Annotated in this window: 54 protein-coding genes (2 of these 54 only partly in view); 28 read left to right on the top strand and 26 right to left on the bottom strand. The window is 60.0% G+C overall.

Annotation, left to right across the window (positions count from 1 at the left end):
* The 3 genes from KCG87_RS05880 to mgrA form a co-directional block, all read left to right on the top strand.
* Positions 1-1,502: the 3' portion of a TonB-dependent receptor gene (locus KCG87_RS05880; RefSeq protein ID WP_210556859.1), read on the top strand. Its footprint begins 724 nt before the window's first position; the window shows 1,502 of its 2,226 coding nt (coding positions 725-2,226); its start codon lies off the left edge, out of view; the stop codon is at positions 1,500-1,502.
* Between the two features lies 1 nt (position 1,503).
* Positions 1,504-2,823 carry an LLM class flavin-dependent oxidoreductase gene (locus tag KCG87_RS05875; RefSeq protein WP_210556857.1) on the top strand — a complete coding sequence of 440 codons (1,320 nt, stop codon included), beginning with the start codon at positions 1,504-1,506 and terminating at the stop codon, positions 2,821-2,823.
* 174 nt (positions 2,824-2,997) lie between these two features.
* Entirely contained in the window at positions 2,998-4,035 is a 1,038-nt protein-coding gene (gene mgrA, locus KCG87_RS05870) for an L-glyceraldehyde 3-phosphate reductase (RefSeq protein WP_210556855.1), read from the top strand.
* Between the two features lie 209 nt (positions 4,036-4,244).
* Here mgrA and tauD read toward each other — a convergent pair whose 3' ends face one another.
* The 7 genes from tauD to KCG87_RS05835 all read right to left on the bottom strand — a co-directional run bounded on the left by tauD (position 4,245) and on the right by KCG87_RS05835 (position 12,801).
* A complete protein-coding gene (gene tauD, locus KCG87_RS05865) occupies positions 4,245-5,087 on the bottom strand; it encodes a taurine dioxygenase (protein WP_210556853.1) in 843 nt (280 codons plus the stop codon).
* 155 nt (positions 5,088-5,242) lie between these two features.
* The gene (tauC, locus tag KCG87_RS05860) at positions 5,243-6,076 is read right to left on the bottom strand and encodes a taurine ABC transporter permease TauC (RefSeq protein ID WP_210556849.1); all 834 of its coding nucleotides are present in this window, start codon (positions 6,074-6,076) and stop codon (positions 5,243-5,245) included.
* The gene (tauB, locus tag KCG87_RS05855; protein ID WP_098966679.1) at positions 6,073-6,867 is read right to left on the bottom strand and encodes a taurine ABC transporter ATP-binding subunit; all 795 of its coding nucleotides are present in this window, start codon (positions 6,865-6,867) and stop codon (positions 6,073-6,075) included. The genes tauC and tauB overlap by 4 nt, the downstream gene beginning before the upstream one ends.
* 16 nt (positions 6,868-6,883) lie before the next feature.
* Positions 6,884-7,861, bottom strand: a complete 978-nt coding sequence (gene tauA / locus KCG87_RS05850) for a taurine ABC transporter substrate-binding protein (RefSeq protein WP_210556847.1) — start codon at positions 7,859-7,861, stop codon at positions 6,884-6,886.
* A 330-nt stretch (positions 7,862-8,191) separates the two neighbouring features.
* On the bottom strand, positions 8,192-9,775 hold the full coding sequence (gshA, locus tag KCG87_RS05845) for a glutamate--cysteine ligase (protein ID WP_210556845.1): 1,584 nt from the start codon (positions 9,773-9,775) through the stop codon (positions 8,192-8,194).
* Between the two features lie 318 nt (positions 9,776-10,093).
* Positions 10,094-10,477 (bottom strand): PaaI family thioesterase, encoded by a 384-nt coding sequence (locus KCG87_RS05840; RefSeq protein ID WP_134785189.1) that lies wholly within the window; start codon positions 10,475-10,477, stop codon positions 10,094-10,096.
* Entirely contained in the window at positions 10,477-12,801 is a 2,325-nt protein-coding gene (locus tag KCG87_RS05835) for a Tex family protein (RefSeq protein WP_098966684.1), read from the bottom strand. The genes KCG87_RS05840 and KCG87_RS05835 overlap by 1 nt, the downstream gene beginning before the upstream one ends.
* Positions 12,802-13,159: 358 nt before the next feature.
* On the opposite strand from KCG87_RS05835, the gene ompR reads away from it, so the two are divergent.
* Positions 13,160-13,900, top strand: coding sequence for a two-component system response regulator OmpR (gene ompR / locus KCG87_RS05830; protein ID WP_003220637.1), 741 nt, complete (start codon positions 13,160-13,162; stop codon positions 13,898-13,900).
* 114 nt (positions 13,901-14,014) lie between these two features.
* The gene (locus KCG87_RS05825; RefSeq protein ID WP_027611205.1) at positions 14,015-15,328 is read left to right on the top strand and encodes an ATP-binding protein; all 1,314 of its coding nucleotides are present in this window, start codon (positions 14,015-14,017) and stop codon (positions 15,326-15,328) included.
* 131 nt (positions 15,329-15,459) lie between these two features.
* On the opposite strand, the gene rimK is transcribed toward KCG87_RS05825, so the two are convergent.
* Positions 15,460-16,365: a 30S ribosomal protein S6--L-glutamate ligase gene (gene rimK / locus KCG87_RS05820; protein WP_007949201.1), complete on the bottom strand. Its 906-nt coding sequence runs from the start codon at positions 16,363-16,365 to the stop codon at positions 15,460-15,462.
* On the bottom strand, positions 16,362-16,823 hold the full coding sequence (locus KCG87_RS05815; RefSeq protein WP_007964698.1) for an ATP-dependent zinc protease: 462 nt from the start codon (positions 16,821-16,823) through the stop codon (positions 16,362-16,364). Before KCG87_RS05815 ends, rimK begins: the two co-directional genes overlap by 4 nt.
* 234 nt (positions 16,824-17,057) lie before the next feature.
* Between KCG87_RS05815 and KCG87_RS05810 the strand changes: the two genes are divergently transcribed.
* Positions 17,058-17,465: an RNA-binding S4 domain-containing protein gene (locus KCG87_RS05810; protein ID WP_098966686.1), complete on the top strand. Its 408-nt coding sequence runs from the start codon at positions 17,058-17,060 to the stop codon at positions 17,463-17,465.
* A 166-nt stretch (positions 17,466-17,631) separates the two neighbouring features.
* Here KCG87_RS05810 and KCG87_RS05805 read toward each other — a convergent pair whose 3' ends face one another.
* The gene (locus KCG87_RS05805) at positions 17,632-18,435 is read right to left on the bottom strand and encodes a phosphatase PAP2 family protein (protein WP_210556843.1); all 804 of its coding nucleotides are present in this window, start codon (positions 18,433-18,435) and stop codon (positions 17,632-17,634) included.
* A 105-nt stretch (positions 18,436-18,540) separates the two neighbouring features.
* On the opposite strand from KCG87_RS05805, the gene hslO reads away from it, so the two are divergent.
* Positions 18,541-19,443, top strand: coding sequence for an Hsp33 family molecular chaperone HslO (gene hslO / locus KCG87_RS05800; protein ID WP_098966688.1), 903 nt, complete (start codon positions 18,541-18,543; stop codon positions 19,441-19,443).
* 181 nt (positions 19,444-19,624) lie between these two features.
* Positions 19,625-21,166 carry a phosphoenolpyruvate carboxykinase gene (locus tag KCG87_RS05795; RefSeq protein WP_027611209.1) on the top strand — a complete coding sequence of 514 codons (1,542 nt, stop codon included), beginning with the start codon at positions 19,625-19,627 and terminating at the stop codon, positions 21,164-21,166.
* A 65-nt stretch (positions 21,167-21,231) separates the two neighbouring features.
* Here the strand turns inward: KCG87_RS05795 and nadS are convergent, their stop codons facing one another.
* From nadS to KCG87_RS05770, 5 genes are all read right to left on the bottom strand, one after another.
* Positions 21,232-21,519: a NadS family protein gene (gene nadS, locus KCG87_RS05790; RefSeq protein WP_098966690.1), complete on the bottom strand. Its 288-nt coding sequence runs from the start codon at positions 21,517-21,519 to the stop codon at positions 21,232-21,234.
* Positions 21,520-21,521: 2 nt separating this feature from the next.
* Positions 21,522-21,836: a type II toxin-antitoxin system RelE/ParE family toxin gene (locus tag KCG87_RS05785; RefSeq protein ID WP_011331970.1), complete on the bottom strand. Its 315-nt coding sequence runs from the start codon at positions 21,834-21,836 to the stop codon at positions 21,522-21,524.
* Between the two features lie 111 nt (positions 21,837-21,947).
* Complete coding sequence (locus tag KCG87_RS05780) at positions 21,948-22,247, bottom strand: hypothetical protein (RefSeq protein WP_134785191.1); 300 nt, start codon at positions 22,245-22,247, stop codon at positions 21,948-21,950.
* A 347-nt stretch (positions 22,248-22,594) separates the two neighbouring features.
* Positions 22,595-23,737, bottom strand: coding sequence for a hypothetical protein (locus KCG87_RS05775; protein ID WP_135294747.1), 1,143 nt, complete (start codon positions 23,735-23,737; stop codon positions 22,595-22,597).
* A gap of 92 nt (positions 23,738-23,829) precedes the next feature.
* The gene (locus KCG87_RS05770; RefSeq protein WP_098966695.1) at positions 23,830-24,105 is read right to left on the bottom strand and encodes a hypothetical protein; all 276 of its coding nucleotides are present in this window, start codon (positions 24,103-24,105) and stop codon (positions 23,830-23,832) included.
* 302 nt (positions 24,106-24,407) lie between these two features.
* Between KCG87_RS05770 and KCG87_RS05765 the strand changes: the two genes are divergently transcribed.
* From KCG87_RS05765 to KCG87_RS05750, 4 genes are all read left to right on the top strand, one after another.
* Entirely contained in the window at positions 24,408-24,911 is a 504-nt protein-coding gene (locus tag KCG87_RS05765; RefSeq protein WP_098966697.1) for a polysaccharide deacetylase, read from the top strand.
* Positions 24,912-25,092: 181 nt separating this feature from the next.
* Positions 25,093-27,027 (top strand): ATP-dependent DNA helicase RecQ, encoded by a 1,935-nt coding sequence (locus KCG87_RS05760; RefSeq protein ID WP_210556838.1) that lies wholly within the window; start codon positions 25,093-25,095, stop codon positions 27,025-27,027.
* A gap of 142 nt (positions 27,028-27,169) precedes the next feature.
* Positions 27,170-28,393 (top strand): 3-hydroxyacyl-CoA dehydrogenase, encoded by a 1,224-nt coding sequence (locus KCG87_RS05755; protein WP_210556836.1) that lies wholly within the window; start codon positions 27,170-27,172, stop codon positions 28,391-28,393.
* A 31-nt stretch (positions 28,394-28,424) separates the two neighbouring features.
* On the top strand, positions 28,425-28,856 hold the full coding sequence (locus tag KCG87_RS05750) for a thioesterase family protein (protein WP_097086913.1): 432 nt from the start codon (positions 28,425-28,427) through the stop codon (positions 28,854-28,856).
* A gap of 64 nt (positions 28,857-28,920) precedes the next feature.
* Here KCG87_RS05750 and KCG87_RS05745 read toward each other — a convergent pair whose 3' ends face one another.
* From KCG87_RS05745 to fdhD, 3 genes are all read right to left on the bottom strand, one after another.
* On the bottom strand, positions 28,921-29,400 hold the full coding sequence (locus tag KCG87_RS05745) for a glycine zipper domain-containing protein (RefSeq protein WP_027611218.1): 480 nt from the start codon (positions 29,398-29,400) through the stop codon (positions 28,921-28,923).
* 329 nt (positions 29,401-29,729) lie between these two features.
* Positions 29,730-32,078 (bottom strand): FdhF/YdeP family oxidoreductase, encoded by a 2,349-nt coding sequence (locus KCG87_RS05740; RefSeq protein WP_210556834.1) that lies wholly within the window; start codon positions 32,076-32,078, stop codon positions 29,730-29,732.
* On the bottom strand, positions 32,075-32,914 hold the full coding sequence (gene fdhD / locus KCG87_RS05735; RefSeq protein ID WP_047600939.1) for a formate dehydrogenase accessory sulfurtransferase FdhD: 840 nt from the start codon (positions 32,912-32,914) through the stop codon (positions 32,075-32,077). Before fdhD ends, KCG87_RS05740 begins: the two co-directional genes overlap by 4 nt.
* A 188-nt stretch (positions 32,915-33,102) precedes the next feature.
* Here fdhD and lysM point away from each other — a divergent pair, with 188 nt between their 5' ends.
* Positions 33,103-33,543, top strand: coding sequence for a peptidoglycan-binding protein LysM (lysM, locus tag KCG87_RS05730; protein WP_098966705.1), 441 nt, complete (start codon positions 33,103-33,105; stop codon positions 33,541-33,543).
* 112 nt (positions 33,544-33,655) lie between these two features.
* Here the strand turns inward: lysM and yrfG are convergent, their stop codons facing one another.
* Complete coding sequence (gene yrfG / locus KCG87_RS05725; RefSeq protein ID WP_135294752.1) at positions 33,656-34,318, bottom strand: GMP/IMP nucleotidase; 663 nt, start codon at positions 34,316-34,318, stop codon at positions 33,656-33,658.
* A gap of 88 nt (positions 34,319-34,406) precedes the next feature.
* On the opposite strand from yrfG, the gene nudE reads away from it, so the two are divergent.
* Together nudE and cysQ are read left to right on the top strand one after the other, a co-directional pair.
* Positions 34,407-34,973: an ADP compounds hydrolase NudE gene (nudE, locus tag KCG87_RS05720; RefSeq protein ID WP_047600934.1), complete on the top strand. Its 567-nt coding sequence runs from the start codon at positions 34,407-34,409 to the stop codon at positions 34,971-34,973.
* A 5-nt stretch (positions 34,974-34,978) separates the two neighbouring features.
* Entirely contained in the window at positions 34,979-35,812 is an 834-nt protein-coding gene (cysQ, locus tag KCG87_RS05715; protein WP_210556958.1) for a 3'(2'),5'-bisphosphate nucleotidase CysQ, read from the top strand.
* 207 nt (positions 35,813-36,019) lie between these two features.
* Here the strand turns inward: cysQ and KCG87_RS05710 are convergent, their stop codons facing one another.
* Genes KCG87_RS05710 through rfbC form a run of 4 tightly spaced genes read right to left on the bottom strand, consistent with a single transcriptional unit; the run spans position 36,020 to position 40,250 of the window.
* Positions 36,020-36,475, bottom strand: coding sequence for a YiiD C-terminal domain-containing protein (locus tag KCG87_RS05710; protein WP_210556830.1), 456 nt, complete (start codon positions 36,473-36,475; stop codon positions 36,020-36,022).
* Positions 36,472-37,857: a sigma-54 dependent transcriptional regulator gene (locus KCG87_RS05705; protein ID WP_103368290.1), complete on the bottom strand. Its 1,386-nt coding sequence runs from the start codon at positions 37,855-37,857 to the stop codon at positions 36,472-36,474. The genes KCG87_RS05710 and KCG87_RS05705 overlap by 4 nt, the downstream gene beginning before the upstream one ends.
* Positions 37,854-39,662, bottom strand: coding sequence for an ATP-binding protein (locus KCG87_RS05700; protein ID WP_027611227.1), 1,809 nt, complete (start codon positions 39,660-39,662; stop codon positions 37,854-37,856). The genes KCG87_RS05705 and KCG87_RS05700 overlap by 4 nt, the downstream gene beginning before the upstream one ends.
* 42 nt (positions 39,663-39,704) lie before the next feature.
* On the bottom strand, positions 39,705-40,250 hold the full coding sequence (rfbC, locus tag KCG87_RS05695; protein WP_027611228.1) for a dTDP-4-dehydrorhamnose 3,5-epimerase: 546 nt from the start codon (positions 40,248-40,250) through the stop codon (positions 39,705-39,707).
* Between the two features lie 146 nt (positions 40,251-40,396).
* On the opposite strand from rfbC, the gene KCG87_RS05690 reads away from it, so the two are divergent.
* The 3 genes from KCG87_RS05690 to KCG87_RS05680 all read left to right on the top strand — a co-directional run bounded on the left by KCG87_RS05690 (position 40,397) and on the right by KCG87_RS05680 (position 45,122).
* Positions 40,397-43,309, top strand: a complete 2,913-nt coding sequence (locus KCG87_RS05690; RefSeq protein ID WP_210556829.1) for an aminotransferase — start codon at positions 40,397-40,399, stop codon at positions 43,307-43,309.
* Between the two features lie 248 nt (positions 43,310-43,557).
* A complete protein-coding gene (aguA, locus tag KCG87_RS05685; protein ID WP_139053592.1) occupies positions 43,558-44,664 on the top strand; it encodes an agmatine deiminase in 1,107 nt (368 codons plus the stop codon).
* A 245-nt stretch (positions 44,665-44,909) separates the two neighbouring features.
* Entirely contained in the window at positions 44,910-45,122 is a 213-nt protein-coding gene (locus KCG87_RS05680) for a hypothetical protein (protein WP_210556828.1), read from the top strand.
* A gap of 189 nt (positions 45,123-45,311) precedes the next feature.
* Here the strand turns inward: KCG87_RS05680 and KCG87_RS05675 are convergent, their stop codons facing one another.
* Positions 45,312-47,405 carry a TonB-dependent siderophore receptor gene (locus KCG87_RS05675; protein ID WP_210556827.1) on the bottom strand — a complete coding sequence of 698 codons (2,094 nt, stop codon included), beginning with the start codon at positions 47,403-47,405 and terminating at the stop codon, positions 45,312-45,314.
* Positions 47,406-47,661: 256 nt separating this feature from the next.
* Between KCG87_RS05675 and KCG87_RS05670 the strand changes: the two genes are divergently transcribed.
* The 6 genes from KCG87_RS05670 to KCG87_RS05645 all read left to right on the top strand — a co-directional run bounded on the left by KCG87_RS05670 (position 47,662) and on the right by KCG87_RS05645 (position 52,357).
* Positions 47,662-48,330, top strand: a complete 669-nt coding sequence (locus KCG87_RS05670) for a DsbA family protein (RefSeq protein WP_210556825.1) — start codon at positions 47,662-47,664, stop codon at positions 48,328-48,330.
* 296 nt (positions 48,331-48,626) lie between these two features.
* Positions 48,627-49,913: an OprD family porin gene (locus KCG87_RS05665; protein ID WP_210556823.1), complete on the top strand. Its 1,287-nt coding sequence runs from the start codon at positions 48,627-48,629 to the stop codon at positions 49,911-49,913.
* A gap of 231 nt (positions 49,914-50,144) precedes the next feature.
* Complete coding sequence (locus KCG87_RS05660; protein WP_003220699.1) at positions 50,145-50,891, top strand: 2OG-Fe dioxygenase family protein; 747 nt, start codon at positions 50,145-50,147, stop codon at positions 50,889-50,891.
* A 79-nt stretch (positions 50,892-50,970) separates the two neighbouring features.
* Positions 50,971-51,348, top strand: coding sequence for a GNAT family N-acetyltransferase (locus KCG87_RS05655; RefSeq protein WP_003220700.1), 378 nt, complete (start codon positions 50,971-50,973; stop codon positions 51,346-51,348).
* Positions 51,345-52,061 (top strand): AzlC family ABC transporter permease, encoded by a 717-nt coding sequence (locus tag KCG87_RS05650; protein ID WP_003220701.1) that lies wholly within the window; start codon positions 51,345-51,347, stop codon positions 52,059-52,061. Before KCG87_RS05655 ends, KCG87_RS05650 begins: the two co-directional genes overlap by 4 nt.
* The gene (locus KCG87_RS05645; protein ID WP_003220702.1) at positions 52,040-52,357 is read left to right on the top strand and encodes an AzlD domain-containing protein; all 318 of its coding nucleotides are present in this window, start codon (positions 52,040-52,042) and stop codon (positions 52,355-52,357) included. Before KCG87_RS05650 ends, KCG87_RS05645 begins: the two co-directional genes overlap by 22 nt.
* On the opposite strand, the gene KCG87_RS05640 is transcribed toward KCG87_RS05645, so the two are convergent.
* Positions 52,274-53,200: a LysR family transcriptional regulator gene (locus KCG87_RS05640; RefSeq protein ID WP_007961685.1), complete on the bottom strand. Its 927-nt coding sequence runs from the start codon at positions 53,198-53,200 to the stop codon at positions 52,274-52,276. The genes KCG87_RS05645 and KCG87_RS05640 overlap by 84 nt on opposite strands.
* A gap of 740 nt (positions 53,201-53,940) precedes the next feature.
* Here KCG87_RS05640 and KCG87_RS05635 point away from each other — a divergent pair.
* Complete coding sequence (locus tag KCG87_RS05635) at positions 53,941-54,351, top strand: MbcA/ParS/Xre antitoxin family protein (RefSeq protein WP_210556822.1); 411 nt, start codon at positions 53,941-53,943, stop codon at positions 54,349-54,351.
* The gene (locus KCG87_RS05630; RefSeq protein ID WP_135294757.1) at positions 54,348-55,028 is read left to right on the top strand and encodes an RES family NAD+ phosphorylase; all 681 of its coding nucleotides are present in this window, start codon (positions 54,348-54,350) and stop codon (positions 55,026-55,028) included. Before KCG87_RS05635 ends, KCG87_RS05630 begins: the two co-directional genes overlap by 4 nt.
* 50 nt (positions 55,029-55,078) lie before the next feature.
* Here KCG87_RS05630 and KCG87_RS05625 read toward each other — a convergent pair whose 3' ends face one another.
* Positions 55,079-55,354 carry a DUF3077 domain-containing protein gene (locus tag KCG87_RS05625; RefSeq protein ID WP_115985254.1) on the bottom strand — a complete coding sequence of 92 codons (276 nt, stop codon included), beginning with the start codon at positions 55,352-55,354 and terminating at the stop codon, positions 55,079-55,081.
* 468 nt (positions 55,355-55,822) lie between these two features.
* Here KCG87_RS05625 and KCG87_RS05620 point away from each other — a divergent pair, with 468 nt between their 5' ends.
* On the top strand, positions 55,823-56,005 hold the full coding sequence (locus tag KCG87_RS05620; RefSeq protein ID WP_041071532.1) for a type II toxin-antitoxin system HicA family toxin: 183 nt from the start codon (positions 55,823-55,825) through the stop codon (positions 56,003-56,005).
* A gap of 30 nt (positions 56,006-56,035) precedes the next feature.
* Positions 56,036-56,390, top strand: partial view of a type II toxin-antitoxin system HicB family antitoxin gene (locus KCG87_RS05615; protein ID WP_139053587.1) — the 5' portion only. Its footprint extends 71 nt past the window's final position; the window shows 355 of its 426 coding nt (coding positions 1-355); the start codon lies at positions 56,036-56,038; its stop codon lies beyond the right edge, outside the window.

Here is a 56,390-nt window from a genome sequence, read left to right as displayed (position 1 = left end):
GCAAGCTTGAATTCACCCCGAATGACGACGTCACCTTCACCCTGATCGCCGACTACATGCAGTCCCACGACGACGGTCCCAACGGCGTCGTCAGCAAGTCGTTGACCCCGGCCTTCGCCAACGCGCTGAGCCCGGTCTATGCGAGCAACCACAACCGCGACATCAACACCGATACCCGCAGCCATGTCGAGGACACCAACAAGGGCCTGTCCGGCCAGCTCGACTGGCAACTGGGCGATTACACACTGACCTCGATCACCGCGTGGCGCGGCTGGGACAACACCCAATATCAGGATGGCGATCGGCTGAGCACGATCACTGCAGCGTTCCCCGGCACCGCCGACAAGGGCGAGCTGGCCTTCGACCAGTACTCGCAAGAGCTGCGCCTGGCCTCGCCGAAAGGTGAGTTCCTTGAATATGTTGGCGGCCTGTTCTACATGCACGGCAAGGATGACGAGACCTATCAGCGCACCTTGACCACCACCACACGCACCGACCGTGGCGTCGCCGATTACAGCACCACCAGCGACAGCTACGCCGCGTTCGGCGAAGCCACGCTGAACTTCACCTCGGACTTGCGTGGCATCGCCGGCCTGCGCTACACCCACGATGATCTGGAATACGATCACCGCCGCATCTCGACCTCGGCGACCACGGTCAGCGGCATTCAACCGGCCACCAGCAGTTCCGGTTCGGTGGACGAGGACGGCTGGTCCGGCCGGCTCGGCGTGCAGTACGACCTCAGCGATGCGGTCACCACGTATCTGACCTATTCGCGCGGCTACAAAGGCCCGGCCTACAACGTGTTCTTCAACATGCAGCCGCGTGACACCGAAGCGCTGAAGCCGGAGACCTCGAATACTTGGGAGGCGGGGATCAAGGCCACCAGCTGGAACAACCGGCTGACCACCAACCTCGCGGTGTTCCACAGCGATTACGACAACTATCAGGCGAACTTTTTCGACACCGTTGCCGGGCAAGTGGTGACGCGCCTGATCAACGCCGGCAGCGTCAGCACCGAAGGCGTCGAACTCGATTACGCCTTGCAGGTGACCCAGCAACTGAAGTTCTCCGGGGCGCTGGCCTACACCCGCGCGCGCATCGACCAATTCAGCTGCCCGGCGGGCGCTGCAGCCTCGTGCAACGTCAATGGCAAGCCATTGCCGTTCAGCCCGGACTGGAAAAGCTACGTGCGTGCCGACTACACCATCCCGCTGGACAACGGCCTCGATATCGAACTCGGCACCGACTATAGCTGGCAGAGCGAGGTGCAGTACGACATCAGCCAGAACGCCGATACCAAGCAGGGCGCCTACGGCATCTGGAATGCCAGTGTGGCGCTGGCCGATTACAGCAACGGCTGGCGCGTGGCGCTGCTGGGAAAGAACCTCGCCGACAAGTCCTACTCACCGTTGCTGGCCAGCGGCGGCAACTACATCTATCGCGCTGTGCCACGGGATGACGAGCGCTACTTCGGCGTGCAACTGCGCAAGGATTTCTGAGATGAGCAGACAGTTGAAACTCGGCGCGTTTCTCATGGCCACCGGGCACCACGTCGCCGCGTGGCGGCACCCGCAGGTACCGGCCAATGCCGGGCTGGATTTCGCCCACTACAAGCGTCTGGCGCAGATTGCCGAGGCAGCGAAATTCGACACGCTGTTCGTCGCCGACAGTGTGGCCGCGCCGACGCAGGACATCGCCAGCCGCATGGCGCGCTCGGATCACTTCGAACCGCTGACCTTGCTCTCTGCCCTGAGCGCGGTGACCGAGCGCATCGGCCTGATCGCCACGGCGACCACCAGCTACAACGAGCCGTACCACGTGGCGCGCAAATTCGCTTCACTCGATCATCTGTCGGGTGGCCGCGCCGGGTGGAACCTGGTGACCTCGGACAACGCCGCCGAAGCGCTGAATTTCGGTCGCGACGAGCACATCGGCCACGCCGAACGCTACAGCCGCGCCCGCGAGTTTCATCAGGTGGTCACCGGGCTGTGGGACAGCTGGGAGGACGATGCCTTTGTCCGCGACAAGGCCAGCGGCGCGTACTACGACCCGTCGAAGCTGCACGTGCTGGATCACGTCAGCGAGCACTTTCGGGTCAAGGGCCCGCTGAACGTCGCACGCTCGCCGCAGGGACAACCGGTGATCGTGCAGGCCGGCTCGTCCGAAACCGGGCGTGAGCTGGCGGCACAGACCGCTGAGGTGGTGTTCACCGCGCAGACTTCGCTATCGGGCGCGCAGGCGTTCTACGCCGACCTCAAGGGCCGCTTGGCCAAGTACGGGCGCAGTGCCGACTCGCTGAAAATCATGCCCGGGGTGTTTGTCGTCGTCGGGCAGACAGAAACCGAAGCGCAGGAAAAATGTGAAACGTTTCAGCAATTGATCGAACCGGAGGTTGGCGTGGCGTTGCTTGGGCGTATGCTGGGCAACTTCGACTTGTCGAAGTACCCGCTGGACGGCCCGCTGCCAGAGTTGCCATTGACCGACAGCGGTCAGCAGAGCCGGCAGAAATTGCTGACTGAACTGGCGGGGCGGGAGAATCTGACCCTCGCCGAATTGGGCCGCAGGATTGCCGGTGGGCGCGGGCATTACAGCCTGGTCGGCACACCGGAGCAGATCGCTGATCGCTTGCAGGAGTGGTTCGAACAGGGCGCGGCGGATGGCTTCAACGTGCTGGTACCGCACTTGCCGGGCGGGCTCGAAGACTTCGCCCACGGCGTGGTCCCGGAACTGCAGCGGCGCGGGCTGTTCAGAACCGAGTATGAGGGCCGGACCTTGCGCGAAAACCTGGGCCTCGCCCGACCGCAAAACAGATTTGTGTAAACACCCTGTGGTGAGGGGATTTATCCCCGATGGGTGCCGAAAGCCACCCCTAAATCTGCATTCAAATTCGCGATTTTTTTTGGGACGGCTACGCCGTCCATCGGGGATAAATCCCCTCACCACAAAGTTGAAATTCACCCTCAATTTGCTGTTAATCAAACAAGAGAGGATTCGATGACTTACACCGCTGCCGAAAACCGCTACGACTCCATTCCTTACCGCCGCGTCGGCCGCAGCGGTCTGGTGTTGCCGGCGCTGTCGCTGGGCCTGTGGCACAACTTCGGCGACAGCACGCCGATCGACACCCAGCGCGCCCTGCTGCGCACCGCGTTCGACCTGGGGATCAACCACTTCGACCTGGCCAACAATTACGGCCCGCCGTACGGCAGCGCCGAGATCAATTTCGGTCGCCTGCTGCGCGAAGACTTCAAGCAGTACCGCGATGAGCTGATCATTTCGAGCAAGGCCGGTTGGGATATGTGGCCCGGCCCGTACGGTCAGGGCGGCGGCTCGCGCAAATACGTGCTGGCCAGCCTCGACCAGAGCCTGCAGCGTCTCGGTCTGGACTATGTGGATATCTTCTACTCGCACCGCTTCGACCCGGACACTCCGCTGGAAGAAACCGCCAGCGCCCTCGCCACCGCCGTGCAACAGGGCAAGGCGCTGTACATCGGCATCTCGTCGTACTCCGGGGTGAAAACCCGCGAGATCGCTGCGCTGCTCAAGGAATGGAAAGTGCCGCTGCTGATTCATCAGCCGGCGTACAACCTGCTCAATCGCTGGGTGGAGAAAGACCTGCTCGACACCACCGACGAGCTCGGCACTGGCGTGATCGCCTTCACTCCGCTGGCGCAAGGTCTGCTGACCGACAAGTACCTCAACGGCGTGCCGGCGGATGCGCGGGTCAATCGCCCAGGTGGCGGTTCGCTGCAGGCTTCGCACCTGTCCGAGGCCAACATCGCGCATGTGCGCGCGTTGAACGAGATCGCCAAACGTCGCGGCCAGAGCCTGGCGCAACTGGCACTGGCCTGGACCCTGCGTGATCCGCGAGTGACCTCGGTGCTGATCGGCGCGAGCCGGCCGGAGCAGATCGTCGAGAACGTCGGGGCGTTGAAGAATCTGAGTTTCAGTGCTGAGGAACTGGCGGAGATCGACCGGTTTGCCCAGGAGGGCGGGATCAATCTTTGGGAGAAGCCTTCGACGGCGGAGTGAGTCACCCTCACCCCAGCCCTCTCCCGGAGGGAGAGGGAGCCGACCGAGGTGTCTTGCGTCGTAAATCGACATGAGAAACCGGGTCGATTATGGATTCAGCACAGATTGATCAGGTTGGCGTACTTCTGATGCATCCCCCAATCAGTCCCCTCTCCCTCCGGGAGAGGGTTAGGGTGAGGGGCTTTTGATTCTGCTCTGGGCTTCAACGCTCAGCGAAAAAACGGCACATCCCCCAACACCGTAGCCCGCTGCATCACCCGTCGTGCCGGACGGTAATCATCCACCGCGTAATGTTGGGTCACGCGGTTGTCCCAGAATGCGATGTCGTCCTGCTGCCAGCGCCAGCGAATGGTGAATTCCGGCCGCGTTGCATGAGCGAACAGGAATTTCAGAATCGCTTCGCTCTCGGTGTCCGACAGTTCGTTGATCTTCGAGGTGAAGCCTTCGTTGACGAACAACGAGCGGCGTCCGCTTACTGGGTGAGTGCGGATCACCGGGTGTGACAACGGTGGGTTCTTGCGTCGTGCCTCTTCCCACTGTGCCAGTGCTTGCGGCGTGTTGCCGTAGCGCTCCAGCGGAAACGAGCGAGTGAAATCGTGAGTTGCAGTCAACCCTTCGAGCAAGGTTTTCATCGGCGCCGACAGTGCTTCGTAGGCGGCAATCCCGCTGGCCCACAACGTATCGCCGCCGAACTCTGGCAGCAGTTTGGCGCTGAGCACTGCGCCCATCGCCGGCGTTGGCAGGAAGGTCACGTCGGTGTGCCAGATCGCGTTGTCACGGACATCGGTGACCGCGGTGTCGAGGATCAGCACTTCGGGCTGCTCCGGCACGTTCGGGTAAATCGGATGGATGTGCAGGTCGCCGAAGTACGCGGCGAAACGTGCCTGTTGCGAAGGCTCGATCGGCTGGTTGCGGAAGAACAGCACCTGGTACTTGAGCAGCGCCTGCTCGATGGCGTCGCGCTGTTCCAGGTTCAACGGCTGGCTGACGTCGACGCCGCTGATCTGCGCGCCGAGGGCCGAGCTTAATGGGGTGATGGTCAGGCTGCTCATGGTGGGTCTCTGGAATTCGGGTTTTGAGCTTTTGGTGGGAGCGGGCTTGCTCCGGGCGGCGTTCCGACGAATGCGGTGTGTCAGAAGACATTTCTGTGACTGATACACCGCATTCGCGAGCAAGCCCGCTCCCACAGGTTTTGGATGGCAAGTATTCAATGCGCCTGGCCGTGCCACGGCACCAGTTTGCGCTGCAGGGCACGCAGGCCCATTTCCATGGCGAAGGCGATCAGGGCGATCACCAGAATCCCCAGCACCACCACATCGGTGACCAGAAATTGCGCAGCCGACTGCACCATGAACCCCAAACCGCTGGTGGCGGCGATCAGTTCGGCGGCGACCAGGGTCGACCAGCCAACACCCAGACCAATGCGCACACCAGTGAGAATGTCCGGCAGGGCGCTGGGCAAAATCACATGGCGGATCAGTTGTGCGCGAGTGGCACCGAGCGACTGCGCAGCGCGCAATTTCGCCGGGTCAACGGTGCGCACGCCGGTCGCGGTAGCGATGGCGATCGGCGCGAAAATCGCCAAGTAGATCAGCAGCACTTTCGACAACTCGCCGATGCCACACCAGATCACGATCAGCGGCAGATAAGCCAATGGCGGAATCGGCCGGTAGAACTCGATCAACGGATCAAGCACACCACGGGCAATACGGTTGGCGCCGATGGCGATGCCCACCGGCACCGCGGTCAAAATCGCGAAACCGAGGCCCAGACCGATGCGGCTCAGGCTCGCGCCCAGGTGCTGCCACAGAGTTGAATCCATGTAACCGGTGGTCGCCAGCAACCAGCCTTTTTGCAGCACGGCGGACGGTGGCGGCAGGAACAGCGGTTCGATCAAACCGGTGGCAGTCACGGCCCACCAGATCACCAGCAAGGCGAACAGGGTCAGCAGGCTGATCCACCGCGTACTGAGGTTGCGGCGCTGCGGTATCGCCACCGATGGGGTTTTCACTACCGGGGCGGAAACGTCGTAACTGCTCATGCGCGCTCCTGCCGTTGTACGGCGCTGCGTTGCGAGAACACTTTGCTCAGCACGTGCTCGCGGGTTTCGATAAAACGCGGGTCGGATTTGATCGCCCGCGCCGACTCACCGGCAGCGTAGCGTTGACCGAAATCCAGCTGCAGACGCTCGACGATCTGCCCCGGATTCGGCGCCAGCAGAATCAGGTCGGTGGCGAGGAATACCGCTTCTTCGATGTCGTGGGTAATCAGGAACACCGGTTTTGCAGTGCGCTGCCAGACTTGCAGCAACAGCTCCTGCATCTGCTCGCGGGTGAATGCGTCGAGGGCGCCGAAAGGTTCGTCCATCAGCAGCACGCGCGGGTCGGCGGCGAGGGCGCGGGCCAGGCCGACGCGCTGTTTCTGGCCTCCGGAGAGTTGCCAGATGCGGCGGCTTTCGAACCCCGAGAGATCAACCAGTGCGAGCATTTCCCGGGCGATCTTTTCACGTTTGTCTTTGGCGACACCCGCCAGCTCCAGACCGAAAGCCACGTTAGCCAACACATCCTGCCAGGGCAGCAGGGCGTCATCCTGAAACACCACGCCACGTTCGGCGCTCGGGCCTTTGACCGGCACGCCGTCGAGGGTGATGCGCCCGGCGCTGGGTTCGACGAAGCCGGCAATCAGGTTCAACAGCGAAGTCTTGCCACTGCCGGACGGGCCGAGGGCGACCAGCAATTGCTGAGGCCCGAGGGTCAGGGAAATGTCCGCCAGCACCGGTTCCGGGCTGCCCGGGTACTGTGCGCTGATGCGCTCCAGCTGTAGCAAGGCCATCGCAGTCCACTCCCGATCAATTGGTGATGTATTTGGCGCTGACGTACGGCGCGTAGTCCGGCAGTACGGCTTCGACCTTGCCTTGCTCCTTGAGGAACACGGCGGTGTCGGTAATGGCTTTGGTGGTCGGCGCGCCGAGTGTGATCACCTGATCAGCCGCCAGCGGGTAGACGTTGCCTTGCAGCAGCAATGGAATGTCGCTGGCCTTGGCGCCGGAGAGCTTCACCAGCTTGTCGACGTGGGACTGATCGGCGAGCCAGGCTTTGGGAGCCTTGCGGTAATCGGCGTAGGCGTCGAGGGTGACCTTGGCGAACGCGGTGACGATTTCCGGGTGTTTCTCGGCGAAGTCTTTGCGCACGATCCACGCATCGAAGGTCGGCGCGCCGAACTTGGCCAGTTCGCCGGAAGTGATCAGCACTTTACCGTTTTCCTTGGCCACACCGAGCGCCGGATCCCACACGTAAGTGGCGTCGATATCACCGCGTTTCCACGCGGCGATGATCGCTGGCGGGGCGAGGTTGAGCACGGTGACTTTCGACGGATCGATGTTCCAGTGCTTCAGCGCGGCGAGCAGGCTGTAGTGACCGGTGGACACGAACGGCACGGCGATTTTCTTGCCGACCAGATCCTGCGGGGTCTTGATCCCGGAACCGTCGCGAGCGACCAGTGCTTCAGCGGCGCCGATCTGGGTGGCGATGAGGAAGGTTTCCACCGGAACCTTGCGGGTGATGGCGGCGGTCAACGGGCTGGAACCGAGGTAGCCAATCTGCACGTCACCGGAAGCGATGGCAGCGATGATGTCGGCGCCGTTATCGAACTTGCGCCAGCTGATGTCGGCCTTGGTGGCTTTTTCGTAGGCGCCATCGGCCTGGGCGACTTTCGCCGGGTCGACGGTGGTCTGGTAGGCGACGGTAAGGTCGGCGGCCTGCGCCAGAAAGCTCGCAGCAGCCAACGAGGCCACGGCCAGCAGGCGAAGCGGGAAATTCAGTTTCATGGGGGAGTGCTCCAAATCAGGCGACCGACGATCGGCGTGAAAGGAGACTAAATGATCTAAGAATCTAAAAATAAATAACTTTTTAGACTTAGCTTATGAGCGGAAAAATCTAAGGCGTGAGGGATTGTGGATACTTCGGATCTTGTGTCAGACGTTAGGTCTTTACCCCCTCACCCCAACCCTCTCCCCCAAGGGGGCGAGGGGGAAAGGGAGCCGATCTTTATGCTTTTCAAGGCCTGAGTTCGGCTGGATATTTCAGGTCGGCGTCAATCTCAAGAGCACCTGAATCAGTCCCCTCTCCCTCCGGGAGAGGGTTAGGGTGAGGGGCTTTTAATTACTGATCGCCAGAATGCTCGCCTGATACGACCCGACAAACACATCGAAATCGCCAACCTCGTTCTGCTCCAGCTCAGCCTGTTGCGCCAGCGACGAACGCGCCAGCTCTTCAAACTTCGCCTGTTCATCAGCAGCCAATGGCTCGCTGCGGAAGAACTCGGCATGCGCCTGACTCTGGCGCAGGGAGAATTGCGCGAAGCTTTCCTTGTGCTCGGCCATGGTCGCCAGCACTTGGGCCGATGGGGTCAGGGACGAATCCTTGACCTTGGCCAGTTGCGCGTCGAGCGCCTTGCTGTGTGCGTCGCCGCCATGGCTCTGATCGAGCAGGGCCGCCAGCGGTGCGATTTTTTCCAGCAGCTCGGCTGCCCAAACCTTCAATTCGACCGCTTCACCGTCACGCTGCAATTGCAGGCCCGGACGGCGACCTTCCTTGACCACGCTGAGGAAGTTCGAAGTGGCATTTCCGCACGAAGTGTTGGTCAGCAGCGGACTGTCGTTCAGCGCGCAATACAGCAGGAACGCGTCGAGGAAGCGCGATTCGGTGACGTCGATGCCCATCGGCAGGAACGGGTTGATATCCAGGCAACGCACTTCGACGTACTGAATGCCCCGGGCCATCAGGGCCTGGATCGGCCGCTCGCCGGTGTAGGTCACGCGTTTCGGGCGGATGTTGGAGTAGTACTCGTTTTCGATCTGCAGGATGTTGGTGTTGAGCTGTACCCACTCGCCATCCTGGTGCGTGCCGACTTCCACGTACGGCGGGTATGGCGTGGCCACGGCCTTGCGCAGGCTGTCGGTGTAGCTCGCCAGATCGTTGTAGCACGGCGTCAGGCCGGCCTGGGCGTTGCTCTGGTAACCGAGGTCGCTCATGCGCAGGCTGGTGGCGTACGGCAGATACAAAGTATCCGGATCGAGCTGTTCCAGTTGATGCGAGCGCCCACGGAGGAAACCGGCATCCAGCGCCGGCGAAGCCCCGAACAGGTACATCAGCAGCCAGCTGTAGCGGCGGAAGTTACGGATCAGCGCGATGTACGACGACGACTGGAAATCGCGGTCGGTGCCGACGTAACCCTCGGCTTCGCGCAGCAGCGGCCAGAGCTTTTCCGGCAGGGAAAAGTTGTAGTGAATCCCGGCGATGCACTGCATGGTCTTGCCGTACCGCAGGGCCAGGCCCTTGCGGTAGACGTACTTGAGCTGACCGATGTTGGAGGTGCCGTAATAGGCGATCGGGATGTCTTCCTCGGCCGGCAACGGGCACGGCATCGATGGACTCCACAGGTACTCGTTGCCGAGCTTGCTGTAGGCAAAGCGATGAATCTTGTCCAGGCTCGCCAGCGTATCGGCCGGATCGGGCAGGGCGGGGGTGATGAATTCCAGCAGCGACTCGGAATAGTCGGTGGTGATCTGTTCATTGGTCAGCGCGGAACCCAAGGCTTCCGGGTGCGGCGTTTGCGCCAGACGACCTTCACTGGTCACGCGCAGGCATTCACGTTCGATACCGTGGAGGCACTGTTCGAGCAGAGAGAGGTTGGCGCGCTCGCCGAGCAGAGCCAGGCGGCGGTTGAGAAGTTCGCTCAATTTGGATTCCTTCACGCGTCAGTCGCCCCAATATGGGGGTGGGCAGGACGGTCTACAAGGGTGAAGTTGAAACTGGCGTTTTCGCCTGGTTTTTTGGGCTCACGAAGCCCCTTTCGAACCGCCGACTTCAATCCCTGAATCTGGCAGATGCACGCGAAGATTATGCGGTCCCTGTGGGAGCGGGCTTGCTCGCGAATGCGGTGTATCAGTCACTGCCATGCACACTGACACGCCCCCTTCGCGAGCAAGCCCGCTCTCACAGAAAAGCTCGACGCTGCGATCACAGCGCCGAAATTAACTCAAAATGATGAACAACATCTACAGGACAGCGAACGTGCCTTGCGCTTTTGCGACCAGTTTGTCGCCCTGCATCACGTCGGCCTCGACCACCAGCGTGCGGCGGCCCGGGTGGATGACCCGCGCCGTGCACAGCACCTCACCGTCGGATACGGCGCGGATGTAGTTGATCTTGCACTCGATGGTCGCGCTCTGCTGATCGAAGCCGTGGGTGCTGGAACAGGCCAGCCCCATGGCGATATCGACCAGACTGAACAGCGCGCCACCGTGCAACTTGCCGCCGCGATTGCGCAGTTGTGGTTCCAGCACCAGGACGACTTGCGCCACCCCGGTTTCCAGGCTGTGCAGGCGGCAGCCCAACAGCTTGAAAAACGCGCTCTCGACGAGCCCGGCCGGAACTTCCATCAGCGTTTCTTCAACTGCTTGGCGTTGGCGAACAGCGAAGCCATGGCGTTGTTCACCGGTGCGGCTGTGGCCGTTTCCTTGCGTGGCGCGTTGTTGGACGACTGGCGCGGTGCCGAGCCCGGACGCGAACCACGGGCACCGTCGATTTTCTCGCCCGGGGTGTCGCTCATGCGCATCGACAGGCCGACGCGTTTGCGCGGGATGTCGACTTCCATGACCTTCACTTTCACCACGTCACCGGCCTTCACCGCTTCGCGTGGGTCTTTGATGAACTTCTCCGACAACGCCGAGATGTGCACCAGGCCGTCCTGATGCACGCCGATGTCGACGAACGCGCCGAACGCGGTCACGTTGGTGACGACGCCTTCGAGGATCATCCCCAGTTGCAGGTCTTTCAGGTCTTCGACGCCTTCCTGGAACTCGGCGGTCTTGAACTCCGGACGCGGGTCGCGACCCGGTTTTTCCAGTTCTTGCAGAATGTCGGTGACGGTGGGCAGACCGAAGGTCTCGTCGGTGAACTTCTTCGGGTCCAGACGCTTGAGGAACGCGGCGTCGCCGATCAGCGAGCGAATGTCGCGGTCGGTTTCAGCGGCGATGCGCTGTACCAGCGGATAGGCTTCAGGGTGAACAGCGGAAGAATCCAGCGGGTTGTCGCCATTCATCACGCGCAGGAAGCCTGCGGCCTGTTCGAAAGTTTTCTCGCCCAGACGCGCGACTTTCTTCAGCGCCGCACGGGTCTTGAACGCACCGTGCTCGTCACGGTGAGCGACGATGTTCTGCGCCAAAGTCGCGTTGAGGCCGGAGATCCGCGCCAGCAAGGCCACCGAGGCGGTGTTTACATCGACGCCGACGGCGTTTACGCAGTCCTCGACCACCGCATCCAGACCACGCGCCAGTTTCAGCTGCGACACGTCGTGCTGGTACTGGCCGACACCGATGGATTTCGGATCGATCTTCACCAGTTCGGCCAGTGGATCCTGCAAGCGGCGAGCAATCGACACCGCGCCTCGGATCGACACGTCCAGGTCCGGGAATTCCTTGGCCGCCAGTTCCGACGCCGAGTACACCGAGGCGCCGGCCTCGGAGACCATGACCTTGGTCATCTTCATCGCTGGATACTTTTTGATCAGCTCGATTGCCAGTTTGTCGGTTTCGCGGCTGGCGGTGCCGTTGCCGATGGCGATCAGGTCAACCGAGTGCTTGGCGCACAGAGCGGCCAGAATGGCGATGGTCTGGTCCCACTTGTTGTGCGGCACGTGCGGGTAAACCGTGGCGTGATCGAGCAGCTTGCCGGTGGAGTCGACTACCGCGACTTTGCAGCCGGTACGCAGGCCCGGGTCGAGGCCCAGGGTGGCGCGCGGGCCGGCCGGCGCGGCCAGCAGCAGGTCGTGCAGGTTGTGGGCGAAGACGTTGATCGCCTCGGTTTCGGCACCGTCGCGCAGCTCGCCGAGCAGGTCGGTTTCGAGGTGGGTGTAGAGCTTGACCTTCCAGGTCCAGCGCACCACTTCACCGAGCCATTTGTCGGCGGGGCGGTTCTGGTTCTGGATGCCGAATTGCTGGCCGATCATGCCTTCGCACGGGTGCATGGTGCCCGGCAGTTCGTCGCCGACTTTCAGCGCGGAGCTGAGGATGCCTTCGTTGCGGCCACGGAAAATCGCGAGTGCGCGGTGCGACGGCATGCTTTTCAGCGGCTCGTCGTGTTCAAAGTAATCGCGGAACTTCGCGCCTTCTTCTTCCTTGCCGGCGATCACGCGGGCGCTGATGGTCGCTTCCTGCTTGAGGAAGTTGCGCAGCTTTTCCAGCAGGCTGGCGTCTTCGGCGAAACGCTCCATCAGGATGTACTTGGCGCCTTCCAGCGCAGCTTTCACATCGGCTACGCCTTTCTCGGCGTCGACGAAGCGTGCGGCTTCGGTTTCTGGCGTCAGGCTCGGGTCGTTGAACAGGCCATCGGCCAACTCGCCGAGGCCGGCTTCCAGGGCAATCTGGCCCTTGGTGCGGCGCTTCTGCTTGTACGGCAGGTACAAGTCTTCGAGGCGGGTCTTGGTGTCGGCGAGCTTGATGTCGCGTTCGAGGGCAGGGGTGAGTTTGCCCTGCTCCTGGATGCTGGCGAGGATACTGATGCGCCGTTCGTCGAGTTCTCGCAGGTAGCGCAGACGCTCTTCCAGATGACGCAACTGGGTGTCATCGAGGCTGCCGGTGACTTCTTTCCGGTAACGGGCGATGAAGGGAACGGTAGAGCCTTCATCGAGTAGCGCGACGGCCGCTTCGACCTGTTGCGGGCGTACGCCGAGTTCCTCGGCGATGCGGCTGTTGATGCTGTCCATAAAACCACCTGACATATTGTGAAAGCAGGCTCGCAGGCACGGAAATAAAGGCCCGGAGTCTGGTTGAGCGGCTAGAAAATTGCCGCTGCCTGGGTCAAAAGGCACCCCATTGACCCGTGAAATCGAATAATTACTGCGCAGGCCCGGAAAATATCGCGGCCACCTGCGGTAACGATTCAGACGTTGCCTGGCACAAAACGCCGCGCATTATAACCAGCGTTCTGTCATTCGGGGGTGTAGCAGTCTGTAGGTAGAAACCCCGGTTTTCTGGCAGTGAAGGAAAAATCTGCTAACAATGCACACGGTGCGTATAACGGCAGCTACGCCATAATGCGCGCCGAGCTAAAAGGAGCATCCAATGAGCAGCACTGCAAACAATGCTGAAGGCGAAAAAATTCTAATTGTTGACGACGATCCGGGGCTGAGCAGCCTGCTGGAACGTTTCTTCGTCAGCAAGGGCTACCGTGCCCGTGCCGTACCGAACACCGAGCAAATGGACCGTCTGCTGTCGCGTGAAGTGTTCAATCTGGTCGTCCTCGACCTGATGCTGCCGGGCGAAGACGGCCTGACCGCATGCCGTCGCCTGCGGGCGGCGAATAATCAGATTCCGATCATCATGCTCACCGCCAAGGGCGATGAGATGAGCCGCATCAAGGGCCTGGAACTGGGCGCCGATGACTATCTGGCCAAGCCGTTCAACCCGGACGAGCTGATGGCGCGGGTCAAAGCGGTTCTGCGTCGTCAGGCCGCACCGGTGCCGGGCGCGCCGGGCAGCGAAGACGAAAACGTCACCTTCGGTGATTACGTGCTGTCGCTGGCGACCCGCGAGCTGAAACGTGGCGAAGAAGTGCACATGCTCACCACCGGTGAGTTTGCGGTACTCAAGGCGCTGGTAATGAACGCGCGTCAGCCGCTGACCCGCGACAAACTGATGAACCTGGCCCGTGGTCGCGAGTGGGATGCCCTGGAGCGTTCCATCGACGTGCAGATTTCCCGTCTGCGCCGGATGATCGAACCGGATCCGTCGAAACCGCGCTACATCCAGACGGTCTGGGGCGTGGGCTACGTGTTCGTACCGGATGGCGCCGCCACCAAGTGATCGGCGATTTGTAGGAGCGGGTCTGCGCAGATCGGGTTGATCGACCCTCTACGCAGACTCGCAATCCGCAATATGCGAGCATGGCTCGCTCCTGCAAGTGTGTAACGGTTATCGATGAAAACCCCCGTCTGGTTCCCCCAAAGTTTTTTCTCCCGCACCCTGTGGCTGGTGCTCATCGTCGTGCTGTTTTCCAAGGCGCTGACCCTGGTTTATCTGTTGATGAACGAGGACGTGCTGGTGGATCGCCAATACAGCCACGGCGTCGCCCTGACGCTGCGCGCCTATTGGGCGGCCGATGAAGAAAATCGCGCAAAGATTGCCGATGCCGCAACCCTGATCCGGGTAGTCGGCGCCGGTGTACCGGAGGGCGAACAACACTGGCCTTACAGTGAAATCTATCAGCGGCAGATGCAGGCGGAGCTGGGCGCCGACACCGAAGTGCGTTTGCGCATGCACTCGCCGCCGGCGCTGTGGGTGCGTGCGCCAAGCCTCGGCGACGGTTGGCTGAAAGTGCCGCTGTACCCGCATCCGCTGCGCGGGCAGAAAATCTGGAACGTACTCGGCTGGTTCCTCGCCATCGGCTTGCTGTCCACCGCCTCGGCGTGGATTTTCGTCAGCCAGCTCAACCAGCCATTGAAACGTCTGGTATATGCCGCGCGGCAACTCGGTCAGGGTCGCAGCGTGCGCCTGCCGATCAGCGATACGCCCAGCGAGATGACCGAGGTGTATCGCGCCTTCAACCAGATGGCCGAAGACGTCGAGCAGGCCGGCCGTGAACGTGAGCTGATGCTGGCGGGGGTCTCCCATGATTTGCGCACGCCGCTGACCCGCTTGCGTCTGTCGCTGGAGCTGATGGGTGATCGCAACGATCTGACCGATGACATGGTGCGCGACATCGAAGACATGGACGCGATTCTCGATCAGTTCCTCGCGTTCATTCGCGACGGTCGTGACGAGTCGGTGGAGGAAGTGGACCTGAGCGATCTGGTGCGTGAGGTGGCCGCGCCGTACAACCAGAGCGAAGAGAAGGTGCGCTTGCGCCTGGAGCCGATCCAGCCGTTTCCGCTGCGTCGAGTGTCGATGAAACGCCTGCTGAACAACCTGATCGGCAACGCCCTGAACCATGCCGGTAGCGGCGTCGAGGTCGCGGCTTATGTGTCCGGTGACACCAGCGCGCCGTACGTGGTGTTGAGCGTGATGGACCGGGGGGCGGGGATCGATCCGTCGGAGCTTGAGGCGATCTTCAACCCGTTCACCCGTGGCGACCGTGCCCGGGGCGGGAAGGGTACCGGGCTGGGGTTGGCGATCGTGAAGCGGATTGCTTCGATGCATGGCGGCAATGTCGAGCTGCGCAACCGCTCCGGAGGCGGACTGGAAGCGCGGGTGCGGTTGCCATTGGGGTTGATGTTGCCGCGCGATGCGGTCTGACGATCGGGATATTCAGCGGGGCTGATGGCCCCTTCGCGAGCAAGCCCGCTCCCACAGGGGGAACGCATTCCAAAATGTGGGAGCGGGCTTGCTCGCGAAGGCGGCCTGTCAGCCGCCATATTTCCAACGGATCAACCTTTGCCTTTGGTCCGGGTCATGTTCGGCCCGCCATTCTTCTCAAGGTGTTCGATGATGATCCCCGCCACGTTCTTGCCGGTGGTGGTCTCGATCCCTTCCAGGCCCGGCGACGAGTTCACTTCCATCACCAGCGGCCCGTGGTTCGAACGCAGGATATCCACACCCGCCACGGCCAGCCCCATGACCTTGGCCGCGCGCAACGCGGTCATGCGTTCTTCCGGGGTGATCTTGATCAGGCTGGCGCTGCCGCCTCGGTGCAGGTTGGAGCGGAATTCCCCAGGCTTGGCCTGACGCTTCATCGCTGCGATCACCTTGTCGCCGACCACGAAGCAGCGGATGTCGGCACCGCCGGCTTCCTTGATGTATTCCTGGACCATGATGTTCTGCTTCAGGCCCATGAACGCCTCGATCACCGATTCGGCAGCCGTGGCGGTTTCGCACAGCACCACGCCGATGCCTTGGGTGCCTTCCAGCACCTTGATTACCAGCGGCGCGCCGTTGACCATGTCGATCAGGTCGGGAATGTCATCCGGCGAGTGAGCGAAACCGGTGACCGGCAGGCCGATGCCACGACGCGACAGCAGTTGCAGCGAACGCAATTTGTCCCGCGAGCGGGCGATGGCCACCGATTCGTTGAGCGGAAACACCCCCATCATTTCGAACTGGCGCAACACGGCGCAACCGTAGAACGTCACCGACGCACCGATCCGCGGGATTACCGCATCGAACCCTTCCAGCGGCTTGCCGCGATAGTGGATCTGCGGCTTGTGGCTGGCGATGTTCATGTAGGCGCGCAGGGTGTCGATCACCACCATTTCATGCCCGCGCTCGGTGCCGGCCTCGACCAGACGACGGGTGGAATACAGACGCGGATTCCGCGACAGCACAGCGATCTTCATGCAACACCTGTGGAGGAGGTAGATACCGGGAACACCGGCTTGTCTTGTACATATTTGATGCCCGGATTGACCACCAGTTGGCCATCGATCAGGGCTTTGGAACCGAGCAACAGGCGATAGCGCATGGACTTGCGGCAGGCGAGGGTGAACTCGACTGCCCAGACCCGATCACCGAGGGCCAGGGTGGTGCTGATCACATAGCGCACCTGCGCCTGGCCATTGGAGCTTTTAATGGTTTTGCGCGTCACCAGCGGCGCTTCGCAGCGCCGGTGACGCAACTGCACCACCGTGCCCAGGTGCGCGGTGAAACGCACCCACTTCTCGCCGTCGCGTTCGAACGGCTCGATGTCGGTGGCATGCAGGCTGGAGGTGCTGGCACCGGTGTCGATTTTCGCCCGCAGGCCGGCGACTCCCAGATCAGGGAGCGCCACCCACTCGCGCAGACCGACAACGGTCAAATGGTCAAATGTCTTCAAAGGTGCTCAACCGGCAGAAACCGCTCGGGCCGCGTGCGGCCGAATTCGCGGTATTCACGCAGAATAAGGGTTAAAAGGCGACAGATATCTACGGCCCGGATCGCCGACCCCTCAAGCAGGTGTCGGCAGGTGTGCATTGTAATCCGGGACGGGGTCATTCATGGCACGACAGAAACGGTAGTACAGTTCATCAATATTTCAGAATGAGGAAATTCCATGGCACAAAAAAGCGAAGAGGACGACAAGGTCCGTCTCGACAAGTGGTTGTGGGCGGCGCGCTTTTATAAAACCCGGGCCCTGGCCAAAGCGGCCATCGAGAGTGGCAAGGTGCATTGCCGAGGCGACCGCTGCAAGCCTGGCAAAGAGCCACGCATTGGCGATGAGTTCGAGATTCGTACCGGTTTTGAAGAGCGCACGGTGAGGGTCGAGGCCTTGTCGATCGTGCGTCGCGGCGCGCCCGAAGCGCAGACGCTGTATACCGAGACCGAGGCGAGTATTGCCAAACGTGAAGCGGCTGCGGCGATGCGCAAGGCCGGGGCGTTAGGTGTGAGTACCGACGGCAAACCGAGCAAGAAGCAGCGGCGGGATCTGTTTAAATTTCGTGGGAACAGCAATAGCGACTGACCGGCACGGCGCACCATTGTGGCGAGGAAGCTTGCTCCCGCTGGAGGCCGAAGGACTCCCAATCCAGTCGATCATGTATTTCAAAGTACAACCGAGTCGACTGGTTCAGTGACTGCTACGCAGTCAAGCGGGAGCAAGCTCCCTCACCACAGGTGTGTGCAAACTGTCAGTTCGCGGCAGACACCACACTCATCCGCGAAACCAGCGGCAGCTTGCCCAGCAAAGCGAAAATCGGCGCAGTCACCTTCAGCCAGAAGTCGGCGGCGTGATAGGCAAACGGCGTGTAGTAACCCCAGCCCAACGCCCACACCGCCAGCAGCATGCCGCCGATGTAATCGTCTTGGCCCCAATGCGCGCCGGCCACCAGACGTGGCAGCATGAACAGTAACGCCAGGCCCCAGACTGTCAGGAACTGGCCGACTGAGCGGCTAAACACGCCCATGTACAGCGCCCAGATCAGCAACACCGAAGCGTGGTCACCAGGGAAGCTCTGGCTCGAGCGATCCTTCAGCTCCCAGGCTTTTTCCAGATGCGGGAAATAGTCGCTCAGGTGCACCGCGCCTTCCAGCACCATCGATGGGCTGCTGTGCTGCCAGTCCATGTAGTCGGCGAATTTGGAAAACAGCGCGCGAATCACCACCATCAGCAGCAGAATCGAGAAAAAACCGAAGAAGGCGCGACGTACATCAATCGCCTTGAACACCCAGTCGCCCTTGATCAGCAGCGTCAGCAGAATCAGACCGACGACGATGTCGAACGGACGCAGACTTGCAATTGCCCAGATGTGGAGCCATATGGGGTTGCTGGCCAGTGGTGCATTGAGTGAGCGGAACAGCCACTCGTCGAAAATCACACACAGCATCTGGCCCGTAGGCCATAACCAGAAAGCCAGTAGTGCTAATGGCACTACGTTGCACAGAACCAGCCGGCCGAGGTTCCACCTTGATTGGAACAAACCCGGATTGTTCATAAAATGCCTCCCGTGGCTGAACGTTTTGCACCAAACAGGTGCGAAGAAAGCGCGGGATTTTCATCTTTTGTAACCTTTTTGTCATCAATTCAGATACCCAGACCTATGACCGACCTACCGGATACCGACTACACCCAACGCTTCATCTTCGATGACAGCGACACTCGCGGCGAACTGGTGGCGCTGGAACGCAGCTACGCCGAAGTCCTCGCCAAGCACCCGTACCCGGAGCCGGTCGCGCAGTTGCTGGGCGAACTGATGGCGGCCGCTTCGTTGCTGGTGGGCACCCTGAAGTTCGACGGCTTGCTGATTTTGCAGGCACGCTCCGAAGGGCCGATTCCGCTGCTGATGATCGAATGCTCCAGCGAGCGCGAGATCCGTGGTCTGGCGCGATACAACGCCGAGCAGATCGCTGCGGATGCCACGCTTGCCGACCTGATGCCGGGCGGTGACCTGACCCTGACCGTCGACCCGACGATCGGCCAGCGTTACCAGGGTATCGTCGACCTCGATGGTGAAACCCTGTCCGAGTGCTTCACCAATTATTTCGTCATGTCGCAACAGGTCGGCACCCGCTTCAAGCTGTTCGCCGACGGCCGCCGTGCTCGCGGAATGCTACTGCAGCAACTGCCGGCCGACCGCCTGAAAGACGAAGAAGAGCGCGCCGAAAGCTGGCAGCACATCACCGCCCTGGCCAGCACCCTGACCGCCGATGAATTGCTCAGCCTGGACAACGAAACCGTGCTGCATCGCCTCTACCACGAAGAGCAGGTGCGCCTGTTCGATGTGCAGAACCTGCGCTTCCGTTGCAGCTGCTCGCGGGAACGCTCGGGCAATGCGCTGGTCAGTCTGGGTCTGGAAGATGCGCAGGCACTGGTGGCTGAACGCGGCGGCGAAGTCGAGATCGATTGCCAGTTCTGCAACCAGCGTTACCTGTTCGATGCGGCCGATATTGCTCAATTGTTCGCTGGCGCAGGCGTCGACACGCCGTCAGATACCCGGCACTAAAACGGTTCAGCGCAGGTAAATTCACTGCGTAACGACGGAATTTCGCCGTTACGACGGGAGGACCCTACTCTTTTTGGGCTTTTCTGGCATAATCCGGCCCACTTTTTTCGCGGTAGTAGTGCACGACTTTCTACTACAAAACGTTTGGAGCACACTCGGCCACTGGCCGACGGGGAACCTCATGACGCAAGCCAATAACGCCGTGTACACCGATCTGAGTGTTGATGATCTGGTTAAAGAAGCCCTGCAACGCGGTGAGGGCGAGCTTGCCGATACCGGCGCTCTGGTAGTCCGCACCGGTCATCGCACCGGCCGTTCGCCAGTCGATCGTTTCATCGTTGAAGAGCCTTCCACCCAGGCCGCTATCGCCTGGGGCCCGATCAACCGCAAGTTCCCGGCCGACAAGTTCGACGCGCTGTGGGCTCGTGTCGAGGCGTTCAACAACGCGCAAGAGCACTTTGTTTCCCACGTGCATGTAGGTGCGGCTGAAGATCACTACCTGGCCGTGAAAATGACCACCCAGACTGCCTGGCAGAACCTGTTCGGTCGTTGCCTGTTCATCAACCCGGCCCAGTACAACCCGGCCGGTCGTGACGAGTGGCAAGTGCTCAACGTGGCCAACTTCGAGTGCGTGCCTGAGCGTGACGGCACCAACTCCGACGGTTGCGTGATCATCAACTTCGCGCAGAAGAAAGTGCTGATCGCCGGCATGCGTTACGCCGGTGAGATGAAGAAAGCCATGTTCTCCGTGCAGAACTTCCTGTTGCCGGCCGCTGACGTGCTGCCAATGCACTGCGCTGCCAACATCGGCGAAGAAGGCGACGTGACCCTGTTCTTCGGTCTGTCGGGCACCGGTAAAACCACCCTGTCCGCCGACGAGAGCCGTTACCTGATCGGTGACGACGAACACGGCTGGGGCGAAGGCGTGGTGTTCAACATCGAAGGCGGTTGCTATGCCAAGTGCATCGACCTGTCCGAGAAGAACGAGCCGGTCATCTGGAAAGCCATCAAGCACGGCGCAGTCCTGGAAAACGTGGTCATCGACGACGCCAAACACGCTGACTACGCCGATGTCAGCCTGACCCAGAACAGCCGCGCGGCCTACCCGCTGGAGCACGTTGCCAAGCGTTCCGAGAAGAACCTGGGCGGCGAGCCAAACGCGGTGATCTTCCTGACCTGCGACCTGACAGGCGTGTTGCCGCCAGTGTCGATCCTCAACGAAGAACAAGCGGCCTACCACTTCCTGTCCGGCTACACCGCGCTGGTGGGCTCGACTGAAATGGGTTCGGGCAGCGGCATCAAGTCGACCTTCTCCACCTGCTTCGGCGCACCGTTCTTCCCGCGTCCGGCTGGCGAATACGCAGAACTGCTGATCAAGCGCATCCGCGGCTTCGGCTCCAAGGTCTACCTGGTCAACACCGGCTGGACCGGCGGTGGCTACGGCGTCGGCAAACGCTTCAACATCCCGACCACCCGTGCGGTGATCGCAGCGATCCAGAGCGGCGCGCTGATCGGTGCTGCCACCGAGCACTTGGACACCATCAACCTCGACGTGCCACTGGCCGTACCGGGCGTTGAAACCAACCTGCTCAACCCACGCAACACCTGGGCTGACAAGGCTGCGTACGACGAAGCTGCCAAGGCGCTGGCCGGTCTGTTCATCGAGAACTTCAAGAAGTTCGAAGTGAGCGACGCGATCAAGGCTGCGGGTCCTAAGTTGTAAGGCTTAGTTCTGGTGAATAAAAAAGCCGCCTCTTAGGGGCGGCTTTTTTGTGGGTGTTCATTTTCTCAATGAGCCAATGCATTCAAAACATGAACCGGGTCGTTATGAATGGCCTTGAGCAAAGCTTTTGCCGGCCCGGTTGGCTCGCGACGGCCCTGTTCCCAATTTCGTAGAGTGCCGAGTTGGACGTCGATCAGTGCCGCAAATTTGGTCTGGGTCAAACCGGTAGCTTTACGAATTTCTTTGACCTGCAATGCATCAACGTGGAATTCGCGAGAAGGTGTGCGCTCGCCTCGTACGATCTCGTCCATCTCTTGCACACTTTCCATCAGCTCATCAAAAAACTTGCTCATGGTCATCTCCATTTTTCGATCAAGACCTTGAGTGCTTTACGCTCATCGCTGGACAGATCGTGTTGTTCATTTTTAGGGTAGATCATCAATAACCCGATTTGTGACGCCGAAACGAAGTGGTAGTAAATAACACGTGCTCCGCCTCGCTTGCCGTGTCCTTTCGCTGCGATTCGGGTTTTGCGAATCCCGCCTGTGCCTTCAATTACATCGCCAATCGAAGGGCTTACAACCAGTTGCTTCTGAAAAGCGGCGTACGTGTCATCATCCAGCAGCTCTTTTACTCGACGGGTAAAGATCCGAGTCTCAATAAAAATCATCGTAAATGTACGCCATTGGCTTACTTTTCAGCAATGCTGAAGTGATTTGAGTAGATGACTGGTAAGTGATCGTTCTCATGTCGAACATGGGAACGATCTGATCACTCAACCTTAGACTGGAGCTTTCCAGCCGAGCATCTGCTGCTGCGCGACCTGCAGCAGGTCACAGCCATCCTGCGTCAGCAGATAGAGGGCGTGGGTGATATGGGGGATGTCTTCGACGTCGGCTTGTTTGAAGCTGAGGCAGTAGAGGGTTTTCAGCAGGTCGCTGGAGGCGCGCAGGCGTTGGACGGCGCATTCGAGGATGTCTTGCGGGTTGGCCGTTGTGTCGATGATCAGGGGCTTGGTGTCGGTGAGGTTGGATTCGAGTGAGCGGTAGCGATCAGCGGGTAATTGATTCCATGTTTTCATTTTGTTGATCCTCAAATGCTTCAAGTGAAGCCACCACATCGTGACCAAGCGACAGGAGGCGACTGTGTTCGGGTTGGTCAACCGGTGAGGATCGTGCACAGACCCGGCACACCCGAAGGTGTCCCAAACACAGCCACCATAAAACTGCAGGCAATTGAGTGCCGGCAGCATACAGCGGACGCGTCTTCACGATCCATTCAGGTGACCAAGCCCGAGCCGCTGATTTGCCAGCGACAGTCACGACTATAGATTTGTGACCTCAAGCCGCGATAGGCGACAAAGAGTCGTGGCATGTAGGAACGGGATGAAGATCTCATCGGGCGTTCCTACCGATCTTTCTTCGTTTTTCAACGTAAATGCTGATACGCCGAAATATCCAGCAAGCTGGTTGCCAGGCCGGTTGCCGGCTTGTAGATCTCGCCCTTCACGCTGGTGAACGGTACACCTTTGCTGCCCAGCGAAACGTAGCGCTCGCCTTGGTCCAGCTCGGTGAAGTAGGTGTAGGAATGTTTGTGCATCAGTGTGTATTTGGCTTCGTCGCGTGCGATGCCGTTGGTGAGGTTTTCCAGATCGACCTGGGTCAGATTCAACGTTTTTTGCAGTTGCACGCCCCAGCGTTTGAGGCAGGTTTCGGCGAGGTGGCGCACGATGCGTCCGGGCTCGGACAGCGCTTTCAGATCACTGGCACCGGTCGGGACGCCGCCGCTGCTGGTGGCATTGCCGGCCATGGTGGCGTGGCGGCCAGCCATAGGATAGATGTAGGTTTTAGTGCCGGTAGCGGTCTGTGGGATGACGCAGCTGAAACCTTTGGAGCGTTCGTCACGAGCATAGAACGCTACATACTCTTTGACATTGCCCGCGAGTTTGACGCGCTCTTCCTGAAAGTTACCAATGCCTGGCACGGGATCAAGAGCGAAGATATTGACCGGGATGTTTTTCAGCAGACTGTCCTTGAACATTGCATTGGCCAACATATGGCAACTGATGCCGCCCCGGCTCCAACCGACGAGATTGACTTGAGTCGGAATAACACCATCCTTGCGGTGGGTTTTGATGATTCCTTCCTGTAATTGCTGCTGGGTAATGCTGCGATTACCGTAATTATATTTGCGCCAGAACCAGGAACCCTCGACTTTTACATCTTCGATCGGAATGCCGGCAGCTTTCAGGCGATTGTATTCGGCTTCAGTCAGTTGCTCGCGTTGCCAGTCGCATTTGCCCTTGATGATATTGAGCGCGTGCAACACGTTTTCTTCCCAGCCCTTGCCGAACAAGGTGCCGCTCATGCCGTATTCCTTGGTCTTGGTAAATAGATCGTCGGCCTGCATGTTGCCGCTGCCGGGGCCATCGACCACGATCCACTCGGCAAACTCGTAACCCGTATGATTGGCAGCCAAGGTGGAAATCAGTTCGCCGTTCCAGAAGTTTTCGTGGGTGACGTCGAATTTATTGGAACCAGTTCCGCAAAAAAAAATAGTTAAAACAGTCATTGTGTTGCTCTCGGTTAAAGTAAGAGTCAACAACTTAGGTCTTTTTTGGCTGTTTATTAAAGCATTCTGTTGTTTCTGGATTTTAGTTGTTTTCAGTGTCGGTCTGGTTGTTGGGGTTTATGTTTTGCTACTTCGAGCAAGTCACAGCCATCCTGCACTAATAAATAAAGAGCATTGACGATGTTAGGTATATCTTTCACGTCGGCCTGTTTGAAACATAAACAGTAAAGGGTTTCCAGCAGATCGCTGGCGGCACGCAGTCGCTGGTCAGCGGCATCAAGCAGATCGCGATGGCTGGAGTGAGTATCGATGACCAATACGGGGTTTTCGTTGTAGCAAGTCTTCAAAGGGCGATAGCGGGTAATCATGGTGAGGCTTGTCCTTTACAAAGGCACTCGGGCGGGGCTGATTCAGTGGTCAGTCGCGCCGGCCACTATAGAAGTGCGTGGCGAGCACTCACAAGAGCGCCGCAATGGACGCCGTTCGTAGGGGATTTTCCGAGGGCCGGGCATATGCCCTACAAGGTTTTGCGGTTTTTTCGGGGTGAAACCCCTAGCGCAGAAATTTCCCACAGGATTCACAGGCGTTTCTTGGCAGATCTATGTATGGTGCGCGCCAGAATCTGTAGGACGTTTCCAAACGTCCGATACGCGCTTAAAGGGAATTGAGTATGCAGTGGCTACGTATCGCCTCGATTTTATTGCTGTGGGCCAGTGGTTGCCGTTTGGCCATGGCGTCTGATGCCGGCAACGGCTGGATGTTTGCCGACCTCGAACGCACCGGTTGGCCCGATGCGCTCTCCAGCCAGACTGGCATCGATACCGCCTCGCGCGCCGAGGTGTTGATGTTCGGCAGGGCCTTGCTCGCCAGTGAAGCGCTGGACGAGGCAGGGCTGGAGCAGCGACTGGGTGTGCCGCATGTGCAGCTCAAGTCGATCAGGCAGGTGCGTGACGGTCTGTGGGATCGTTTGCTGAGCACCTATCGCAACGCCAGCGTTGACTGTGACGGGCAGCCGTTCTGCCCGCGCGTGCGCAGTGTTGCGGAACTGCGGCAATTGGCGGCGGCCTTCACCGGTGACATCAGCCCGGCTCATGCGTTGTGGGCGAGCAAGAGCCAGGGCGTGCATGAGCAGGTGTTGAACGAGCAACTGCGAGTGGCGGTTTTGCGGCCCTGAACGGGTAAGTTTGTATCGCTGTTTTGTGCCCCTTCGCGAGCAGGCTCGCTCCTGCAGTGGACCGAGTTGTCTGCGCTATTGGCTGTATCATCCCGTATTGAATTGACCCCGGCCTTTTCTCGACTCGCTGCGATCGCCCGCTAGGCTGTTGGCATCACAGCGGTCAACGGAGTGACAGCGCATGCACAACACCCTGGAACAGGTTTTCGGTTATCCACAGTTTCGACCCGGGCAGGAAGCTGCGATCAGCGCGGTACTGGCGGGACGTTCAGCGGCAGCGATTTTTCCCACCGGATCCGGCAAGTCGCTGTGCTATCAAGTGCCGGCACTGTTGCTGCCACATCTGACCCTGGTGGTCTCGCCACTGTTGGCGTTGATGCAGGATCAACTGGCATTCCTCAAGCGTCACGGCATCAGTGCCGGCAGCATCGATTCGGCACAAAGCCGCGATGACGCCAATGATGTGATGGCCCGCGCCCGTTCGGGTGAATTGAAGATCCTGATGATCTCGGTGGAGCGCCTGAAGAACGAGCGTTTTCGCAATTTTTTGCAGCAGGTGCCGATCTCGCTGCTGGTGATTGACGAGGCGCACTGCATCTCGGAGTGGGGCCACAACTTCCGCCCCGACTACCTGAAACTGCCGGACTATCAACGCCAGTTCAACATCCCGCAAACCCTGCTGCTGACGGCCACGGCGACGCCGAAAGTCATCGCCGACATGCAAGCCAAATTCGCCATCGCCGCCGAAGATGTGGTGACCACCGGTTTCTATCGCCCCAACCTCAATCTGCTGGTGGAACCGGTGCGTGGCCAGGACAAGCGCCGGCGGCTGGTGGAGTGGATGAGCGAGCGCGCGAGCCAGCCGAGCATCGTCTACGTCACGCTGCAGAAAACCGCCGAGCACATCGCCGAGCATCTGGGGCGCAACGGCATACAGGCCGAGGCCTATCACGCCGGGTTGCCCAACGATCAGCGCGAGGCGATCCAGAAGCGCTTCATGGCCGGACAGTCCAATTGCATTGTCGCGACCATTGCCTTTGGTATGGGCATCGATAAAAGCGACATCCGCAACGTGGTGCATTTCGACCTGCCGAAATCCATCGAGAACTACAGTCAGGAAATCGGTCGCGCCGGGCGGGACGGGGAGCCATCGGATTGCCTGGTGCTGGCCAACCGCGACAGCCTCAACGTGCTGGAAAATTTCGTCTACGGCGATACCCCGGAGCGCGAGGGGATACGTTGTGTGCTGGAGGAAATGCAGGCTGCCGCAGCTGAAGGGCAGTGGGAGTTTCTGCTCGGGCCGTTGGCGGATCAGAGCAACATTCGCACGCTGCCGCTGAAGACGTTGTTGGTGCAAATGGAGCTGCGCGGCCTGATTGCTCCGCGCTATGCCTATTACGCCGAGTACCGTTTCAAATACCTGCTGGAGCCGGAAGCGTTGCTTGAGCGTTTCGAGGGAGAGCGCAGGGAGTTTGTCGCGGCCATCATTCACACCTCCAGCCGCGCACGTACCTGGGCCACGGTGAATTTCGAGGCGATGTACACGCAGTATTCGGCTGAGCGCAATCGGGTGGTGACGGCGCTGGATTATTTTCAGGAGAAGGGCTGGGTCGAGCTTGAGAGCAAGCAGATGACCGAGGTCTACAACGTGCTGCACAGCGATTTCGACAGCGCTGTGCTGAGCGCCGAGTTGCACGAGTACTTCACCCGGCATGAACAGACTGAAGTCGCGCGGATTCACGCCATGCTCGAACTGTTCGCCACTGAGCGCTGCCTGGGTTATCGCTTGGCCGAGTACTTCGGCGACCACAATGCGCCCGAGCACTGCGGGCACTGTTCGGTGTGCCACGGTGATGTCGCGCGGCTTCCGGCACCTCCCGAGTTGCCAGCGCTTGTGGATAAAAATTTTGCGGCGTTGTGCGGTGATTTTATCCACAGGCACGAACAGCACACCGGCCATGTGCCGACGGCGGAGCGCCTGACGCGTTTTCTGTGCGGGATCAGCGTGCCGCTGTTTACCAAGTTGAAGGCGCGGACGATCTCGGGGTATGCGGCGCTGGAGCAGTATCCGTACGCGGAAGTCCGCAGTTGGGCTGACAATCATCTGCTCGAGTAAATACAAACCCTGTGGGAGCGTGTGATGCCATGGCGGCCTGTATCCATGCGCTGAATGTCGCTCATCACGGTAATAAACTTCAAAAACGCCCGGTGCCTGACTATGGTGAAGGCTGTCTTCGGATCGCCAACAAGAGAACAACATGAGCCAGACATCCATCGATATTCAGCAAGCTGCCGTGATCGGCGCGGGCACCATGGGCCGCGGTATTGTCATGTGCCTGGCCAATGCCGGCATCGCCGTGCAGTGGGTCGATAACAATCCACAGATGCTCGAACAGGCGCTGGGCACCGTGGCGCAGACTTATGCACACAACGTGCGCCAGGGCCGGATCGATCAGGTCGAAGCGGATGCACGTCTTGCCCGGATCAGCGCGGCGGCGGATTATGCGGCGATCCGTAATGTCGATCTGGTGATTGAAGCGGTGTACGAAAATATTGAGCTCAAGCAGAAGATCTTTCGTGAACTGGACAGCGTGCTCAAGCCTGCGGCGTTGTTGGCGAGCAACACATCGGCACTGGATATTGATGCGATTGCCGCTGCGACAAAACGTCCATCGCAAGTGCTCGGTCTGCATTTCTTCAGCCCCGCGCACATCATGAAACTGCTGGAAATCGTTCGCGGGGCGCAGACTTCACCGGCGGTATTGGAAGCCGCACTGACTCTGGGCAAGCGCATGGGCAAGGTCAGTGTGGTGTCGGGCAATTGCCACGGTTTTATCGGCAACCGGATGTTGCATCCGTATGTGCTGGAGGCGCGCAAGATGCTGCTCGAGGGCGCTTATCCACAGCAGGTCGATACGGTTTTGCAGGGCTTCGGTTTCGCCATGGGACCGTTCCGCATGTATGACGTCGTGGGCATCGATCTGGAATGGCGCGCGCGCGAATTGGCCGGCAAGGGGCAGGATGCGCCAGAGGTTCAGGTCGACAACCGTTTATGCGAACTGGGGCGTTTCGGGCAGAAGTCCGGCAACGGTTACTACCACTACGAGCCGGGCAGTCGTCAGGCAGAGCATGATCCCGAGGTCGATGCGCTGATATTGAGCGTCAGCGAAGGCCTCGGCTTTCAGCGCCGGGAGATTGGGTCCGAGGAAATCCTCGAACGCTGCCTTCTGGCGCTGGTCAACGAGGGCGCGAAAATTCTGCAGGAAGGCATTGCCGAATCGGCGCATGACATCGATCAGGTGTACCTAAATGGCTACGGCTTCCCGGCGGACAGAGGCGGCCCGATGGCCTGGGCGGACGATCAGGGGCTGGCGGACATTCACAAGCGCTTGCTGGCGCTGGAGACGCGACAGGGCGATCAATGGCGGCCGGCGCCACTGATTGGCGAGCTGGCGGCGCGAGGCAAAGGTTTTTACCTTTAGACTGGACAGATAACTCAAGGAGTCGATACCGATGTCCAGCACCATGGCGCAACGCGCCGATTACCCGCATTTCCAGCCGATCACCACCCGCTGGCACGACAACGATGCTTATGGCCACATCAACAACGTCACCTACTACAGCTTTTTCGATACTGCCGTGAACACTTACCTGATTCAGGTCGGTGGCCTGGATATCCACGACGGCGAGGTAGTGGGTTTTGTCGTGAGTTCATCTTGCGATTATTTCGCCTCGATCGCTTTCCCGGATCTGATCGAGATCGGTCTGCGGGTCGGCAAGCTGGGTAACAGTTCGGTGCAATATGAACTGGCGGTGTTCAAGGTCGGTGAAAGCGAGGCGTGTGCGGCGGGGCGTTTTGTCCATGTATTCGTGGACCGGACGAGCAATCAGCCGGTGCCGATTCCAGGCAGATTGCGTGACGCGCTGGAGCGTCTGGTGGTTTGAACCAGAGCAAAAAAAATCGCAGCCCTTGGGCTGCGATTTTTGCTTTCGCGCTTAACGCAACGGATTAGTCGCGATAGTAGCGGTGATGCTTGCGGTGGCCATAAGCGTGGCCACGGCCAGGGTGACGGTCGCGATAGTAGCGACGGTCGTCACGGCCGCGATCGTAATGACGACCCTCGTCATTGCTCTGGTTACCCATGTAGTTGCCCAGCGCGCCACCGGCTCCGCCACCTGCTGCGGCACCGATCAGGCTGCCGGTGGTGCCGCCCATGCTGCGGCCGACCACGTTACCGCCAGCTGCGCCCAACGCACCGCCAATGGCCGCTTCGCCACGGCTGTGTTTGTTGGCGCCGACCGCGCTACCACCCGCGCCGCCCAGGGCTGCGCCAATGGTTGAACCTGTGCTGCCGCCTAAAGACTGACCGACGACCGAGCCAAGAACCCCGCCCAATGCGCCGCCCACACCTGCTTCGGTGGTGCCTCCGGCAGAAGCGAAGCCACTGACCAGGCCAAGGGACAACAAGAGAATCGAGGAGAACTTCATAGAGGAGCCTCAAAGGGATGACGGCGCCGATCCTGAGGCTGTGTAACAAGGCTGACAATCGAAATCCGACGAATAACACGACTTGTATACAATTATGCAAGTTGCTGTTTTGTATGCGGAACTTAAGCGATTTTCGCCGGTCTTTAGCTACTTCGGACAGGCCGCTTTTGAGAAAAAGCGGCCTTTTTTGTGGGCGTTGGAAGGGTGCAGGGTACAAAGATTTTTGTTGAATGTGCCACCGCTTTCGCGAGCAAGCCCGCTCCCACATTTGAAATGCATTCCAATGTGGGAGCGGGCTTGCTCGCGAAGGGGTCAGTCCAGGCAACGCTTTACGCAGATTTGGCCATGATCAACCCAGTCTCGCTTGCTGCCTCCAGCCGGATCGCAATGAACTTCGATGTCGGCGTATGGCTGCCATCCCCGGTGCTTTCCAGCGGCACCAGCGGATTCACTTCCGGGTAATAAGCCGCGGCCTGCCCCGCCGGAATATCAAACGCCAGCAAGGTAAAGCCCTTCACCCGACGCTCACGGCCATCGTCCCAGATCGACACGATGTCGGCCTTCTGTCCCGGGCGGAAGCCCAGACGAATGATGTCGGCCTCGTTGGCGAACAACACATCGCGCTGGCCCTTGACCCCACGGTAACGGTCGTCGAGGCCATAGATCGTGGTGTTGTACTGATCGTGGGAGCGCATCGATTGCAGGATCAGATCCGGCAGTTGCCCGGTGGCGCGGGTACGCTCGTGCACCAGATCCTTGGGCAGCATGTTTGCGCGGAAATTGGCCCGGCCCGACGGGGTGTTCCACTTGCGTGCACCGGCACTGTTGCCGAGGTAGAAACCGCCCGGGTTCTTGACCTTTTCGTTGAAGTCCTTGAAGCCCGGAATGGTATCGGCGATCAGGTCGCGGATGCGCCGGTAATCGGCCACCAGCCAGTTCCAGTCCACCGGTTTGCTGCCCAGCGTGGCGGCGGCGATGCCGGCGATGATCGCCGGTTCCGAGCGCATCTGGTTCGACAGCGGCTGCAGCTGGCCATTTGAGGCATGGACCATACTGAACGAGTCCTCCACGGTGACCGCTTGCGGGCCTTCGGCCTGGATATCGATGTCGGTTCGACCCAGGCACGGCAGGATCAGTGCGTCTTTACCGTGGGCCAGGTGGCTGCGGTTGAGCTTGGTGCTGATCTGCACGGTCAGGTCGCAATTGCTCAGCGCCGCGAAGGTGCGCGGGCTGTCCGGCGTGGCCTGGGCAAAGTTGCCGCCCAGACCGATGAAGACCTTGGCGCGGCCCTCGGCCATGGCGTGGATCGCCTCGACCACGTTGTGCCCGTTGTCACGCGGTACCTTGAACTGGAAGCGCCGCTCGAGAGAGTCGAGGAACGCCACCGGCGGACGCTCGTTGATGCCCATGGTGCGGTCGCCCTGCACGTTACTGTGACCGCGCACCGGACACAGGCCGGCGCCCGGCTTGCCGACGTTGCCGCGCAGCAACATCAGGTTGGCGATTTCCTGGATGGTCGGCACCGAATGGCGATGCTGAGTGATACCCATCGCCCAGCACATGATGACGTTCTTGCCTTTGGCGTACATGCGCGCCGCTTGCTCGATCTCCACCAGAGTCAGGCCGGACTGCGCGACGATCTGCTCCCACGGCGTGTCATCGACCACGCCGAGATACTCCAGCACGTTGGCGCTGTGCGCATTGAGGAAGTCATGATCGAACACTGCCGGCGTGCCGGCCTTCTGCGCATCGCGCTCCCACTGCAAGAGGAACTTGGCCATGCCGCGCAGCACCGCCATGTCGCCGCCCAGTGCCGGACGGAAGTACGCGGTGTTGGTCGGCTTGTCGCCGTTGGTGAGCATTTCGATCGGGTGCTGCGGGTGCTGGAAACGTTCCAGGCCACGTTCTTTCAGCGGGTTGATGCACACTACTTGCGCGCCGCGCTTCACCGCTTCACGCAGGGGTTCGAGCATCCGCGGATGGTTGGTGCCGGGGTTCTGGCCCCAGACGAAAATCGCGTCGGCGTGTTCGAAGTCGTCGAAAGTCACGGTGCCTTTGCCGACGCCAACGCTCTGCGCCAACGCCACACCGCTGGCCTCGTGGCACATGTTTGAGCAGTCGGGGAAGTTGTTGGTGCCGTAGGCGCGCACGAACAGCTGATACAGGTACGCCGCTTCGTTGCTGGCACGGCCCGAGGTGTAGAACTCGGCTTGATCCGGACTCGACAGCGCTTGCAGGTGTTTGCCGATCATTGCAAAGGCATCGTCCCAGGCGATGGGTTTGTAGCGGTCGGTCTCGGCGTCGTAGACCATCGGCTCGGTCAGGCGGCCCTGGTATTCAAGCCAGTAGTCGCTCTGCTCCAGCAACGAAGTGACGCTGTGTTTGGCGAAGAACTTGCCGTCCACCCGGCGTTTCGTCGCTTCCCAGTTCACCGCTTTGGCGCCGTTCTCGCAGAACTTGACCATGCCGCTCTCCGGCGAATCGCCCCAGGCGCAGCCCGGGCAGTCGAAGCCGCCGTTCTGGTTGGTCTTGAGCATCATGCGCAGGTTTTTCAACGCGTTGTCGCTGGTCAACCAGGCTTGGGCCACGCTGATCAGCGCACCCCAGCCGCCGGCTGCACCTTTGTAAGGTTTGTAGCGCGGGACAGGTTTCTGGTCGGCTTGATGATGTTGGCTCACGCTTGATTCTCCATCGCTGGGCTGTAGACCCGCGGCGCATTCTTCTGCGGCAGGTGGATGAGATTGAGGTTGTGGCGACGGGCCCATTGCACGGCAAGGCCCGTGGGCGCGGACAGGCTGACCAGAGTCTGGATGCCGGCGCGTAAAACTTTCTGGATCAATTCGAGACTGCAACGGCTGGTGACAATCGCCAGACCGCCTTCTGTGGAAATCTTCTGGCGGATCAGCCCGCCGATCAGTTTGTCGAGGGCGTTGTGCCGGCCGATGTCTTCACGGCCCAGCAACAGTTCACCGCTGGCGTTCATGAACACCGCCGCGTGGACCGCGCCGCAGTGCTGACCGAGCGGCTGGAACGCGCCGATGCGCTGGCGCAGACCGTCGAGCCAGGCAGCGGGCGGCAACGGTGCGCCGGGCAACACCTTGAGGTCAGGCAAGGCCTGTTCCACCGCCTCGACGCCGCACAGCCCGCAACCGCTGGTGCCGGCCAGTTGTCGGCGCTGTTGCTTGAGGTTCCAGAACGCGCGGTTGGCGATGGTCACCTGCGCGTATTGCGCCGAGCCCGCGCCGGTCAGTTGCAGGTCATAAATGTCGCTGGCGTCTTCGATGATGCCGCTGCCAAGGCTGAAACCGACGATGAAATCTTCCAGATCCGTCGGCGTCACCAGCATCACCGCCTGACTGATGCCGTTGTAGGCGATCGCCAACGCGACTTCCTCGGCGAGCGCGGTGCTGGCCGATTCCACGAGGGGCAGATCGCTGTAGCTGTAGGTCTGGCTGGCGGCGGGCGCGGGCGTTTCGAGTGCAGGCGCCGCGCAAGTTGGGCGCTTGGCGTTCATGGCATCACCGACGGATTGATCAACGCTAAGACTAGGCGCGGCAACTTGTCGCGTCTAATCGGTACTGTCGATCTATTGATAGATGGCGTCGATCAAGCGGCTGCCGGGTCATTGGTCGGCCCGGAACCGGGTTGGTCTGGTGTGGTCTAGGCTTGGACGTCTGGAATCCCAATCAAGGAGTGTGCGCTATGAGTCTGTTGAGCTTTGTGAAAGAAGCCGGTGAAAAGCTGATCGACCTGCTGACCCCGGGTAATGCCAATGCCAGCGAGCAGTTGAAGGAACATATCGACAAGGTCGGTCTGGGCAACCCAAATGTTCAGGCGACTGTGGACGGCGACAAAGTCACGGTTAAGGGTGAAGTCGCGAGTCAGGAGGAGAAAGAAAAAATTCTTCTGACTTTGGGCAACATTGCCGGGATTGGCAGTGTTGACGACCAGATTACGGTGACAGGGCCAGTAGTGGTGGCTGCGGAATTTGTCGAGGTGAAGGCAGGTGACACGCTCAGTGCGATCTCTCTGCGGGTTTATGGCAATGCCAACCAGTACCAGAAAATCTTCGACGCCAACAAACCGATGCTCAAGGATGTGAACAAGATCTATCCGGGCCAGAAGCTTCGTATTCCGAAGTAATAACCACGCTGTGGCGAGGGAGCTTGCTCCCGTTCGGCTGCGCAGCAGTCGTGAACATTTGGGACAGCTTCACGGCCCATCGGGAGCAAGCTCCCTCGCCACAGTGATGTTGCTAGAGTCCCCGAATCAAATCGCGGTAGTCTTCAACCGCCGCAAACTCGGCGGTGTCCTTCGGCCCCTTGCGACTGTCCGGCTCTTTCACCGCCAACAAATGCGTCACGCCAAATTCCCGCGCACTACGCAGAATCGGCAACGTATCGTCGATGAAAAGACTGCGTGCCGGATCAAAATCGATATCCGCCTGCAAGGCATCCCAGAACTGCGGGTTCTCCTTGGGATAACCGTAATCGTGGGAGCTGATCAGCCGCTCGAAGTACGGCGCCAGTTCGATCCGTTCCAGTTTCAGTGAGAGGGAATCGCGGTGGGCGTTGGTGATCATGATCACCCGTTTGCCGGCTTTTTTGATCGCCTGCAGAAAGGTGTCTGCATCCGGGCGCAGCGCGATCAGGTGCGCGGTTTCCAGTTTGAGTTCACGCACCGAGAGCTTCAGTTCGGCACTCCAGAAATCCAGGCAGTACCACTGCAGTTGCCCGGCATGGCGCTCGAACAGCGGCTGCAACTCCATGTCGGCCATGGCCCGGCTCACCCCGTGCAGTTCGGCGTAGCGTTGCGGCAGGTGTTCCAGCCAGAAATGGTTGTCGAAGTGCAGATCCAGCAACGTACCGTCCATGTCCAGCAGGACGGTATCGATGTCAGACCACGGTAAAGAAGGCATGGCAACGTCTCGAGCGGTAGAAAGATATCCGACACAAACAATCGGGAAAGCCGCGTTATAGTAGCGCGTTCACGCCAAGGAGCTTTGCATGCGCCAGAAACCCACTGTACTCGCCCGCGAGATTGTCGCCACCAGTCGTCTGTTTTGCGTCGAAGAACTGAAGCTGCGTTTTTCCAATGGCGTGGAACGCACTTACGAGCGTCTGGTCGGCAAAGGCGCGGGTTATGGCGCGGTGATGATTGTGGCGATGCTCGACAGCGAACACGCGGTGCTGGTCGAGGAATACTGCGGCGGCACTGACGAGTACGAACTGTCCCTGCCCAAAGGCTTGATCGAGCCGGGTGAAGATGTGCTGGCAGCGGCCGAGCGCGAACTCAAGGAGGAGGCCGGTTTCGGCGCGCGCCAGCTGGAACATCTGACCGAGTTGTCGCTGTCGCCCGGTTACATGAGCCAGAAGATCCAGGTGGTGTTGGCCACCGATTTGTACGAGGAGCGTCTGGAGGGCGACGAGCCGGAGCCGATGCGCGTCGACAAGGTCAACCTGCGTGAACTGGCGGCGCTGGCGCAAAACCCGCAGTTTACCGAAGGCCGTGCCCTGGCGGCGCTGTATCTGGCGCGTGATCTGCTGACGCAGCGCGGGTTCTTTCAGTCATGAGTGAGATGTCGATGAAGTTTTCCCATCCGTTGATGGCGCCGGTGGTTGAGCTGGCGTTGCAGGCTGGCGAGGCGATTCTGCCGTTCTGGCGCTCTGGCGTGGAGGTCACCGCCAAGTCCGATGATTCACCGGTGACCGCAGCGGACATGGCCGCGCACCATGTCATCGTCGCCGGGCTGACCGCGCTGGACTCCAGTATTCCGATTCTGTCCGAGGAAGACGCCAACATTGCGCAGAGCGTGCGTGCCGGGTGGCAGCGCTGGTGGCTGGTGGATCCGCTGGATGGCACCAAGGAGTTCATCAGCGGCAGTGAAGAATTTACCGTGAACATCGCCCTCATCGAAAACGGGCGGGTGGTGTTTGGCGTGGTGACGATGCCGACCAATGGCCGCTTCTATGTCGGCGGTGCCGGTCTCGGCGCGTGGCGTGGGGACAAAGGTGGTTCGCCGGTGGCGATTCAGGTGCGTGAGGTGCTCGCGCCCGGTGAGGCGTTCACTGTGGTGGCGAGCCGTCGGCACTCGAGTCCGGAGCAAGAGCGGCTGCTTGCCGGTCTGAGCGCCAGTTTGGGCGAGTTGCAACTGGCAAACATCGGCAGTTCGTTGAAGTTTTGTCTGTTGGCTGAAGGGGCGGCGGATTGTTATCCGCGATTGGCGCCAACGTCGCAATGGGACACCGCGGCGGCGCAGGGCGTGCTCGAAGGTGCTGGCGGCGAAGTGTTGGATCTGCAGGGCGAAGCGTTCTGTTATCCGGCGCGGGAATCGCTGCTCAATGAGTTCTTTCTGGCGTTGCCGGCGAAGGCGGCGTGGCGTTCAAGATTGCTGGAACTGGCTCGGGGGTAAGTGGGTGGATTCTCGATTCCCCTCACCCCAGCCCTCTCCCGGAGGGAGAGGGGGCCGATTGGGGGATGCTGGTGAGGTTCACCGACTTGAGCCAGTTCTACTGAATCCATAATCGCTGCCGATCTTTCAGGTCGATGCCTGACGCAAGACGCCTCGGTCAGTCCCTTCTCCCTCCGGGAGAGGGTTAGGGTGAGGGGCTGTTGACGTTCAGCGGTGCAGAACGTATTGCCCGCTGAACGTCACTGCATTCTCATCACTGCCGGCGTTGACGATTCGCGTATTGAGCGTCAACCGTGCGCGCCCATAACGCTGATACATCGCCAGAAACTTCTTCCAGACCGCCGCTTCCGGTGGCGGACAAATCGCTGTGGCATCATCGGTCACGGGCAGCGGATAACTGATCTGGCCTTCCTGAATCACGATGTGCCCGTCGTCGATGCCTTCTTCCTTCAGGCGCAAATGCAGCCAGCCCCAGCCCGCCAGCACCGCGCCGCAGTAGAGACTGCCGCCGAACATGGTGCTCTTGTGATTGACGTTCGGCTCCAGCGGCAGGTGCAGGCTCAACTGCTGCTCGTGCCAGGCGAGGACCTTGAGGCCCATCTCGCGGGTCAGGGGAATGTCGTGATGCAGCACCGATTCCAGATAGTGACTGTCGCGGCTCATTCGGCTTCGTCTCCATGGGCGTTACTGTCGGCGAAATTCAAGCCGTGCTTGCGCAGTTTGTCGTGCAGGGTCTTGCGCGGAATACCCAAGGCTTCGGCGAGGCTGCGCACCGAACTGTGCGAGCGCGCCAGCTCGGCGGCAATCAACGACTTCTCGAAGTTTTCCACTTGCTCGCTCAGGCCACCACTGATGACTTCCACGCTGGTGCCGCCGCTTTCGCTTCCACTGTTGTCCAGCGCCAGTTCCAGACCGAGGGCGAAACGCTCGGCAGCGTTCTGCAGTTCGCGCACGTTGCCCGGCCAGGTGTGGCGCAACAGCAAGGCGCGTTGCGCCGGCTGCAGTTCATGCGGTGGCAAGCCATGTCGGGCGCTGGCTTCGTCGGCGTAATGCTGGAACAGCACCAGCGCATCTTCGCCGCGTTCGCGCAGTGGCGGAATACGCAGCGGTGCGACGTTCAGGCGGTAATACAAATCGGCGCGAAAACGCCCTTGATCGGCAGCCTGACGCAGGTCTTCCTTGGTCGCGGCGATGACGCGGATGTCCAGCGGGATCAACTGATTGCCACCCAGACGTTCGACCACGCGCTCTTGCAGCATGCGCAGCAGTTTCACTTGCACGTCCATGCTCATGCTTTCGATTTCATCGAGGAACAGCGTGCCGCCGTTGGCGAATTCGAACTTGCCGATCCGGCGTTTCTGCGCGCCGGTGAACGCGCCCGGCTCATGCCCGAACAGCTCGCTTTCGACCACCGATTCGGCCAGTGCCCCGGCGTTGATCGCCACGAACGGGCCGTTGCGCCGGCTCGACAAATCGTGCAGCGCACGGGCCACGACTTCTTTGCCCGCGCCGGTTTCACCGAGGATCAGCACGTCCGCCTTGGTCGCCGCCAGCGCGCCGATCTGCTCGCGCAGGCGCAGCATCGGCGCCGAGTGGCCGACCAGTCGTGCGCTCAGTTCGTTGCGATCGCTCAGGGCCAGGCGCAGGCTGCGGTTGTCCAGCACCAGCCGGCGCAGAGCCAGGGCGCGGCGCACGCTGTCGAGCAGCGCGTCGCTGGCGAACGGTTTTTCCAGAAAGTCATAGGCGCCGGCACGCATCGCCTGCACCGCCAACGGCACGTCGCCGTGGCCGGTGATCAGCAGCACCGGCAGCTCCGGATCCTGAGCGTGCAATTCGCTCAACAGCTCCAGGCCGTCCATGCCCGGCATGCGGATGTCACTGACCACCACGCCGGGCCAGTCACGCTCTAGTTGCCCGGCCAGACCTTTGGCTTCGGACAGCGGAAGGATTTTCAGCCCGGCCAGGTCCAGGGTCTGGCCGAGGGCCTGACGCAGGTGCGGATCGTCGTCGATCAACACCACCTGAATGCGATTGTCGATGGTCATGCACTTCGATCCTCGGACGGTTGCAGGCTGACCCCAGGCGCGCCGGCGCGCAGCCGCAGGGTGATCAAGGCGCCGCCTTGCTTGTGGTTGGCGAACGACAGTTCACCGCCGAAGGCGCGCATCAGGGTTTCACAGATGGCCAGCCCCAGGCCAAGGCCCTGAGTGCGGGTCTTGGTGGTGTAGAAGGGCTCGCTGGCGCGGCCGAGGGCTTCCATGCAAAAGCCCGGGCCGTTGTCGCGAATGTACAGATTGACGCCCTCGGCCGTGGATTCGGCACTCAGCCACAGTTTGCGCGGCGGGCCTTTTTCGGTCAGCGCATCGAGGGCGTTGGCCAGCAGATTGCCGAGCACCTGACGCAAACGGGTTTCCCCGGCCTCGACCCACAGCGTGGCGGCGGGCAGGTCGCGGATCAGCTCGACTTCCATACTGCGGCGCCGTTTGGCCAGCAACGCCAGCGCATCGTCCAGCGCCGGTTGCAGAGCCACGCTTTCCGGGGCATGGCGGTCGCGGCGGGCGAAGGCACGCAGGTGAGCGATGATCGAGGCCATGCGCCCGGTCAGTTCGCTGATCAGTTTGAGGTTGCCACGGGCGTCGTCGGTGCGTTGATGATCGAGCAGCACTTCGGCGTTTTCCGCATAGCTGCGGATCGCCGCCAGCGGCTGATTGAGTTCGTGGCTGATACTCGCCGACATCGTACCCAGCGCCGAGAGTTTGCCGGCCTGGACCAGATCGTCCTGGGCGCGCACCAGTTCCTGCTGGGCCTGTTCGCGCTCCAGCACTTCCTGCTTGAGTCGGCGGTTGAGGCCTTCCAGATCGCTGGTCCGCTCGGCCACCCGACCTTCCAGTTCACGCCGGGCCTTGGCTTCGAAGGCGATGCGTTCCAGGTAATGCCGGCGACGCTGCATCATCAGCCCCAGCAACAGCATCACCACCAACAGCGTGGCGCCGCCGATTGCGACCACGGTGCGCACCGGACGATCGATCAGCGTGCGCGGGGCAAGAATACTGACGCTCCAGCCGGTTTCGGCGATATCGACGGTTTGGGTCAGCCAGGCGCTGTCGCTGAGGTTCAGCGGACGTGGCTCGCGGGTCGGATAAGGCAGGATGGCGGTGATTGCCGAGCGCTCGGTGTCGCTCAAAATGCGGGTTGAACGAAAGCGCCATTCCGGGCGCGAGGTGAGAATCACCACGCCGTTGTGGTCGGTCACCAACAGTTGTTCCGGGGTTTTGCCCCACAGGCTTTCGGTGTGATCGAGGTCGACTTTGATCACCAGCACGCCGATGATTTTTTCGCCGTTGCGCACTGCGGCGGCGAAGAAATAACCGCGTTTGGCCGAAGTGGTGCCGAGGCCGAAGAAACGCCCCAGACGTCCGGCCATCGCTTCGCTGAAATACGGACGGAAAGCGAAATTGCGTCCGACGAAACTGTCGTGTTTGTCCCAGTTCGACGCCGCGAGAGTCTGGCCGCTGGTGTCCATCAGGTACATGACCTCGGCGCCGGTCTGTGCGGCGATGTTTTTCAGCAGGCGATTGGCGTTGCCCTGGGTGACACCGTCGTCCGGTGCACCGAGCACGGCGCGCAGGGCCGGCAGGTCGCCGAGGATCTGCGGCAACACTTCATAGCGGTGCAGGGTGCCCAGCAGGTTGGCGACGTAGAGGTCGAGGGTCTGGCGGTTTTGTCCGGCCAGTTCACTGCGGTAATAGCGCTCGGCCAGATGCTCCAGCGGCCACAGCAGCGGCGCCAGACACAGCGCCAGCAGGGCGAGGCTGCGCCAGCGGGGTCTGCGGGGAAGGGTAGGTTTCATGAGCCGGATGCGCCTGAGTGAACAGGCGCATTATGCCTAGGCTCAGGCGAAGACGTCAGCGTCCTTGAGCAAGGCACCGACCTGATCCTTGGCCGACAGCTTCGGCGCTTCGTCCAGTTGCCAGTCGATGCCCAAAGCAGGATCGTCCCAGCGAATGCTGCGTTCGGACGATGGATCGTAGTAGTTGGTGGTCTTGTAGAGGAATTCGGCGAATTCGCTCAGCACCACGAAACCATGGGCAAAGCCTTCCGGAACCCACAGTTGACGGTGGTTTTCAGCCGACAGTCGCACGGCAACCCACTTGCCGAAGTGCGGCGAGCTGCGACGGATGTCCACGGCTACATCGAGCACTTCGCCGGCGGTCACCCGAACCAGTTTGCCCTGGGTATTTTGCAACTGGTAATGCAGGCCGCGCAGCACGCCTTTCTGCGAGCGCGAATGGTTGTCTTGAACGAACCGGGTGTCGAGCCCCGTCGCATCCTGGAACGCCTTGGCGTTGAAACTCTCGTAGAAGAAGCCGCGCTCGTCACCAAATACCTTGGGTTCGATGATCAGAACACCGGGCAGATCGGTGGTGATTACATTCATGAGGTTTTTCCAGATAGGGGTGAATGGCCGACATTCTTGCGCAAAGTGCCGGCGGATGCGAGCGCTTGAATATCTCCGGTCGGGGGTTGCGCATCCACTGCAGCAATGGCGATATAGGCACCTAATAAAATCTCAGGGGTCGTCCCATGCCGCTCGCCACGTTGATTCATCGCGCCAGTTTGCCCAGCCCGCAGGTTTCTGAAGCGCAGGCACGGCAGTGGTTGGCCGAGCATTACGGGCTCAGCGGCACGCTACAGGCGCTGGGCAGTCAGCAGGACCTGAATTATCGGGTCGACAGTGAGCGTGGGCGCTTTGTCCTGAAAATCTGCCGCGGCGATTATGCACTTGTGGAGTTGCAGGCTCAGCATGCAGGCCTCAAGTACCTTGCCGAGTACTCGTCGGTGCACGTGCCCAAAGTGATCCCGGCCAGTAACGGCGAGGATCTGTTGTCGCTGGAAGCCGACGGCGAGCCGGTGCACGTGCGGTTGCTGGACTACATCGAAGGCCAGCCGCTGACCCATCTTGAGCATTTGGGCCATGACGTGGTGGCCGGATTCGGTCGGTTGTGTGGCGAGATGGACCTGGCCCTGGCCGGCTTCGATCACCCGGGCCTTCAGCGCACGCTGCAATGGGACGCCCGCCACGCCAGTGCGCTGATCAGCCATCTGCTGCCGGTGATTCAGGATGAGCGCCAGCGCGCCTTGATCGCGCAAGCCGCCGAACAGGCCGAACGTCGCTTGCAGCCGTTGCAGGACAAGCTGCCGGTGCAGGCGATCCACATGGACATCACCGACGATAACGCTGTCTGGCAACGCGATGCCAAGCGTCATTGGCAATTGCAAGGCGTGATCGACTTCGGTGATCTGGTGCGCACCTGGCGTATCACCGATCTGTCGGTGACGTGCGCGGCGCTGCTGCACCATGCCGGCGGTGATCCGTTTGTGATTCTGCCGGCGGTGCAGGCCTATCACGCGGTCAATCCGCTGCAACATGAAGAGCTGTTGGCGTTGTGGCCGTTGATCGTGGCGCGGGCGGCGGTGCTGGTGCTCAGTGGCGAGCAACAGGTCAGCATCGATCCGGGTAATACCTATAGTCGCGACAATCTTGGTCACGAATGGGAAATTTTCCACGTGGCGACTTCGGTGCCGCTGGCATTGATGGAAGCGGCGATCCTCACGTCTGTCGGCCAGTCTCTTCCAGCCATCGGCAGTGAAGGCTTCGCACCGCTGCTGCCGGAGTTGGTCGGGCGGGAATTTGCGCTGATCGACCTTGGTGTCCTGAGTCCGCATTTCGAGGCAGGCAACTGGGAGCAGGAGGGTATCGATCAACGACTGCTGACTGAAGCCGCTGCCACGCATGGGCTGGCAGCGAGTCGTTACGGGCAATACCGCTTGTCGCAGACGCGAGTGGACACAGCAGTGGAACCGGAGACGTTCCCGCTGCACGTTGAGTTGCGCGTGCCGCAGGGCTCGGCGGTGGAAGCGCCGTTTGCCGGTGTGCTGCATCACGCGGCGGATGGTGTGTTGCAACTCGACGGACCGCAGCTCAGCGTGCGGCTGAGGGGCGTGAGCGCCTCGCTGCACAGCGGCGCGGCGCTGGTCAAAGGTCAGGTGCTGGGTGCGGTCAGAGGTCCGTTGATTGTGCAGGTGAGCCGCGTTGCATCGCTGGATGCGCCGTTGTTCTGCAGCCCTTCGCGCGCTGCGGCGTGGCAGGCGTTGTGCCCGTCGCCGGCAGCACTGCTGGGGCTGTCCTGCGATGCCGAGCCGGAGCTGGATGCGAAAACCTTGCTCGAACGGCGCGACGCCAGTTTCGCCCGCACGCAAAAACATTATTACGTCGACCCGCCGCGCATCGAACGTGGCTGGCGCAATCACCTGATCGACATGCATGGCCGTTCCTATCTCGACATGCTCAACAACGTTGCAGTGCTCGGCCATGGTCATCCGCGCATGGCCCAGGTGGCGGCGCGACAGTGGTCGCTGCTCAACACCAACTCGCGCTTCAACTATGCAGCCGTGGCGCAGTTCTCCGAACGCTTGCTGAAGCTGGCGCCGGAAGGCATGGATCGGGTGTTTCTGGTCAACAGTGGCAGCGAGGCCAACGACCTGGCGATCCGTCTGGCGTGGGCCTACAGCGGCGGGCGCGACATGCTCAGCGTGCTGGAGGCCTATCACGGCTGGACGGTCGGGGCCGATGCGGTGTCGACCTCGGTTGCCGACAACCCGCGCGCGCTGGAAAGCCGCCCGGACTGGGTGCACCCGGTGACCGCGCCGAATACCTACCGTGGCGAGTTTCGCGGCCTCGATTCGGCGCCGGACTATGTGCGCAGCGTCGAAGCGCAACTGGCGCATATCGCCGCGCAGGAGCGCCAATTGGCCGGTTTCATCTGTGAACCGGTGTACGGCAACGCCGGCGGAATTTCCCTGCCGCCCGGTTATCTGAAGCAGGTTTACGCATTGGTGCGGGCCCAGGGCGGGGTGTGCATCGCCGACGAAGTCCAGGTCGGTTACGGGCGCATGGGTCACTTTTTCTGGGGCTTCGAAGAGCAGGGCGTGGTGCCGGACATCATCACCATGGCCAAGGGCATGGGCAACGGCCAGCCGCTCGGCGCCGTTATTACGCGTCGGGAAATCGCCGAGGCGCTGGAAGCTGAAGGCTATTTCTTCTCGTCGGCCGGCGGCAGTCCGGTGAGCTGCCAGGTCGGTATGGCGGTGCTGGATGTGATGGAAGAAGAAAAGCTCTGGGAAAACGCCCAGGTGGTTGGCGGGCATTTCAAGACGCGGCTGGAGGCATTGATCGATAAACACCCGCTGGTGGGCGCGGTGCATGGTTCCGGCTTCTATCTGGGGGTAGAGCTGATCCGCAACCGCGAGACGCTGGAGCCGGCCACCGAGGAGACCACGTTGTTGTGCGATCGCCTGCGCGAGCTGGGAATCTTCATGCAACCGACCGGGGATGACCTGAACATTCTCAAGATCAAACCGCCGATGGTCACCTCGCGCCGCAGCGTGGACTTCTTTGTCGACATGCTGGATCGCGTGCTTGAGGAAGGTCTGTAAACGCTGCTTTTGTGGGAGCGGGCTTGCTCGCGAATGCGGTTTTTCATTCAAAGGTGATATCGACGGATGTGCCGCCTTCGCGAGCAAGCCCGCTCCCACATGGGTTCAGTGATAATTCGATTTGTATCGGTATTTAACTGTTTTTTTTAGACTGGCGTCATTTTAAAGCATTTAAAATACGATATTTATCGGTTATAAAGTCGCCATCGCTTTGTAACCCTTCGACGGTTCCCTGGAGTCCTGATCCGATGACCACTTTGAAAAGTACCCCGCGTGACGATGGCTTCTACATGCCGGCCGAGTGGGCGCCGCAGACCCAGACCTGGATGATCTGGCCTGAGCGTCCGGACAACTGGCGCCTGGGTGGCAAGCCGGCGCAGGCCGCGCACGTTGCAGTGGCCAAGGCCATCGCCCGTTTTGAACCGGTGACGGTTGCCGTGTCGGCCGGTCAGTACGAGAACGCACGCGCACGTCTAGACGTGCCGAATATCCGCGTGGTCGAGATGTCCAGCGATGATGCCTGGGTACGTGATACCGGCCCGACGTTCGTCATCAACAAAAGCGGCGAAGTGCGCGGTGTGAACTGGGATTTCAACTCCTGGGGTGGTTTTGAAGGCGGTCTGTATTCGCCGTGGAACCGTGATTCGCAGGTCGGTGGCAAGATTCTCGAAATCGAGCGCAGCCCGCGTTATCGCACCGAAGGTTTTGTGCTTGAAGGCGGTTCGATTCACGTCGACGGCGAAGGCACGCTGATCACTACTGAAGAGTGCCTGCTCAATCACAACCGCAACCCGCACCTGGGCCGCGAAGAGATCGAAGCGGTGCTGCGCGACAATCTGTCTGTGGATAAGATCATCTGGCTGCCGGATGGTCTGTTCAACGACGAAACCGACGGTCATGTGGATAACTTCTGCTGCTACGTGCGCCCGGGCGAAGTGCTGCTGGCGTGGACCGACGATCCGCAGGATCCGAACTACCCGCGCTGCCAGGCCGCAATGAACGTGCTGCAAAGCAGCACCGACGCCAAGGGGCGCCCGTTCACGGTGCACAAGATGCCGATTCCGGGGCCGCTGTACGCGACCGAAGAGGAGTGCGCCGGTGTCGATCCGGTCGACGGTACGCAGGAGCGCAACCCTTCCGTGCGCCTGGCCGGTTCCTACGTGAATTTCCTGATCGTCAACGGCGGCATCATCGCGCCGAGCTTCGACGATCCGATGGACGCGCCTGCGCGGGAAATCCTGCAGAAGCTGTTCCCGCAACACGAAGTGGTGATGGTGCCGGGCCGTGAACTGTTACTGGGCGGCGGCAATATCCACTGCCTTACCCAACAACAGCCAGCCCCGCACAAAGAGTGAGTTGAGACGTAACAGCTTGAGTTGATTCATAAATCGGCCAGGCAAAGATTAGCTTGCTACACATTCAAACAAGCCCGCGGCCCTGTTGGACCGCGGGCTTGTTTGTATCCGCCTGTCGACAAATCGGAAACCTTGGCATAGCTCTTGTATCGGACAAAGTGCACTAGGGAGAGGGGGGAACTTCAACAGTTCTGTCATATACCTTGGATAACGTAGCCGCTCACGAACGGGGAGAGAGCGCTGAAATGAACGCCGAAGTGAACGTAGTCAGCGAGCGGACTTTGCATCCCATGGCCGTCAACGGCGAATCGCTCCAGATTGTCGCGCACTTTTTGAAGTCCAATGGAACGCGTCAGATCAGGGAACCTGATCCGCGCCGGATGATGATCGAGCGCTACCCCGCTGGCCTGTTCAGCGATGCCGAACTGGAAGCGTTATGGGCTGTGATGGAAGGATAAGAAAAACAACAGGGATTGGTAAAAGCGCTGCCGGGATGGCGGCGCTTTTTTATGCACGACACAAAAACCATTGCGAACATTGAACCTGTGGGAGGGGGCTTGCTCCCGAATGCAATCAGTCAGTGACGATGGTGTTGCCTGACATGACGCCTTCGGGAGCAAGCCCCCTCCCACAGGATTTGTGTGCATTCAGAAACTGTAGGTACCGGTCATCACCACACTGCGCGGTGCGCCTGGCTGGATCTGATATTGGCTGGTGGCCGAGGCGTAATACTCGTGGTCGGTGATGTTGTTCAGTGCCGCGCGCAAGTCCCAGTCCTTGAAACGGTAGCCGACCAGCGCATCCCAGCGGCCGTAACCCGGTAGCACGGTGGTGTTGGCGTTGTCGGCATAACGCTGGCCGACCACGGTCAGACCGGTTTCGCCGTACCAGCCCATCTCCGGTTTCCAGGTCAGGAACAGGCTGCCGTTGTGTTTGGCCACGTTGTTGACGCGTTTGCCTTCCAGGCCGTTGTTATCCTTCTCGATGGTGGTGTCTTGCACGCCGACGCCACCGCGCATGTACCAGTTGCCGACCAGTTTGCCGGTAGCGGTCAACTCGATACCGCGCGAACGCTGAAGACCGGTCATGACGGTCAGGGTCGGATCGTTCGGGTCGCTGGTACGGCGGTTGTAGAGTTCCAGGTCGTAGACCGCCAGCGTGGTGCTCAAGCGATCATCCAGCCAGTCGCTTTTCACGCCGATTTCTTTCTGTTTGGTCAGCTCCGGACTCAAGTCGTTGCTATTGCCGGCAGCCCCCGGGGTGATGCCGATCAGGCCGCCGCCAACGGGCGAGAAGGTCTTCGACCACGAGGCATAGAACGAATGATTCTGCAGTGGCGTCCAGACAATCCCAAAGCGCGGGCTGGTGCTGTGGCTGTCACGATCCTCAGTGAGGTTCTTGAGCTGGTTGGTCGACTCGATATCGAACGTGTCGTAGCGCAAGCCGGCCAGAAGTTGCCATTGATCGTTCAGACGCAACTGATCCTGCACGTACACCGCGCGGCCTTCGACTTCGGTGTGGCTGTCGCTGAACACCTGCATGCTGCCGGTGTGACGGAGCTCGCGGTTGGGGTTGAACAGGTCAAGGGAAGGCACCGACTGCGCGCCCGGGGTCCTGCCGGTCGCGGCGTTGTACAACTTCGGATCGCGGCGCTGGCTGCCGATCTCGACGCCGGTCAGCAGGCGATGCTCAAGGCCAAAGGTATCGAAACCACCTTCCAGTTCGAGGTTGTTGTAGACGTTGCGGGTGGTCAGATCCTGCTGCCAGTGCTGGCGCGCAACCTTGTTGGTTTTCGGGTCGAAGCTGGTCAGGTAGGTGTTGTCGAAATCGCTGTCGAGCTTGAACACGCCGAGGGTCTGGCGCAGCTGCCAGTTGTCGTTGATCTCGTAGGTGAGTTTCGAGCGCAGGGACTGCGCCTTGTCGTCGATGAAATCGTGATCGTTGCCGTAGGTGGTGTCGCGACCGACATCCGCCGGGCGGCCATTCACACCGGGAATGCCGCGATCCGGGGTGCGGTTGTAGCGGCTGTATTCGTATTGCACCAGCCAGTTCAAGTCTGGGGTCAGTTGCCAGCTCATCGACGGCGCGAACAGCTGGCGGTTGCCGCTGACGCCGTCGCGGAAGCTGTTTTCATCCATGTTGCCCATGTTCAGGCGCAGGCTGAGGTTTTCGCTGGGGTCGGTGCTGAGGTCGGCGTACAGGCTGCGCAGGTCGTCGCTGCCGCCTTGGGCCTCGATGGTCGAACGACGACCGAACTCGGGCAGCTTGCTCACGCGGTTGACGATCCCGCCCTGGCTGCCACGGCCGTAAAGTACCGCCGCCGGACCTTTGAGCACTTCGACCCGCTCGATGTTGTGCAGGTCGCGCTTGTACTGGCTGTCGTCGCGAATGCCGTCCAGATAGAAGTCGTTGCTGGCGTCGAAGCCGCGGATACGCAGACTGTCGAAGCGCGTGTCGGCGCTGCTGCTGACGTTGGGAATGCCGCTCAGGGCGTCACCGATGTCATTGGTGCCGTAGTCGGCGACGTTCGTGGTCTTGATCGAGTCGATGGCCTGCGGCACGTAACGCACCGGGGTGGAGGTGCGAGTCGCGGTGTTGCTGATCTTGACGCGCGGGTCCTCGGCTTGTTCTTCGGCGCTGATCGCGGTGGCGGGCAGTTCGGTGGCGGAGTAAGCAAAACCGCTGGACAGAAAGGCAGACAATCCAAGGGTGACAGGCGTGAGGCGGAACGGGGCAGGCATGGAAAAGCGCATCCGAAAGGGTAAGGAAATTCAAACGCGCGAATGGTAATGCTTTGCATTTGCTCCCGTAATTTATTCCTGAGAAGTTCCCCTGTCAGATTGTTTCAATTTATGTCGATTTGGATACATCCTGACCGGTCGATCCATTCGACCGATTCTCGAAACAGTCTGAGAGCCATTCCGGCGTTTTTCCCCAACACGCGTAGGAATAGTCTGCCGGCATCGAATATTTCTACTTTGTTGCCGGAGTTCTCCCATGATCCTTCACTACATCTACGACCCATTGTGCGGCTGGTGCTACGGCGCCAAACCGCTGGTGCAAGCGGCGCAGCAAGTACTGCCGGTCGTCGCCCATGCGGGCGGAATGATGAGCGGCGCGAATCGCCAGCAAGTTTCGCCGCAACTGCGCGATTACGTCATGCCCCACGACCGGCGCATTGCCGAATACACCGGACAACCCTTTGGCGAAGCGTATTTCGAAGGTCTGCTGCGTGATCACTCGGCGGTCTTCGATTCGACGCCGCCGATTGCGGCGGTGATGGCGGCAGAGTCCATCGACGGTCGCGGTTTGCAGATGCTCGGACGTTTGCAGACGGCGCATTACGTGGAAGGACGGCGGATTGCCGATGAATCCGTACTGTTCGAACTCGCCCGTGAGTTGGGCTACACCCGTGACATCTTCGCGGCTGCGTTTAAATCCGTTGATACGACAGCGCATGTAAAAGCCAGCCGAGAACTCTTGGCACAACTGGGTGGCCAGGGATTTCCGACATTGGCGCTGGAGCGGGACGGGCAATTCACCTTGATCGACATCAGCCCCTGGCTTGGCAAACCGCAGGCCTTCGCCGACTGGTTGGGGCAAGCGGTTGTCACTGTTGAGTCGGGGCAATCCCCCGCGCAATGCGGTCTCGACGGTTGCGCTTAATCGCACTGGATTCACTGGCTGAGCGCATTTCCGAGCAATACGCTATCGCAAAATTTACGATTCTTAGACGATTTTTACCTATTTAAAGACGATTCTTGAAATTGACACATTATTGAGGGCGCGGCTACGATTCGGCCCAACGCCTGTGGCCAACCGCCATGACTCAAAAATAATAAAAGGGCCCGACACGGTTTTGCCGTGGGCGGGTCTTTTTGTTTCGGGGTGAAAAAAGAGTGCAATAGCGCCGTTTCAGCCGTTCGACACAGCGCGTTTCAACCCGTAATAAGGAAAACAAAATGTTGAACAAGCGAATCAGTCTGATCGCACTGGGGATGTTGAGTGCCACTTCGGCAATGGCTGACGGCCAGGCCGAATCCAAGGGTTTTGTAGAAGACAGCAGCCTCAAAGTGCTGCTGCGCAATGCCTATATCAATCGTGATTACAAAGATGGTAACGAAGATAAAGCCGAGTGGGGCCAGGCGGCCATCGGTACGTTCTCTTCCGGCTTCACCCAAGGCACCGTGGGTGTGGGTGTCGATGCTTTCGGTCTTTACGCACTGCGTCTGGATGGCGGCAAGGGCCGCAGCGGCGCCGGTGGTATCGACTTCTTCAAACAGGGTGACAGCGGCAATGCGGCTGACGACCTGTCCAAGGGTGGCGCTGCGGTCAAATTCCGCGTGTCCAACACCGTGCTGACCTACGGCGACCAGATGCCGGCCCTGCCGGTGCTGAACTACGACAACTCGCGTCTGCTGCCGGAAAGCTACACCGGTACCTTGATCACCTCCAAAGAGATCAAAGGCCTGCAACTGGACGCCGGTCGTTTCACCGCCGAATCGCGTAAAAGCGCTGAAGGCCGTGACAGCGGTGGTCTGAAGTCGATCAACGTGTTGGGCGGTAGCTACCAGTTCACCGAACAGTTCAAGGCGGCGTTGTACGCTTCCGACGTTGAAGACGTCATGAAGAAGCAGTACGTGAACGCCAACTACGTGTTCCCGATCGACAAGGATCAGTCCCTGACCCTGGACTTCAACGGCTATCGCACCAAGCTCGACAAGTCCTATGCCGACATCAAGAACACCGGCGGCCAGGACAACAAGATCTGGAGCCTGGCGGCCACATTCGCCACCGGCCCGCACTCGTTCACCGTGGCGCACCAGCGCAGTACCGGTGACAGCAACCTGGGTTATCCGTACGGCGGTTATCAGAACGATGGTCGTCGTCAGGGCGACGGTGGCAACACCATTTACCTGGCCAACTCGTACTGGTCGGACTTCAACGCTGAAGACGAGCGCAGCTGGCAACTGGGCTACGGCCTGGACTTCGGTGCCTTTGGCGTACCTGGCCTGAGCTACAACTTTGCTTACGTGCGTGGCGACAACATCACCACCGACACCAGCAGTGGCGGCACCGAGCGTGAGATCTTCAACCAGGTCAAATACGTCGTGCAAAGCGGTTCGGCGAAAGACCTTAGCGTGAAACTGCGCAGCTCGATTCTGCGCGTGTCGCAGAAATCCGCCGACTACAACAGCAGCGGCAACGAAGTGCGTGTGTTCGTGGACTACCCGATCAACATCTTCTGATGAACGATCCGGTGTAAGAAACATGAGAAAACCCCGACTGGCTCGGGGTTTTTTTTCGACGTCTTTTTCGCAAAAACCGTAAAAAACCCGTGTTTTTGTCACGTAAAAGTTGTTTTGAAGCGTCTTCAAGTACCGTTTCAAGCAGGGCTTTAAATGCCTGAAATTCTTTCTCATGGACGCAAATTCTCCACCTAATAGATTAGGCCGCTCAACGCAGCGGAGAATTTGGTAATGATCGTTTTGAACAGAGAAGTGGGCGAATCGCTACGGCGCGACAAATATGTCAACGTCCAGGGTGGTGACTTCAATCTCTACGGTCATTTTGCCGACTTCGTCAGACTGACCAAAAGTTGGGAAAACATGGAGCCAGACAGTTATTACGGTCAGGCCGAAGCCGGCATGCGTTACCGTCGTTACAGCGACTTCGAGTACAACCCGAAAACACGTGAATTGAAGCAACTCGAGCATCGCGCGTACGTGCAGTCGAAAGAGAACAACGCCTACGTGGGCGGTGTTGTGCGGCACTTTCAGGACTTCTCTGATGAAGTGATCACTTCGCCGGTAATGCGCAGCCTGATCGACACCGATTTTGAAGTGTACAAAAGCGTGTTGCCGGAAGAATTGCACGATGAGATTTGGCAGTGCCAGATTCATCAGATCCGCATCGAGATCAAACCCGGCAAGCAACTGGAAATCACCCCGGAAGGGATTCACTGCGACGGCTATCCGTTCAGTGGTGTGCACTTCTGGGGGCGCAACAACGTCGAGGGCGCGGAAAGCCGTTTGTACGATGTTCACGAGCATCAACTGGCGTCGACCACCTACAAGGAAATCCTCGACACCACGTACTTCCTTGATCGCGACATGCGCCATTACGTGACTCCGGCGCGCAACACCCACACGCATGCCATGGCGTACCGGCAGATTCTGGCGATTTCCTTCTCGCGGCCCGGGACCGCTTTCGACATTGTTCGCTAATCAGATCACCCCAATCGATGGCGTCGAGTGCTCGACGCCGGTGGTGCTGCGACGCGCCACCGCCAAGGACGCGCAGCGCATGGAGCGCTTCTTCCGGCAGTTCGACGAAGTGTCGTTCTGCGAATGGCAGGACGCCAAATGCCTGCGCGGTGTATTGATCCAGAAGACCACCACGGCCTATCTGGCCTTCGACGTCGAAGGCGAAATCGTCGGTGCGGTGCTCGGCGGCATGCTCGGTAGTCGCGGCACCATCAACCACTTGGCGGTCAGCCCACGCTATCGCAGTCAGGGCGTCGGCCAGCGGTTGGTGGAAGCGGCGTCATCCGACATGAAACGGGTCGGTGTATTACGGATGTTTCTGTTCGTCGACGATGCTAACCTCGCGGGCAAGCGATTCTGGACTGCCCAGGGTTTTTGCGAACCCCACGGCGAGCGGACATTTGAGAGGGATCTATGAATGAAACGTCCGGCAGTGCGCCGCTGATGGCTGCTCATCAGCCATCGCGCACGTTTGCCGAAGCCAGCCCGGTGGTGGCCGGTTACTTCACGGTGTCGTTCGTGTTCGGGCTGATGGCGGTCAACGCCGGGCTGCCGATGTGGCTGCCGGTGGCGATGTGCTTGTTCGTCTACGCCGGCGCTTCGCAATTCGCCGCACTGGCGCTGATCTCCAGCGGCGCTTCGCTGACCACCATCGTGCTGACCACCTTCCTGATCAATGCGCGGCACATGCTGATGTCGGTGTACATGGCCAAGGCCTTGCGCGCATTGGGGCTCAGCCGCATGGAGCGCTGGGCTTACGCCGGTGGCCTGACCGACGAGTCCTTCGCGTTCCACAGCGTCAAACTGGGCACCGGCGCGCCGGTCAACATTCGTTACCTGATCGGCTTCAACCTGTTCTGCCACACCTCTTGGGTGCTGGGCGGATTGTTGGGCGCTGTCTGCGCGCAATATGCATCGCACCTGATCAAATATCAGCTCGACTACGCACTGACCGCGATGATGCTCTACGTGCTGGTGTCGCTGTGCAACACCCGCAACAAACTCATCGCCGCAGCAGCTGCCGTCGCCTGCATGGGCGCGCTGAGCCTGGTCGGTACTTCGCCGTTCAACGTTTTCATCGCCACGTTCGTGGGCTGCGGAGTGGGTGTATGCCTGACCAAACGTTCCTGATTCTGGTGGTCGCGCTGATGATGGCCGTGACCTTCCTGCCACGCGCGCTGCCGCTGCAAGTCAACACCGAGCACTGGCCGCCGTTCGTTGCGCGGGCGCTGGAATACCTGCCGGTGGCGATCGTCGCTGCGATCAGCCTGACACCCTTGTTGATCAAGGATCAGCACCTACAGCTCGATCGCCCGGAATTTTATGCAGCCATTCCGACGTTGTTATGTGCGTATTTCAGCAAAAACCTCTTTCTCAGTGTGGCGGTTGGGACGGCTGCGTACATTGCGCTCGGCTCGTTCATGTAGCGGCAGATCGACCACGTCATTCAGGGCCTGCCCCGACAGGTTCGGGTTGTTCACCGCCAGACGCACTTCGAGGAAATCCTCGAATCCGGGGAAAATCGTCAGGCCGTTCTTTTGCGCGGCCTCACGAGACACCATGCCCACCGCGTCCATCTGCGTGATCAGCGACAGGGTCAGGGTTTCGCTGCAGGAATAGACCATGCGTTGACCGTTCTCGTGATTGCCCAGTCCGGCGTCGAGAAAACGCAGGAAACTGTGGGAATACGGACAATCTTCCGCAGGACGCACCTGAAACTTGTTGCCCAGCAACGTCAGTGGATCGTTTTCCTGCCCGCAATGGGCACCGACCACCTGCACCTGCACATCCGGCAAAACAATGCTCGGCAAACCCGGCCGCTGCGGGCCGATCAGCACCGCGAGGTCAAAGTCCTCATTCTTCAGCTTGCTGAGGTTTTCCATCGACTCGGCGTAGCTGAATTCCATCTGGTAATCGGGAAACACCTCAATCAGGCGTCCGATCATTCGCCGGTTGAAGTCAGACGACAACGTGTTGTTCAACGCAACCTTCAATGTGCGCTGGCCGGGTACCTTGAGCGCCTCGACCTTTTCTTCCATCTGTCGCGTGGCAATCAGCACTTTGTCCATGTAGGGCGTCAGCTCCGTGCCTTGCGGCGTCAGCGTCAGCCCTTTGTTGGAACGTCGAAACAAGCGGAAACCGAACTGCTCTTCGACCTTGTTCAACTGCGCGGCCAAGGCCTGCACGGTCAGGCACGAATGCTCGGCTGCGGCCGACAACGAGCCGGTCTGCACGATGCGCATGAGGTTGCGTAAGGTTCTGCTATCCATGGGTAATGCCCTCTGAAGTGGGCTGGGTATTGTTGTTTACGAGACTGCCGATCCGGCGTCATATGCCGGCTATATTCCAGCACCTGAGCATAGTTGTCGCGGGTTTAGTAGCGAATTGATGTCCCCGCCGATGGCTGGAAGCTGACACAGGATCGGGATTTTTGATGACGTGGGGGTGATTGGGGTCAAGAAAAGTGCGTGGTTTTGGTGCGCAGGGAGGGTTTTTCGAGGAGAAACGGCTTATGGCTCCTGTAATTTCCCCGGCGAGATATGCGCATATTTTTCAGCTTTGAGCGCGAGTGCCCTTAGCATCAGGGATGCTTTCCAATTTCGTCTTCACCAGTTTGTTGCGACTCTAGAGCCGCCATTCACGGGGCGCTGAAGAGCGTCCGCATGTGAATGCACATAGGCAAAGTTCGCCAGCACTTCGACTAGGCAAGCGAAATGCTCAAATAAACCAGGCAATAAAAAACCGACATTGCTGTCGGCTTTTTGCTCCCTTGAACAAGGGTAGAGGTCTCACCCGAGCGCTGATCTTCAGGTCATCAACGGGGTTCCTAACGCCGACTATCGCCACCTGATGGCAGTCGGTTTCGCGCTCTTGAGGCAGATCCTCTGCCACGGAACATTAACGTGTCAACTTGGAAATTCTTAGGCGTTTATTCGTATGCGAATAATTTCATGTAAAAAATTCATATGTGTACTACGCTCATCTTGCGGACCCGCTTAGAAGGACGACCATGCCTACCTCATCCCCAACCCTCACTCCGCGTGAACAACTCGACGTCCCCGAGGCCGGGCGCGTCGCGCTGAAGTTTTTCTTCAATCTCATGGAGCGCTGGGGTTGCAACGCCGAACAGCAGCGCACTTTGCTGGGCGGCGTCGGCAACACCACGTTCTACAAGTACAAACACCTGCCGCCGAATATTCGCCTGCCGCACGACACGCTGGAGCGCATCTCGTATCTGATGGGCATTCACAAGGCCTTGAGCATCATCTTCAGCAACAGTCGCGAGCGTGCTTATACGTGGGTCAGCAGCCCAAACACGGCTGCGCCATTCAATGGTCGAACGGCGCTGGATTACATGCTCGCGGGGAGGGTGGTCGATATCGCCGACGTGCGCCGCTACCTCGACGGGGTGCGCGGTTGAAGGCCCCGCCCCTGGCTGAGCCGCAATGGCCGAAGGCCTACCGGATCGTCAACAGCAGCTTCCCGCCGATTGCGCTGTTCGAAGACGTACTCGACCCCGAAGACCTGGAAATCGCCTACGCGCTGGAAGCACTGACCAACGATCGCCTGATCGAGCAGGCCGGCGTCCTCGCCCGCGTGCGTCCAGAAGACCGACTCTCCGGCCCCGGTTCAACCCCGGTGATGGCGGCGTTCACCCACATCGGCAAAAGCAGCCGCTTCACCGATGGCACCTTCGGCGTCTACTACGCCGCCAGCAGCCAGGCTGCGGCTATCGCCGAGACTTGTTATCACCAGGAACGTTTCCTCGCGGCCACCAACGAGGCGGATCTTGAGTTGACCATGCGCACTTACGTCAATCGTGTGGTTAAGCCGCTGCATGATGTTCGTGATGACTTTCCCGATTTGCATCAACCCGATCCAGACGCCTATGGCCCATCCCAGGCGTTTGCCCGACAACTGCGTGAGTCTGAATCGTGGGGGATGCTCTACAGCAGCGTTCGCCTGCCGGGCCACGAATGTGTCGCCGCTTTCCGGCCGCCAGCGGTGTCGATTCCGAAGCAGGGCAAACATCTGCGTTATGTGTGGAGTGCGAGTCAACGCAGGATTTCGTTTGTGTTTGAGATCAGTCAGGTTTGAAACACAAGAAGCCCTCGCGGTATGCGAGGGCTTTCTTTTGGCGGTTTACGTCAATGGCTTGCTGTTGGCGCATCCAGAACTTTCACCACATCGTCAATCAGCGCCTTGCTCAACTCCTGCAGATACTGCGAGGCGTAAGCGTGAAGGTCAGGATCGCGAGAAACTGTGGAATCTGCAGTCAGTAACTTGGAAATGTGAAGCAAGTGTGAGGCGTGCGAGAGGGCGGCCATCACTGGAACACCACGATTGGTGCGGAACAGCGCTTGATTGGCCTGGAAGGAAAAGTGCGTAAGGCCTGGTGTTTTCAAATCGAGGTAGTCGGTCATTTCGCTTCACCTGCCGTACGTAAGGCGTGGTGTGAGGTGACCGGTGTGGCAGCGCGGCGGATTACGGATGGATCGATGGCATTCATTTGTGAACTCCCTGTATCAAATGAGAGCTGCCAATTCGTTATCAGGCGAATGGGTGGCAGCTATGCGCGGGCTGATAAACCGGAGATACAGGAACCCGGCAGACCCGAAGATCTCCCACGCACAGCCGCCATTGCACGGTAATGCAGACAAAAAAATGCGCCGGCAAACGTGAATTGGGGCGCTGGTGCGCCTGTATCTTACTCGGGTTATCAGGCCCGGTCGCTGAATTGGCAGCGACGGGTTTGACGGTAGCTTGCGGAGGACGGGTGCGCAATCGTGGCCAGGTGGTGGCCGTTGCCATCTCTGTGTAGTGCAACACTTATGTTGCGCTCGCAGCAAATATGTTGCACATTCGCTTCACCGAAACGGCGAGTGATGCGCATGAAGTACAGCGAGTTTCGGCGATGGTTGAAAGCCCAAGGCGTTGAGTTTCAAACCGGCAAGGGAAGTCACTTCAAGGTTTCCTTGAATGGCAAATCAACTGTGTTTCCCGACCATGGAGCCAAGGAAATGGGCGAAGGGTTGAGAAAATCGATAATCAAGCAGCTGGGCCTCAAGGATTGAGACCCGGCTGTACCCATCTGAGGAAGTGTGATGTTCGAATATGCGTTGGAAGTTCACGAAGAGCCGGGCAGTGTCTGGCTGACCTGCGCAGAAATTCCTGAGATGCACGCCGTTGGCGACACCCTTGAGCAAGCGTTGGACACCGCCATTGATGCAATCGAGACGGCGCTCTCGATATACGTTGATGATCGCCGGTTGATTCCGACCGGGCAGGCAGGAGAACAGGCAAGTGGCGTCGTATTGCGTCTGCCTGCGCTGACTGCAGCAAAGGTTGCTCTGTGGAATACGCTTTTGGAGTCAGGTTTAAGCAAGGCCGAGTTGGCACGTCGTCTCGGCGTACAACGGCCCCAGGTCGATCGCTTGGTAGATTTTCTGCATCACTCCA

The organism is Pseudomonas sp. MWU347, assembly GCF_017947305.1.
In the GTDB taxonomy this organism is placed as follows: domain Bacteria; phylum Pseudomonadota; class Gammaproteobacteria; order Pseudomonadales; family Pseudomonadaceae; genus Aquipseudomonas; species Aquipseudomonas putida_A.
This window is presented reverse-complemented; position numbering and strand designations above follow the sequence as displayed.

Bases quoted from the DNA above. Each gene is read 5' to 3' on its own strand.
- KCG87_RS05665 (WP_210556823.1), top strand. From the start codon at position 48,627: ATGTTGAACAAGCGAATCAGTCTGATCGCACTGGGGATGTTGAGTGCC.
- lysM (WP_098966705.1), top strand. From the start codon at position 33,103: ATGAGTCTGTTGAGCTTTGTGAAAGAAGCCGGTGAAAAGCTGATCGAC.
- KCG87_RS05675 (WP_210556827.1), bottom strand. From the start codon at position 47,405: ATGCCTGCCCCGTTCCGCCTCACGCCTGTCACCCTTGGATTGTCTGCC.
- KCG87_RS05635 (WP_210556822.1), top strand. From the start codon at position 53,941: ATGCCTACCTCATCCCCAACCCTCACTCCGCGTGAACAACTCGACGTC.
- KCG87_RS05795 (WP_027611209.1), top strand. From the start codon at position 19,625: ATGACGCAAGCCAATAACGCCGTGTACACCGATCTGAGTGTTGATGAT.
- KCG87_RS05645 (WP_003220702.1), top strand. From the start codon at position 52,040: ATGCCTGACCAAACGTTCCTGATTCTGGTGGTCGCGCTGATGATGGCC.
- rfbC (WP_027611228.1), bottom strand. From the start codon at position 40,250: ATGAATGTAATCACCACCGATCTGCCCGGTGTTCTGATCATCGAACCC.
- KCG87_RS05760 (WP_210556838.1), top strand. From the start codon at position 25,093: ATGCACAACACCCTGGAACAGGTTTTCGGTTATCCACAGTTTCGACCC.
- KCG87_RS05680 (WP_210556828.1), top strand. From the start codon at position 44,910: ATGAACGCCGAAGTGAACGTAGTCAGCGAGCGGACTTTGCATCCCATG.
- KCG87_RS05840 (WP_134785189.1), bottom strand. From the start codon at position 10,477: ATGGAAGTTCCGGCCGGGCTCGTCGAGAGCGCGTTTTTCAAGCTGTTG.
- rimK (WP_007949201.1), bottom strand. From the start codon at position 16,365: ATGAAGATCGCTGTGCTGTCGCGGAATCCGCGTCTGTATTCCACCCGT.
- KCG87_RS05745 (WP_027611218.1), bottom strand. From the start codon at position 29,400: ATGAAGTTCTCCTCGATTCTCTTGTTGTCCCTTGGCCTGGTCAGTGGC.
- KCG87_RS05755 (WP_210556836.1), top strand. From the start codon at position 27,170: ATGAGCCAGACATCCATCGATATTCAGCAAGCTGCCGTGATCGGCGCG.
- KCG87_RS05620 (WP_041071532.1), top strand. From the start codon at position 55,823: ATGAAGTACAGCGAGTTTCGGCGATGGTTGAAAGCCCAAGGCGTTGAG.
- KCG87_RS05670 (WP_210556825.1), top strand. From the start codon at position 47,662: ATGATCCTTCACTACATCTACGACCCATTGTGCGGCTGGTGCTACGGC.
- KCG87_RS05780 (WP_134785191.1), bottom strand. From the start codon at position 22,247: ATGAAAACATGGAATCAATTACCCGCTGATCGCTACCGCTCACTCGAA.
- KCG87_RS05775 (WP_135294747.1), bottom strand. From the start codon at position 23,737: ATGACTGTTTTAACTATTTTTTTTTGCGGAACTGGTTCCAATAAATTC.
- cysQ (WP_210556958.1), top strand. From the start codon at position 34,979: ATGTCGATGAAGTTTTCCCATCCGTTGATGGCGCCGGTGGTTGAGCTG.
- KCG87_RS05690 (WP_210556829.1), top strand. From the start codon at position 40,397: ATGCCGCTCGCCACGTTGATTCATCGCGCCAGTTTGCCCAGCCCGCAG.
- tauB (WP_098966679.1), bottom strand. From the start codon at position 6,867: ATGGCCTTGCTACAGCTGGAGCGCATCAGCGCACAGTACCCGGGCAGC.
- KCG87_RS05770 (WP_098966695.1), bottom strand. From the start codon at position 24,105: ATGATTACCCGCTATCGCCCTTTGAAGACTTGCTACAACGAAAACCCC.
- KCG87_RS05700 (WP_027611227.1), bottom strand. From the start codon at position 39,662: ATGAAACCTACCCTTCCCCGCAGACCCCGCTGGCGCAGCCTCGCCCTG.
- mgrA (WP_210556855.1), top strand. From the start codon at position 2,998: ATGACTTACACCGCTGCCGAAAACCGCTACGACTCCATTCCTTACCGC.
- KCG87_RS05785 (WP_011331970.1), bottom strand. From the start codon at position 21,836: ATGATTTTTATTGAGACTCGGATCTTTACCCGTCGAGTAAAAGAGCTG.
- tauD (WP_210556853.1), bottom strand. From the start codon at position 5,087: ATGAGCAGCCTGACCATCACCCCATTAAGCTCGGCCCTCGGCGCGCAG.
- KCG87_RS05655 (WP_003220700.1), top strand. From the start codon at position 50,971: ATGGAGCGCTTCTTCCGGCAGTTCGACGAAGTGTCGTTCTGCGAATGG.
- KCG87_RS05660 (WP_003220699.1), top strand. From the start codon at position 50,145: ATGATCGTTTTGAACAGAGAAGTGGGCGAATCGCTACGGCGCGACAAA.
- KCG87_RS05765 (WP_098966697.1), top strand. From the start codon at position 24,408: ATGCAGTGGCTACGTATCGCCTCGATTTTATTGCTGTGGGCCAGTGGT.
- nudE (WP_047600934.1), top strand. From the start codon at position 34,407: ATGCGCCAGAAACCCACTGTACTCGCCCGCGAGATTGTCGCCACCAGT.
- tauC (WP_210556849.1), bottom strand. From the start codon at position 6,076: ATGAGCAGTTACGACGTTTCCGCCCCGGTAGTGAAAACCCCATCGGTG.
- tauA (WP_210556847.1), bottom strand. From the start codon at position 7,861: ATGAAACTGAATTTCCCGCTTCGCCTGCTGGCCGTGGCCTCGTTGGCT.
- nadS (WP_098966690.1), bottom strand. From the start codon at position 21,519: ATGAGCAAGTTTTTTGATGAGCTGATGGAAAGTGTGCAAGAGATGGAC.
- KCG87_RS05810 (WP_098966686.1), top strand. From the start codon at position 17,058: ATGGCACAAAAAAGCGAAGAGGACGACAAGGTCCGTCTCGACAAGTGG.
- KCG87_RS05875 (WP_210556857.1), top strand. From the start codon at position 1,504: ATGAGCAGACAGTTGAAACTCGGCGCGTTTCTCATGGCCACCGGGCAC.
- KCG87_RS05825 (WP_027611205.1), top strand. From the start codon at position 14,015: ATGAAAACCCCCGTCTGGTTCCCCCAAAGTTTTTTCTCCCGCACCCTG.
- KCG87_RS05705 (WP_103368290.1), bottom strand. From the start codon at position 37,857: ATGACCATCGACAATCGCATTCAGGTGGTGTTGATCGACGACGATCCG.
- KCG87_RS05835 (WP_098966684.1), bottom strand. From the start codon at position 12,801: ATGGACAGCATCAACAGCCGCATCGCCGAGGAACTCGGCGTACGCCCG.
- hslO (WP_098966688.1), top strand. From the start codon at position 18,541: ATGACCGACCTACCGGATACCGACTACACCCAACGCTTCATCTTCGAT.
- KCG87_RS05710 (WP_210556830.1), bottom strand. From the start codon at position 36,475: ATGAGCCGCGACAGTCACTATCTGGAATCGGTGCTGCATCACGACATT.
- KCG87_RS05650 (WP_003220701.1), top strand. From the start codon at position 51,345: ATGAATGAAACGTCCGGCAGTGCGCCGCTGATGGCTGCTCATCAGCCA.
- KCG87_RS05805 (WP_210556843.1), bottom strand. From the start codon at position 18,435: ATGAACAATCCGGGTTTGTTCCAATCAAGGTGGAACCTCGGCCGGCTG.
- aguA (WP_139053592.1), top strand. From the start codon at position 43,558: ATGACCACTTTGAAAAGTACCCCGCGTGACGATGGCTTCTACATGCCG.
- KCG87_RS05625 (WP_115985254.1), bottom strand. From the start codon at position 55,354: ATGACCGACTACCTCGATTTGAAAACACCAGGCCTTACGCACTTTTCC.
- KCG87_RS05750 (WP_097086913.1), top strand. From the start codon at position 28,425: ATGTCCAGCACCATGGCGCAACGCGCCGATTACCCGCATTTCCAGCCG.
- ompR (WP_003220637.1), top strand. From the start codon at position 13,160: ATGAGCAGCACTGCAAACAATGCTGAAGGCGAAAAAATTCTAATTGTT.
- yrfG (WP_135294752.1), bottom strand. From the start codon at position 34,318: ATGCCTTCTTTACCGTGGTCTGACATCGATACCGTCCTGCTGGACATG.
- fdhD (WP_047600939.1), bottom strand. From the start codon at position 32,914: ATGAACGCCAAGCGCCCAACTTGCGCGGCGCCTGCACTCGAAACGCCC.
- KCG87_RS05640 (WP_007961685.1), bottom strand. From the start codon at position 53,200: ATGGATAGCAGAACCTTACGCAACCTCATGCGCATCGTGCAGACCGGC.